At 59.9% G+C, this 56,370-nt stretch carries 53 protein-coding genes, 2 tRNA genes, 1 pseudogene and 1 riboswitch; of the genes and pseudogenes, 27 read left to right on the top strand and 29 right to left on the bottom strand.

Annotation, left to right across the window (positions count from 1 at the left end; all coding sequences use genetic code 11):
• Positions 1–487: 487 nt before the first annotated feature.
• From AC5I5B_RS08430 to AC5I5B_RS08400, 7 genes are all read right to left on the bottom strand, one after another.
• Entirely contained in the window at positions 488–1,705 is a 1,218-nt protein-coding gene (locus tag AC5I5B_RS08430; RefSeq protein ID WP_111834454.1) for a molybdopterin molybdotransferase MoeA, read from the bottom strand.
• Positions 1,706–2,197, bottom strand: a complete 492-nt coding sequence (gene moaC, locus AC5I5B_RS08425) for a cyclic pyranopterin monophosphate synthase MoaC (protein WP_020012722.1) — start codon at positions 2,195–2,197, stop codon at positions 1,706–1,708.
• 7 nt (positions 2,198–2,204) lie between these two features.
• Positions 2,205–3,020: an indole-3-glycerol phosphate synthase TrpC gene (gene trpC / locus AC5I5B_RS08420; RefSeq protein WP_060726301.1), complete on the bottom strand. Its 816-nt coding sequence runs from the start codon at positions 3,018–3,020 to the stop codon at positions 2,205–2,207.
• Positions 3,021–3,030: 10 nt separating this feature from the next.
• On the bottom strand, positions 3,031–4,044 hold the full coding sequence (gene trpD / locus AC5I5B_RS08415; protein WP_003503036.1) for an anthranilate phosphoribosyltransferase: 1,014 nt from the start codon (positions 4,042–4,044) through the stop codon (positions 3,031–3,033).
• Between the two features lie 16 nt (positions 4,045–4,060).
• Positions 4,061–5,953 carry a peptidylprolyl isomerase gene (locus AC5I5B_RS08410; protein WP_080866176.1) on the bottom strand — a complete coding sequence of 631 codons (1,893 nt, stop codon included), beginning with the start codon at positions 5,951–5,953 and terminating at the stop codon, positions 4,061–4,063.
• A 409-nt stretch (positions 5,954–6,362) separates the two neighbouring features.
• Positions 6,363–6,497, bottom strand: coding sequence for a hypothetical protein (locus tag AC5I5B_RS08405; RefSeq protein WP_003503032.1), 135 nt, complete (start codon positions 6,495–6,497; stop codon positions 6,363–6,365).
• A 42-nt stretch (positions 6,498–6,539) separates the two neighbouring features.
• The gene (locus tag AC5I5B_RS08400) at positions 6,540–6,719 is read right to left on the bottom strand and encodes a hypothetical protein (RefSeq protein WP_003503030.1); all 180 of its coding nucleotides are present in this window, start codon (positions 6,717–6,719) and stop codon (positions 6,540–6,542) included.
• Positions 6,720–7,156: 437 nt separating this feature from the next.
• On the opposite strand from AC5I5B_RS08400, the gene coaD reads away from it, so the two are divergent.
• The 6 genes from coaD (at position 7,157) to AC5I5B_RS08370 (ending at position 12,523) form a co-directional block, all read left to right on the top strand.
• The gene (coaD, locus tag AC5I5B_RS08395; protein ID WP_060726298.1) at positions 7,157–7,651 is read left to right on the top strand and encodes a pantetheine-phosphate adenylyltransferase; all 495 of its coding nucleotides are present in this window, start codon (positions 7,157–7,159) and stop codon (positions 7,649–7,651) included.
• 29 nt (positions 7,652–7,680) lie between these two features.
• Complete coding sequence (locus AC5I5B_RS08390) at positions 7,681–8,250, top strand: peptidylprolyl isomerase (RefSeq protein ID WP_020810244.1); 570 nt, start codon at positions 7,681–7,683, stop codon at positions 8,248–8,250.
• A 36-nt stretch (positions 8,251–8,286) separates the two neighbouring features.
• On the top strand, positions 8,287–8,796 hold the full coding sequence (locus AC5I5B_RS08385; protein ID WP_003503025.1) for a peptidylprolyl isomerase: 510 nt from the start codon (positions 8,287–8,289) through the stop codon (positions 8,794–8,796).
• A gap of 320 nt (positions 8,797–9,116) precedes the next feature.
• A complete protein-coding gene (queA, locus tag AC5I5B_RS08380; protein WP_111834452.1) occupies positions 9,117–10,199 on the top strand; it encodes a tRNA preQ1(34) S-adenosylmethionine ribosyltransferase-isomerase QueA in 1,083 nt (360 codons plus the stop codon).
• Complete coding sequence (tgt, locus tag AC5I5B_RS08375; RefSeq protein WP_099085369.1) at positions 10,199–11,329, top strand: tRNA guanosine(34) transglycosylase Tgt; 1,131 nt, start codon at positions 10,199–10,201, stop codon at positions 11,327–11,329. The genes queA and tgt overlap by 1 nt, the downstream gene beginning before the upstream one ends.
• Positions 11,330–11,365: 36 nt before the next feature.
• Positions 11,366–12,523, top strand: coding sequence for an aminodeoxychorismate synthase component I (locus tag AC5I5B_RS08370; protein ID WP_111834451.1), 1,158 nt, complete (start codon positions 11,366–11,368; stop codon positions 12,521–12,523).
• A 501-nt stretch (positions 12,524–13,024) separates the two neighbouring features.
• Here the strand turns inward: AC5I5B_RS08370 and AC5I5B_RS08365 are convergent.
• The 5 genes and pseudogenes from AC5I5B_RS08365 to AC5I5B_RS08345 form a co-directional block, all read right to left on the bottom strand.
• Positions 13,025–14,293, bottom strand: a pseudogene (locus tag AC5I5B_RS08365) (type III PLP-dependent enzyme); the annotation flags it as partial.
• Positions 14,277–15,809, bottom strand: coding sequence for an AMP-binding protein (locus tag AC5I5B_RS08360; protein ID WP_111834450.1), 1,533 nt, complete (start codon positions 15,807–15,809; stop codon positions 14,277–14,279). The gene AC5I5B_RS08360 and the pseudogene AC5I5B_RS08365, both read right to left, overlap by 17 nt.
• Positions 15,806–16,069 carry an acyl carrier protein gene (locus tag AC5I5B_RS08355; RefSeq protein ID WP_003503006.1) on the bottom strand — a complete coding sequence of 88 codons (264 nt, stop codon included), beginning with the start codon at positions 16,067–16,069 and terminating at the stop codon, positions 15,806–15,808. Before AC5I5B_RS08355 ends, AC5I5B_RS08360 begins: the two co-directional genes overlap by 4 nt.
• Positions 16,070–16,174: 105 nt before the next feature.
• Positions 16,175–16,915: a DUF922 domain-containing Zn-dependent protease gene (locus AC5I5B_RS08350; protein ID WP_165000587.1), complete on the bottom strand. Its 741-nt coding sequence runs from the start codon at positions 16,913–16,915 to the stop codon at positions 16,175–16,177.
• Positions 16,916–17,203: 288 nt separating this feature from the next.
• Positions 17,204–18,331, bottom strand: coding sequence for an S-(hydroxymethyl)glutathione dehydrogenase/class III alcohol dehydrogenase (locus AC5I5B_RS08345; RefSeq protein ID WP_129564967.1), 1,128 nt, complete (start codon positions 18,329–18,331; stop codon positions 17,204–17,206).
• Positions 18,332–18,682: 351 nt separating this feature from the next.
• On the opposite strand from AC5I5B_RS08345, the gene AC5I5B_RS08340 reads away from it, so the two are divergent.
• The 4 genes from AC5I5B_RS08340 (at position 18,683) to AC5I5B_RS08325 (ending at position 21,140) form a co-directional block, all read left to right on the top strand.
• A complete protein-coding gene (locus tag AC5I5B_RS08340; RefSeq protein WP_020012708.1) occupies positions 18,683–18,820 on the top strand; it encodes a hypothetical protein in 138 nt (45 codons plus the stop codon).
• Between the two features lie 25 nt (positions 18,821–18,845).
• Positions 18,846–19,973, top strand: a complete 1,128-nt coding sequence (locus tag AC5I5B_RS08335) for a pilus assembly protein (RefSeq protein WP_129564966.1) — start codon at positions 18,846–18,848, stop codon at positions 19,971–19,973.
• Between the two features lie 115 nt (positions 19,974–20,088).
• Complete coding sequence (locus tag AC5I5B_RS08330) at positions 20,089–20,541, top strand: TadE/TadG family type IV pilus assembly protein (protein WP_284160359.1); 453 nt, start codon at positions 20,089–20,091, stop codon at positions 20,539–20,541.
• Positions 20,538–21,140 (top strand): TadE/TadG family type IV pilus assembly protein, encoded by a 603-nt coding sequence (locus tag AC5I5B_RS08325; RefSeq protein ID WP_111834446.1) that lies wholly within the window; start codon positions 20,538–20,540, stop codon positions 21,138–21,140. The genes AC5I5B_RS08330 and AC5I5B_RS08325 overlap by 4 nt, the downstream gene beginning before the upstream one ends.
• Before the next feature lie 6 nt (positions 21,141–21,146).
• On the opposite strand, the gene trmFO is transcribed toward AC5I5B_RS08325, so the two are convergent.
• The 3 genes from trmFO to AC5I5B_RS08310 all read right to left on the bottom strand — a co-directional run bounded on the left by trmFO (position 21,147) and on the right by AC5I5B_RS08310 (position 23,929).
• Positions 21,147–22,589, bottom strand: a complete 1,443-nt coding sequence (gene trmFO / locus AC5I5B_RS08320) for a methylenetetrahydrofolate--tRNA-(uracil(54)-C(5))-methyltransferase (FADH(2)-oxidizing) TrmFO (protein WP_165000585.1) — start codon at positions 22,587–22,589, stop codon at positions 21,147–21,149.
• A gap of 591 nt (positions 22,590–23,180) precedes the next feature.
• Entirely contained in the window at positions 23,181–23,324 is a 144-nt protein-coding gene (locus AC5I5B_RS08315; protein ID WP_003495735.1) for a DUF1127 domain-containing protein, read from the bottom strand.
• A 458-nt stretch (positions 23,325–23,782) separates the two neighbouring features.
• Complete coding sequence (locus AC5I5B_RS08310) at positions 23,783–23,929, bottom strand: DUF1127 domain-containing protein (protein ID WP_003502992.1); 147 nt, start codon at positions 23,927–23,929, stop codon at positions 23,783–23,785.
• Between the two features lie 661 nt (positions 23,930–24,590).
• Between AC5I5B_RS08310 and AC5I5B_RS08305 the strand changes: the two genes are divergently transcribed.
• From AC5I5B_RS08305 to AC5I5B_RS08290, 4 genes are all read left to right on the top strand, one after another.
• A tRNA-Leu gene (locus tag AC5I5B_RS08305) sits at positions 24,591–24,673 on the top strand.
• Between the two features lie 242 nt (positions 24,674–24,915).
• Positions 24,916–26,394, top strand: a complete 1,479-nt coding sequence (gene tig / locus AC5I5B_RS08300) for a trigger factor (RefSeq protein WP_060725748.1) — start codon at positions 24,916–24,918, stop codon at positions 26,392–26,394.
• Positions 26,395–26,607: 213 nt separating this feature from the next.
• On the top strand, positions 26,608–27,168 hold the full coding sequence (locus AC5I5B_RS08295; RefSeq protein ID WP_111834443.1) for a nucleoside/nucleotide kinase family protein: 561 nt from the start codon (positions 26,608–26,610) through the stop codon (positions 27,166–27,168).
• A gap of 221 nt (positions 27,169–27,389) precedes the next feature.
• Entirely contained in the window at positions 27,390–28,037 is a 648-nt protein-coding gene (locus AC5I5B_RS08290) for a hypothetical protein (protein ID WP_111834442.1), read from the top strand.
• 249 nt (positions 28,038–28,286) lie between these two features.
• Here the strand turns inward: AC5I5B_RS08290 and sthA are convergent, their stop codons facing one another.
• From sthA to AC5I5B_RS08275, 3 genes are all read right to left on the bottom strand, one after another.
• A complete protein-coding gene (gene sthA / locus AC5I5B_RS08285) occupies positions 28,287–29,690 on the bottom strand; it encodes a Si-specific NAD(P)(+) transhydrogenase (protein ID WP_111834537.1) in 1,404 nt (467 codons plus the stop codon).
• Between the two features lie 757 nt (positions 29,691–30,447).
• The gene (locus AC5I5B_RS08280) at positions 30,448–30,981 is read right to left on the bottom strand and encodes a DUF1003 domain-containing protein (RefSeq protein WP_003502984.1); all 534 of its coding nucleotides are present in this window, start codon (positions 30,979–30,981) and stop codon (positions 30,448–30,450) included.
• 116 nt (positions 30,982–31,097) lie between these two features.
• Positions 31,098–33,038, bottom strand: a complete 1,941-nt coding sequence (locus AC5I5B_RS08275) for an LTA synthase family protein (RefSeq protein ID WP_161974078.1) — start codon at positions 33,036–33,038, stop codon at positions 31,098–31,100.
• A gap of 222 nt (positions 33,039–33,260) precedes the next feature.
• On the opposite strand from AC5I5B_RS08275, the gene AC5I5B_RS08270 reads away from it, so the two are divergent.
• Complete coding sequence (locus AC5I5B_RS08270; RefSeq protein WP_111834441.1) at positions 33,261–34,940, top strand: NAD+ synthase; 1,680 nt, start codon at positions 33,261–33,263, stop codon at positions 34,938–34,940.
• 193 nt (positions 34,941–35,133) lie between these two features.
• Here AC5I5B_RS08270 and AC5I5B_RS08265 read toward each other — a convergent pair whose 3' ends face one another.
• Positions 35,134–35,511, bottom strand: a complete 378-nt coding sequence (locus tag AC5I5B_RS08265; protein ID WP_020012695.1) for a glyoxalase superfamily protein — start codon at positions 35,509–35,511, stop codon at positions 35,134–35,136.
• A gap of 192 nt (positions 35,512–35,703) precedes the next feature.
• On the opposite strand from AC5I5B_RS08265, the gene AC5I5B_RS08260 reads away from it, so the two are divergent.
• Complete coding sequence (locus tag AC5I5B_RS08260) at positions 35,704–36,531, top strand: TolB family protein (protein ID WP_111834440.1); 828 nt, start codon at positions 35,704–35,706, stop codon at positions 36,529–36,531.
• A 63-nt stretch (positions 36,532–36,594) separates the two neighbouring features.
• Positions 36,595–36,777, top strand: a riboswitch (cobalamin riboswitch).
• A 77-nt stretch (positions 36,778–36,854) separates the two neighbouring features.
• Entirely contained in the window at positions 36,855–37,571 is a 717-nt protein-coding gene (gene bluB / locus AC5I5B_RS08255) for a 5,6-dimethylbenzimidazole synthase (protein WP_003502978.1), read from the top strand.
• Between the two features lie 181 nt (positions 37,572–37,752).
• Here bluB and AC5I5B_RS08250 read toward each other — a convergent pair whose 3' ends face one another.
• Both AC5I5B_RS08250 and AC5I5B_RS08245 read right to left on the bottom strand, forming a co-directional pair.
• Positions 37,753–38,859 (bottom strand): DUF2865 domain-containing protein, encoded by a 1,107-nt coding sequence (locus AC5I5B_RS08250; protein WP_162695527.1) that lies wholly within the window; start codon positions 38,857–38,859, stop codon positions 37,753–37,755.
• A gap of 136 nt (positions 38,860–38,995) precedes the next feature.
• Positions 38,996–41,311 carry an NADP-dependent malic enzyme gene (locus tag AC5I5B_RS08245; RefSeq protein ID WP_003502976.1) on the bottom strand — a complete coding sequence of 772 codons (2,316 nt, stop codon included), beginning with the start codon at positions 41,309–41,311 and terminating at the stop codon, positions 38,996–38,998.
• Between the two features lie 228 nt (positions 41,312–41,539).
• Here AC5I5B_RS08245 and AC5I5B_RS08240 point away from each other — a divergent pair, with 228 nt between their 5' ends.
• A complete protein-coding gene (locus AC5I5B_RS08240; protein ID WP_060725756.1) occupies positions 41,540–42,379 on the top strand; it encodes a UDP-2,3-diacylglucosamine diphosphatase in 840 nt (279 codons plus the stop codon).
• 513 nt (positions 42,380–42,892) lie between these two features.
• Here AC5I5B_RS08240 and dgcA read toward each other — a convergent pair.
• Positions 42,893–43,876, bottom strand: coding sequence for an N-acetyl-D-Glu racemase DgcA (gene dgcA / locus AC5I5B_RS08235; protein ID WP_087744088.1), 984 nt, complete (start codon positions 43,874–43,876; stop codon positions 42,893–42,895).
• Between the two features lie 143 nt (positions 43,877–44,019).
• Here dgcA and AC5I5B_RS08230 point away from each other — a divergent pair, with 143 nt between their 5' ends.
• The 5 genes from AC5I5B_RS08230 to AC5I5B_RS08210 all read left to right on the top strand — a co-directional run bounded on the left by AC5I5B_RS08230 (position 44,020) and on the right by AC5I5B_RS08210 (position 49,095).
• Positions 44,020–45,180, top strand: a complete 1,161-nt coding sequence (locus AC5I5B_RS08230; RefSeq protein WP_060726288.1) for an ABC transporter permease — start codon at positions 44,020–44,022, stop codon at positions 45,178–45,180.
• Positions 45,181–45,191: 11 nt separating this feature from the next.
• Positions 45,192–46,028, top strand: a complete 837-nt coding sequence (locus AC5I5B_RS08225; RefSeq protein WP_065656139.1) for an ABC transporter ATP-binding protein — start codon at positions 45,192–45,194, stop codon at positions 46,026–46,028.
• 8 nt (positions 46,029–46,036) lie between these two features.
• Positions 46,037–47,407 carry an MCE family protein gene (locus AC5I5B_RS08220; RefSeq protein ID WP_080866167.1) on the top strand — a complete coding sequence of 457 codons (1,371 nt, stop codon included), beginning with the start codon at positions 46,037–46,039 and terminating at the stop codon, positions 47,405–47,407.
• Between the two features lie 15 nt (positions 47,408–47,422).
• Complete coding sequence (locus AC5I5B_RS08215) at positions 47,423–48,028, top strand: ABC-type transport auxiliary lipoprotein family protein (RefSeq protein WP_060725760.1); 606 nt, start codon at positions 47,423–47,425, stop codon at positions 48,026–48,028.
• A 101-nt stretch (positions 48,029–48,129) separates the two neighbouring features.
• Positions 48,130–49,095, top strand: a complete 966-nt coding sequence (locus tag AC5I5B_RS08210) for an alpha/beta hydrolase family protein (RefSeq protein WP_111834535.1) — start codon at positions 48,130–48,132, stop codon at positions 49,093–49,095.
• 34 nt (positions 49,096–49,129) lie between these two features.
• Here AC5I5B_RS08210 and AC5I5B_RS08205 read toward each other — a convergent pair whose 3' ends face one another.
• Positions 49,130–49,567: a PACE efflux transporter gene (locus AC5I5B_RS08205; protein ID WP_003502966.1), complete on the bottom strand. Its 438-nt coding sequence runs from the start codon at positions 49,565–49,567 to the stop codon at positions 49,130–49,132.
• 266 nt (positions 49,568–49,833) lie between these two features.
• On the opposite strand from AC5I5B_RS08205, the gene AC5I5B_RS08200 reads away from it, so the two are divergent.
• Together AC5I5B_RS08200 and AC5I5B_RS08195 are read left to right on the top strand one after the other, a co-directional pair.
• Positions 49,834–49,992 (top strand): hypothetical protein, encoded by a 159-nt coding sequence (locus AC5I5B_RS08200; RefSeq protein ID WP_003502964.1) that lies wholly within the window; start codon positions 49,834–49,836, stop codon positions 49,990–49,992.
• Positions 49,993–50,145: 153 nt separating this feature from the next.
• Positions 50,146–50,394 carry a hypothetical protein gene (locus tag AC5I5B_RS08195; protein WP_003502962.1) on the top strand — a complete coding sequence of 83 codons (249 nt, stop codon included), beginning with the start codon at positions 50,146–50,148 and terminating at the stop codon, positions 50,392–50,394.
• A 140-nt stretch (positions 50,395–50,534) separates the two neighbouring features.
• Here AC5I5B_RS08195 and AC5I5B_RS08190 read toward each other — a convergent pair whose 3' ends face one another.
• The 3 genes from AC5I5B_RS08190 to AC5I5B_RS08180 form a co-directional block, all read right to left on the bottom strand.
• On the bottom strand, positions 50,535–50,723 hold the full coding sequence (locus AC5I5B_RS08190) for a hypothetical protein (protein ID WP_020012681.1): 189 nt from the start codon (positions 50,721–50,723) through the stop codon (positions 50,535–50,537).
• Positions 50,724–51,010: 287 nt separating this feature from the next.
• On the bottom strand, positions 51,011–51,241 hold the full coding sequence (locus AC5I5B_RS08185) for a hypothetical protein (RefSeq protein ID WP_003502959.1): 231 nt from the start codon (positions 51,239–51,241) through the stop codon (positions 51,011–51,013).
• 202 nt (positions 51,242–51,443) lie between these two features.
• Positions 51,444–51,695, bottom strand: coding sequence for a hypothetical protein (locus AC5I5B_RS08180; protein WP_020812120.1), 252 nt, complete (start codon positions 51,693–51,695; stop codon positions 51,444–51,446).
• A gap of 78 nt (positions 51,696–51,773) precedes the next feature.
• On the opposite strand from AC5I5B_RS08180, the gene AC5I5B_RS08175 reads away from it, so the two are divergent.
• A complete protein-coding gene (locus AC5I5B_RS08175; protein ID WP_223564857.1) occupies positions 51,774–52,610 on the top strand; it encodes a hypothetical protein in 837 nt (278 codons plus the stop codon).
• A 172-nt stretch (positions 52,611–52,782) separates the two neighbouring features.
• Here the strand turns inward: AC5I5B_RS08175 and AC5I5B_RS08170 are convergent.
• Together AC5I5B_RS08170 and AC5I5B_RS08165 are read right to left on the bottom strand one after the other, a co-directional pair.
• Positions 52,783–52,858, bottom strand: a tRNA-Lys gene (locus tag AC5I5B_RS08170).
• Positions 52,859–53,013: 155 nt separating this feature from the next.
• Complete coding sequence (locus tag AC5I5B_RS08165; protein ID WP_060725837.1) at positions 53,014–53,268, bottom strand: GlsB/YeaQ/YmgE family stress response membrane protein; 255 nt, start codon at positions 53,266–53,268, stop codon at positions 53,014–53,016.
• 122 nt (positions 53,269–53,390) lie between these two features.
• On the opposite strand from AC5I5B_RS08165, the gene AC5I5B_RS08160 reads away from it, so the two are divergent.
• Complete coding sequence (locus AC5I5B_RS08160; RefSeq protein ID WP_162692717.1) at positions 53,391–56,060, top strand: mechanosensitive ion channel family protein; 2,670 nt, start codon at positions 53,391–53,393, stop codon at positions 56,058–56,060.
• A 125-nt stretch (positions 56,061–56,185) separates the two neighbouring features.
• Here the strand turns inward: AC5I5B_RS08160 and AC5I5B_RS08155 are convergent.
• A partial coding sequence (locus tag AC5I5B_RS08155) for a hypothetical protein (RefSeq protein ID WP_495752610.1) occupies positions 56,186–56,370 on the bottom strand: 185 nt, incomplete at its 5' end.

Genomic DNA, 56,370 nt, shown 5'->3' with positions numbered 1-56,370 from the left:
TGCTTATCGACTATGATTATTATTATGAAGCTAGTTTTGGAAAGCTTAATTTACGGGAAACTAATTTTTGTTTCCAGAAACTCGTTTTTCGCCAATTTTTATTTTAGTTAATTGATAAATATAAGTAATTTCCATTTTGAAGAATTCCGGAGCTTTTTATCTCTACTATTCGTCTTGGTGACAGCATCGCATTTATTCTGTCAATCCCAATAACGGGGTTGGTGTGATTTATTTTGGCACAACAATAAGGAAAGATATTGCCGGGATGAAAAGAGATGAGGTTTTTTGAGTTGGGAGAGACACCGCCTATAGGCGGCGTTTCCTGTCATCCGTGTCGGGATACAGTAACGTTACAGTTTTATTTGCGGCTCCCATGCCATGCGGGATGCGGCAGTGCCATTTTGTGACGGCGCGGCAACCATTCGGCAAATTTTGCGAAGGGATCAATTATGCTTCCGGCCGCAGCTTCGGCCGCACCGACTGCGTGTCAGGATTTCAGCCTTATGACCGGGCATTCCGCCCCGGCGGTTGCCGCCGGCGCATGTGGCGGGCGCACGATCAGGCCATCGGAATGGGCCAATATCTTCATCATCGATGAATCCTGCTTCGCGTAGGCTTCCGCCACCAGCATGCCGTTTTCGTCCGTGCTGAAACGGGCGCGCAGATAGTCCTGCCGTTGGTCATTCGCCTTCAGCGGTGTGGCGGTGCGGGCTGTAGCTTCGCGTTGCAGGGGGGCGCGGCGGGCGATGCTGCGGACCAGGGGTTCGAGGAACAGCAGGCCGCAGAGGAGGCTTGCAACCGGGTTTCCAGGCAGGCCCAGAACCTGCATGGCGCCAATGGCGCCGACCATCAGCGGTTTCCCCGGACGCATGGCGATGCGCCAGAAATCGAGCTGCATGCCTTCCGCCTTCAACGCGGCCTGCACGAGGTCGTGGTCGCCAACGGAGGCGCCGCCGAGCGTCACCAGCACATCGACCTTCGCCGCGACGGCCTTGCCGATGGCCGCGCGGATCAACCCCTCGTCATCGGCAATGATGCCGAGGTCGAGAACCTCTGCGCCGGCCTGCCGGGCAAGGGCTGCGACACCGAAGGTGTTGGAGGCGATGATCTGGGCGGGCTGCGGTGCGCTTCCCGGCGGCAGCAACTCATCGCCGGTGGCGAGGATGGCGATGCGCGGCTTGCGATAGACGGTCAGCGCGGCATGGTTCATCGCCGCCGCCAGTGTGAGGTCGGTGAAGCCAAGTTCACGCCCGGCCTTCAGCGCCGTTTCGCCTTCGGTAAAATCCTGCCCGCGCGGGCGGATATGTCGCCCGGCAGTGACGTCGAAGGCGGTGCGGATCTTTCCGCTCTCCAGCACTTCGGCATCTTCCTGAGTGAGGACTGTATCCGCACCCTGCGGCACCGGCGCGCCGGTGAAGATGCGCACGGTCTGGCCTTCACCAACAGTGCCGGCAAAAGCATGGCCGGCGGCGGCCTGACCGATGACAGTGAGAACCGAACCGATATTGAGCGCATCGGCGCTGCGCAGGGCATAACCATCCATGGCCGAGGCATCAAAGGGCGGCTGGGCGAGACGCGCCGTAAGGTCGGCCGAGAGAACGCGACCATCACATTCGGCAAGCGGCAGGATCTCGCTTTCGGTCACCGGAACCGCTGCCTCCAGAAGGCGTGTTATGGCCTCATCCACGGGCAGCAGCGGTTTCATTCAGGTCTCCTGTCGCCGGAAATCGCCGGATTTGCCGCCGCTCTTTTCGAGAAGGCGTATATTGACGATTTCCATCGCCTTGTCGGCGGCTTTCGCCATGTCATAGATCGTCAGGCAGGCAATGGAGACGGCGGTCAGCGCTTCCATCTCCACGCCCGTTTTGCCAGACAGTTTCACCATGGCCTCGACTCTCAGGCCGGGCAGGGCGGTATCTTCGGTAATATCGACCGCAACCTTGGTCAGCATCAGCGGATGGCAGAGCGGAATGAGGTTTGCCGTCTGCTTGGCGGCCATGATGCCCGCCAGCCGGGCAGTACCGATGACATCGCCCTTCTTGGCATTGCCGTCGCGGATGAGCGCCAGCGTTTCCGGCTTCATCTTCACGAAGCCTTCGGCCACGGCGACGCGGACGGTCTCGGCCTTGTCGCCGACATCGACCATATGCGCTTCGCCGCTCGCATCGATATGGGTGAGCTTTCCCGTCTCGCTCATCGGCGCTTTATTCCGCTGCCAGAATGCCGGATTGGCCTGTCAGCAGCGCTTTGGTCGCCGCCGTCACATCATCCTTGCGCATCAGGCTTTCGCCGACGAGGAAGGTGCTGATGCCGCTCTTTTCCAGACGCTGGCAGTCCTCGAAGGTGAAGATGCCGCTTTCGCCCACCAGCAGCCGGTCAGCCGGCACGAGGCCCGCCAGCTTCTCGCTGGTTTCGAGGCTGACTTCGAAGGTGCGCAGGTTGCGGTTGTTGATGCCGAGAAGCGGCGAGGCGAGTTTCAGCGCCCGTTCGGTTTCTTCGGCGTCATGCACCTCGACCAGCACATCCATGCCAAGCGCAAAAGCCTCGTCTTCAAGACGTTTCGCCTCGTCGTCGGAAAGCGAGGCCATGATGAGGAGAATGCAGTCCGCGCCCCAGGCACGGGCTTCATGCACCTGGTAAGTATCGAACATGAAATCCTTGCGCAGCGCCGGCAAAGCGCAGGCATTGCGGGCGGCGGTCAGGAATTCCGGTGCGCCCTGAAAGCTCGGCGTATCCGTCAAAACCGACAGACAAGCGGCGCCACCGGCTTCATAGGCGGCGGCCAGCGCCGGCGGATCGAAATCCGGACGGATCAGGCCCTTGGAGGGGCTCGCCTTCTTGATTTCGGCGATCAGCCCGAACTTGCCTTCGGCCTGCTTTGCCCTCAGCGCTTTATAAAAGCCGCGGGGCGCGCTCTGGTCTGCGGCCATGGCCTTCAGATCGGCCAGCGAAACCTTCGCCTTGGCGGCGGCGATTTCCTCGCGCTTGTAAGTCTCGATCTTTTTGAGAATGTCGCTCATGATCTCGCTCTCATTCTTCGTTGGACACGGCAACCAGACGGTCGAGCGCGGCTGCGGCCTTGCCGCTGTCCAGCGCCTCGCTGACGATCGCCATCGCCTCAGTGAGCGTTTCCGCCTTGCCGGCAATGACCAGCGCTGCGGCCGCGTTGCACAGCGACACGTCACGATAGGCGTTGCGTTTGCCGGACAGGACCTCGCGCAGTGCTGCTGCATTGGCAATGCCGTCGCCGCCCTTCAGGTCTTCCATGGAAGCGGGCTCGACGCCGAAATCCTTCGGCGTCAGGTCGAAAGTGCGGATCTTGCCGCCTTCCAGCGCCGCCACATGGGTAACGCCCGTGGTCGTCACCTCGTCCATGCCGTCGCCATGCACGACCCAGATGCTTTCAGAACCGAGATCGCGCAGCACTTCGGCAAGCGGCACCAGCCAGCGCGGCGAGAAGACGCCGAGCAGTTGGCGTTTTGCGCCTGCCGGATTGGAGAGGGGGCCAAGCAGGTTGAAGATCGTCCGCGTGCCGAGTTCGACGCGGCTGGGGCCGACATGGCGCATGGCCGAATGGTGCAGCTGCGCGAACATGAAGCCGAGACCCGCCTCGCTGATGCAGCGGGCGATGAGCTCAGGACCGATATCGAGCTTCACGCCAAGCGCGGAGAGTGCGTCTGCCGTGCCGGATTTGGAGCTTAGCGCCCGGTTGCCATGCTTGGCGACCGGCAGGCCCGTTCCGGCGACGATGATCGAGGCGAGTGTCGAGATATTATAGGTGCCGATGCCGTCACCGCCGGTTCCGACGATATCGATGGCATTGGCGGGAGCCGAAACCGGCAGCATGCGGGCGCGCATGGAGGAGACGGCGCCGACGATTTCGTCCACCGTTTCGCCGCGCACGCGCAGCGCCATCAGGAAACCGCCAATCTGCGACGGCGTGGCTTCGCCCGACATCAGAACGTCAAAAGCCGCCCGCGATTCCTCGCGGTTCAGGCTTTCTCCATTTGCGACCTTGGCGATCAGCGGCTTCAGTTCGGCCATCTTGTCGCCCCCCGGGTTAGAAGCCGACCATCGCCTGATCGGCGAGGGCCTGATTGATGGTGACACCATAGTCATTCTGCAGGCGGTTGACCATCTGGTCCAGCATGTCGTCGCCGGCCGCGCGGGCAATGGCGGCAAATTGCTGGTCGTCATTGGCAAGCGCGTCTGCCGGGGCATTGGTGTCGACGGAGGTGACCTTGAAGAGGATGCGGCTGGAACCCTCGGCATCGGCGGCAGTGCCGACCACGCCTTCGGCGCCCGAGAAGACCGCGGCGATGGTCTGCCGTCCGAAAATAGCGTCCTCGCTGGTGCGGCGCAGGCCGGATTTCTGCTCGACGGCAAGGCTCAGCTCACCGGCCACGGCTTCCAGCGTGTCGCCCTTTTCGACGCGCGCCTTCAGTTCCTCGGCCTTGGCGGCAAGCGCGTTGCGCTGCTGTTCCGCCGTCCAGTCGGCCACGACATCGTCGCGGACTTCGGCAAGCGTGCGGTCGCGGGCGGCGATGATCTGGTCGACATCGAACCAGATGTAGCCTTCACGGCCGAGATTGATCGGCAGGGCTTCCGTGCCGGGTTCGGTCTTGAAGACCTCCTGCGCGAGCTGCGGGGAGGGCAGGCCCTGAATCGCATCGCCCTTCTCATCGAGGCCGGAAGCGTCGATGGCGGCGATGGTGACGGCCTTCAGGTTCAGCTGCGTTGCCGCATCCGCGAGCGAAGAGCCGCCGGCGCGCAGGTCCTCGTAACGGTCATGAACATTGGTGATTTCTTCCGCAGCGGCGGCGGTGGCGAGGTCCTTGCGGATATCCTCTTTCGCCTCTTCCAGCGTGCGGGTGGTTTCCGGCTTGATGCCGGTGACGCGCAGGAGCACCGGGCCGAAGGAACCTTCGACCACCGGCGATACGCCGCCATCCTTCTGGATGGCGAAAGCGGCATCGGCAATCGACTGGTCGGGGATGGTATCCTTGGTGAATTCGCCGAGCGTGACGTCCGACGCGGCCTTGCCCTGATCCTTCACCACCTGGTCATAGGTGGTATTGCCGAGGCGGATCTGTTCGGCGGCTGCTTCGGCCATTTCCTTTTCAGGGAAGGTCAGCTGCTCCACCGTGCGGCGGCCGGCGGTGCGGAAGCTGTCCTTGTGGCTGTTGTAATAATCAGCGATCTGGGCGTCGGTGACGGAGGCCTGATCGGCAATGTCCGACGGTTCCAGCTTCACATAGGTGAACTTGCGGAACTCGGGCGCGCGGTATTTCGTCTTGTTGGTCTCGAACCAGGGCGTGAGCACATCGTCGCCCGGCGCCTTGACCGGCGGAATGACGGCGTTCGAAAGAATGACGTAGTCGACCGAGCGCTGTTCATTACGATATTGCTTCAGCGCATCCACCAGCACCTGCGGTGCGGCAAAACCATCGGAGACGGCTTCAACGATCTGGCTTCGGACGGCAACCTTGCTGCGTTCCTTGATATAGTCGTCCTCGCGGAAGCCGGAATTGCGCAGGCGCTCGCTGAAGAGATTACGGTCGAACTGGCCGTTGACTGACTTGAAGGCCGGGTCTTCGGCGATGAGGTTGGCGAGGCGGTTTTCCGAAAGGCCGAGATTCATCTTCGCGGCCAGCTCGTCAAGGGCTGCACCGGCCGCAAGCTGGCTGAAGACCTGACGGTCGATGCCGAAGGCCTTGGCCTGTTCGGTCGTCAGCCGGGTGCCGAACTGGCGGCTGAGATCGGAAATCTGGCGCTGATAGGCGAGACGGAACTCCTCAGGGCTGACCGTCTGGTCGCCCACCGTCATGACGGCGTGGGAATTGGCGGTGACAAGCGATGCGGAGACGCCCCAGACGCCAAACGAAACAACAAGCAGGAGAAGCAGCAGTTTGGCTGCCATGGTTCGAGAAGCATTTCTCAGGGAATCGAGCATCGTTATGCAAACCTCACAGGAACGTCATCGCGGTCGCCGGCTGTCCGGCCCGCAACGTATCGGCGTTCCTTAAATCAATCCAAACGGAAATTGAAGGGAATTTGCCTTGGAAAAACGGGGTTTTGAAAACGGTTGTGTGATTGGAGGCGCCGAAATGGAGGCGACGGTTCGATATCGGCTGCCTCTTCTTCCCTCATTCCTGTGCTTGTCACAGGAATTAAGCCAGCTCAAGTCCTTGGGCTGAAAGGACTCCTCCCACTGCACGAGAGCCACATCGGCCGGTTTCCCGTGACAAGCACAGGAATGAGGGAAGGAGGGGCTGGCGGCTTGGCAAAACAAAACCGCCCGGAAGGTCCAGGCGGTTGAAAAAGAATCATTTCTAAGGGGCCGTCGGGTCGGTTCGCCGCGCTCAGAAGGCGCGGTCGCGCCGGATCGTCGCCTTGAATTCCTCATCCTCCCGCCGCATCTCGGCGACGACTGATATCATCGATGTCACGAACATTACGCTGATCAGGGCCAGAAGCATCGTCAGAAATGTGAACATTGATATCGTCTCCGGGAGTTATGGGGAAATTCTCCCCGTTCCTCAGTAATAATTCATATACTGGTAACGGGCGGTCAGCTGCGGGTAGTCCGGTCCCTGGGTTTCAGGCTTCTGCTCATAAAGGCTAAACGTCGTTGCTACCATTGCGATAACCAGTACTGTCCAGGCGGTGCTGATGACGCTGATTTTCGCCGAAGTAGACTGTTTTTCTCTTACAAACATCTGTCCGTTCCTTTGGTTCTTTCTTAACGCGCCATGTCTCGACATGTTCCGCGTCAACCGTAAAAATCGATTAGCATCGCGCCTGTGAAACTTCCTTGAATGGCTCGTTCATCTGGCGTTCAGGAAACTGGCTGAGGCCGTCATTCGAGAAAAAGATACTCGGCAGCGAATGATGCGATGATCGAAAGGACGATCATGAAGGCCAGCATTTTCAATTCTCCGGATGCTTAACGAGTGAGGGGCGTTTCGGTTTCCCGATGTTGTGCATTTAAACAAAATAGCTGTGAAACCGCACTGAACGGCCCATTCATCCCGGGTTCACGCCGCAGCCGGGCTTGTGAGGGATGGTTATAAAGTCTTGCGCCGCGTGCCTCTCCATGACAAAAGGCGGGCACATGATACCCAGCATCGAAGCGCGCCCACCACCTGAGAGCGATATGACGATTGCCTTTTATCCAGGATCCTTCGATCCGATGACCAACGGACATCTGGATGTGCTTATCCAGGCGCTGAACGTGGCGTCGAAAGTCATCGTTGCCGTCGGCATCCATCCCGGAAAAGCGCCGCTGTTCAGCTTCGAAGAGCGGGCGGCGCTGATAAAGCAGGCGCTTTCCGAACAGCTGCCCGATGAGGCGGCGCGCATGGAAGTCGTTTCCTTCGATAATCTGGTCGTCGACGCCGCGCGCCAGCACGGCGCGCACCTTCTGTTGCGCGGCCTGCGTGACGGCACCGATCTCGATTATGAAATGCAGATGGCCGGCATGAACCGCCAGATGGCGCCTGATATTCAGACCGTGTTCCTGCCCGCCGGCACGTCGTCGCGACCCATTACAGCCACATTGGTCCGGCAGATCGCCGCCATGGGCGGCAATGTCGACGCCTTCGTGCCCAAGGCCGTGCTTGAAGCCCTCAACGCCAAGCTGAAGCGCTGACTTCAGCCCCACATTCTGGAGCCAATCCGATGAAACTCGTTCGATTTGCCTTTGCCGGCGCCATGTTTGCAGGCGCGCTTGCCGCCAGCACCTTCGCTTCGGCCGCCGAACTTCTCACCGTCCAGCTGAAGGATGGTCCCGTTGTCATCGAGCTGATGCCCGATGTTGCGCCGAAGCATGTTGCGCAGATCGAGGCGCTGGCCAAGAAGGGCGCTTATGACAACGTCGCCTTCCACCGCGTCATCGACGGCTTCATGGCGCAGACCGGCGACGTGCAGTATGGCAACATGGAGAAGGGCTTCAGCGCCCAGCGCGCAGGTACGGGTGGTTCCGATCTGCCGGATATTCCGGCCGAATTCTCCAAGGTTCCGTTCACGCGCGGCGTGGTCGGCATGGCCCGTTCGCAGGATCCGAATTCCGCCAATTCGCAGTTCTTCATCATGTTTGCCGATGGTCCGTTCCTGAACGGGCAATATACCGTGGTCGGCAAGGTCGTGTCCGGCATGGAAGCCGTTGACAAGATCAAGCGCGGCGCCGGCGGCAACGGCGAAGTTTCCAACCCCGACCGGATGATCAAGGTCACCGTCGGCAAAAAGTAAGGTAGGGCAATAGAGCCCGAACAGAGGAGAATAACCATGGCCGAGATCAAGGATCCGGAAAACACCATCATCATGGAAACGACGACCGGCAAGGTCGTGATCCAGCTGCTGCCGGAAGTTGCTCCGGGCCACGTTGCCCGCATCAAGGAACTCGTATCGGAAGGCGCTTATGACGGCGTCGTGTTCCACCGCGTCATCGAAGACTTCATGGCCCAGACCGGCGACGTGCAGTTTGGCAAGAAGGGTTCCGACAGCTTCAACCCGGCCCGCGCCGGCATGGGCGGTTCCGACAAGCCGGACCTGAAGGCTGAATTCTCCGCCATCCCGCACGTGCGCGGCACCTGCTCCATGGCCCGTTCGCAGAGCCCGAACTCCGCCAATTCGCAGTTCTTCATCTGCTTCACGGATTCTCCGTGGCTCAACAAGCAGTACACCGTCTGGGGCCAGGTCATCGAAGGCATGGAAGCCATCGACAAGGTCAAGCGCGGCGAGCCGGTGAAGGATCCCGATTCGATCGTTTCCATCAAGCTCGCTTCGGCGGCCTGATTTTCGGAAGTTGCAGTTTGACCCGTCCCGCAGTTTATGCGGGGCGGGTTTTGATGTTTATTGACGGTGCTTGATGTGGAGGACGGTGCGGCAGATTTGACGATTGCTGTTCTTTGCGCCGTTTCCTTTTTCCCTCATTCCCGTGCTTGTCACAGGAATCCAGCCAGCCCAAGTCTTTGGGCTGGAAAGACTCCCTCGCCACGCAGACGCGTGTCGACTGGATTCCTGTGACAAGCACAGGAATGAGGGGAGTGGGCGGGATGCGGCGGACCGAAATTCACCGTGCCGTGTAAAGTTTTGATGTCTGGAAGACCCTTGCAATGCGTGTAGACCTGTTCGATTTCGATCTGCCCGAGGAGAATATCGCCCTTCGCCCGGCGAACCCGCGCGACAGCGCGCGCCTGCTGGTGGTCGATCCGAATGAAAACCGCTTGGAAGACCACCGCGTCTTTGACCTGCCGACTTTTCTGAAGCCGGGCGATGCGCTTGTCTTCAACGACACCCGCGTCATTCCCGCCCAGCTTGAGGGCGTTCGCCTGCGCGAAGGTGCGCCGGAGACTGCGGTTTCGGCCACGCTGCACATGCGTGCCGACCAGTCGCGCTGGAAGGCTTTCGCGCGCCCCGGCAAGCGCATCAAAGAGGGTGACCGCATCCGTTTCGGTTATGAGCGCGACAATGCCTGCGGCCTTGCCCATCTGGAGGCCATCGTCGAGGAAAAGGGCGAAGAGGGCGAAATCACGCTGCTTTTCGACGTTTCCGGCCCTGTTCTGGATGAGGCGATCGCCTCCGTCGGCCATATTCCCTTGCCGCCCTATATTGCCGCCAAGCGGCCGGAAGATGCGCAGGACCAGACCGATTACCAGACCATCTATGCCCGCGAGAAGGGCGCCGTCGCCGCCCCCACCGCCGGACTGCATTTCACGCCCGATCTGTTCGAAGCTCTTGATAAGGGGGGTATCGAGCGGCATTTCGTGACACTTCACGTTGGGGCAGGCACCTTCCTTCCGGTGAAGTCCGACGATACCGACGATCACAAGATGCATTTCGAGATCGGCCATGTGTCGCAGGAAACCGCCGACAGACTGAATGCCGTGAAGGCGCGCGGCGGGCGCATCGTCTGCGTCGGCACCACCTCGCTGCGGTTGATCGAAAGCGCTGCCTCCGAAGACGGCGTCATTCACCCATGGTCGGGGCCCACAGGCATCTTCATCACGCCCGGATATCGCTTCCGCGCGGTGGATATTCTGATGACCAATTTCCACCTGCCGAAATCGACGCTGTTCATGCTCGTTTCGGCTTTCTGCGGTCTCGAAACGATGCGTGACGCTTATAAGCACGCCATCGAAACCGGATACCGCTTCTATTCCTATGGCGATTCCAGCCTGTTGTTCCGGAAGAACTGATGCACGAGAAATTCACCTTCACCCTGAAAGCCACGAGTGGCGGCGCACGCCTCGGCGAAGTCGCCATGCCGCGCGGCGTCATCCGCACGCCCGCCTTCATGCCTGTTGGCACGGTCGGCACCGTCAAGGCCATGTATCTTGATCAGGTGCGCGAGCTGGGGGCCGATATCATTCTCGGCAATACCTATCACCTGATGCTGCGGCCCGGCCCGGAACGCGTGGCAAGGCTTGGCGGCCTGCATGAGCTGATCCGCTGGCCACATCCGATCCTCACCGACAGCGGCGGTTTTCAGGTCATGTCGCTTTCCGGCCTGCGCAAGCTGGACGAGAAGGGCGTGACCTTCAAGAGCCATGTGGACGGCTCGCTGCATCATATGTCGCCGGAACGCTCGATCGAAATCCAGGGCATGCTCGATTCGGATATCCAGATGCAGCTCGACGAATGCATCGCGCTGCCAGCCGAGCGCAAGGAAATCGAGCGCGCCATGGAAATGTCGCTGCGCTGGGCGGAACGCTGCCGCGTTGCCTTTGGCGAACAGCCTGGCAAGGCCATGTTCGGCATCGTGCAGGGCGGCGATCAGCCGGACCTGCGAATTCGTTCCGCCGAAGGCTTGAAGCAACTCGATCTCAAGGGTTACGCCGTCGGCGGTCTGGCCGTCGGCGAACCGCAGGATGTGATGCTGGGCATGCTCGACATCACGCTGCCGGTGCTGCCCACTGAAAAGCCGCGTTACCTGATGGGCGTCGGCACGCCTGACGATATCCTGAAATCCGTCGCGCGCGGCATAGACATGTTCGACTGCGTGATGCCGACCCGTTCCGGCCGTCACGGGCTTGCCTTCACCCGTCGTGGGAGGGTCAATATCCGCAATGCCCGCCATGCCGAGGATATGCGGCCGCTCGACGAGCAGTCCAACTGCCCGGCCTCGCGCGATTATTCCCGCGCCTATCTGCATCATCTCACGCGCTCCAACGAGGCGCTGGGCGGCATGCTGCTCTCCTGGCACAATCTTGCCTATTATCAGGAGCTGATGCAGGGTATCCGCAAGTCGATCGAGGAAGGCCGTTTCGCCGATTTTTATGCGGAAACCATAGAGATGTGGGCGAGGGGCGACATAGACCCGATCTGATTTTTCCCGACCCTTTCTCCTGTTCGGACGCTTTCCTTGGCACATGCGCCTTCCGTTCTTTTCCGGGATGACACGACCGGCACGGTGACAGCCTTCACCGAGCCGGAGGAGATCATCGTCGCGGATGAGCCAGAGGCGTTTTTCGCGGCGCTGAAACGCATGGAGCAGCTGCGCCGCGCCGGGAAATACCTTGCCGGCTATATGTCCTACGAGGCGGGTTTCCTGTTCGAGCCGAAACTTGCGGACTTTGCTGCCGAGCCTCGCAACGTGCCGTTCCTTCGCTTCGGCGTCTTTTCCGGCCCACAACCGGATGAGGGGCGATTTGCGCGGCCCGAAAGTCTGCCGGATGCCGATGCGTTCCTGGCCGATCCCGCGCCCGCATGGAGCCTTGAAGACTATTGCCAGCGCTTCGAGCGGCTGCACGGGCATCTGCGTCGCGGCGACTGTTATCAGGGCAATCTGACGATGCCCGTTCATGCTCGCTGGAGCGGCGATCCGCTCACGGCCTTCTGGTCATTGGTTGAGCGCCAGCCGGTCAAATATGGCGCGCTGGTCGATCTCGGTGGACCGGTGATCCTGTCGCGCTCACCGGAACTGTTTTTCTCGGTGGACGGGGAAGGTTTCATTGAAACCCACCCGATGAAGGGAACGACGCCGCGCGGTGCGAATGCGCAAGAGGACCGGGCGATCATCGCGGCGATGCTTGAGGATGAAAAGACGCTTGCCGAAAACCGCATGATCGTCGATCTCCTGCGCAACGATATTTCCCGCATCACCGAGGTCGGCAGCCTCCATGTGCCGCGACTGTTCGATATCGAGACCTATCCCACCGTGCACCAGATGGTCAGCCATGTGCGCGCGAAGCTTTTGCCTGATGTGACGGTGGAGGATATTTTCGCGGCGCTTTTTCCCTGCGGTTCGGTGACCGGCGCGCCGAAAATGTGGGCGATGAAGATCCTGCGCGAACTGGAACAGACGCCGCGCGACGCCTATTGCGGCGCGATCGGCTTCATGTCTCCAGCTGGTGAAATGCGTTTTTCGGTGGCGATCCGCACGCTGACCCTGTTCGATGGCGGCCGCGCGATCTTCAATGTCGGCGGCGGCATCGTTTTCGATTCGGATGCCGAGGCGGAATATGATGAGTGTCTGCTGAAATCCAAGTTTGCGGTTGGGGACAGACTGTTACGGGGGTGATTATCCCGTGCGTTGCGTCTCAGTTTACCGGTATTGCGAATCTGTAGGGCGGACATCCCGAAAGAACGATTTAATCTTATCCTGCACATTCGCGTCAGGCGTCGTTACTTCATAGAAGCTACTGTCGATTGCCCGAATGGTCACCCATTCCTGATCCAAGGCTGGCGACAACGCAGTAAACTGCCCCCATATCACTTGTTTCGCCTTCTTCGCGAGGTCGGCCAGAACGGCGCCTGAAATACGCGCATCTTTCTGGGCCAACATCTCGAGGTCATCTCGCGATTCACCCACCACCTCAAACCATTCATCGGCGGATTGCAGAGACTTGACCGTGGAAACGACCCAAGTTGCCGTTTGAGAGGCCGGTGCGAGGAGATGAAGGAGGTCGTAAAGATCGGCTGCAATTACGCCCTCGCGAATGTCATAAATTCTTAGTGTTTGATGGGGATTTTCGGATATGAGGGTAGCAATATTGTCTCCAGCCTTATCTCGAGCCGACGTGACAATGGCGATGTCACCATCCTCGATCAGCACTTCCTTCGCCGCCGGATGGCTGAGAAAACCCGAAGGGCTAGCGGTGGCGCCATAGGCGCCCGATTGCAGGATTGCCAGGAGATCACCAGCCTTCAGCTTCGGCAGGGCCGCATTGCGGGCCAGGGTGTCGAGCGGTGTGCAGAGCGGGCCGACGATGGTTGCCGTTTCCTCATAGTCTGCCTGCATCATGGCCGGTGCGACGATGGGGTAGTTGCGCTTGACGATCTGGCCGAGATTGCCGGAGGCGGCGAGGTGATGGTGCATGCCGCCATCCATCACCACGAAGGTAGTGCCGCGCGAGGTCTTTACCGAATTCACCTCCGCCACATAGACGCCGCCGGGACCGGCGAGGAAACGGCCGGGTTCGACGATGACATGGGCGTCTGCGACTAGCGGATGCGCCTTCAGAAGCGCCTTGAGGTCGGGAATGGCGGCGCTGACTTTCTCAAGATCGAGCGGTGTTTCCCCGGCGAAATAGGGGATGCCGAGACCGCCGCCAAGATCGATGGTCTCGAGCGGCTTGCCGAGCATCTCGGCCATGCGCGCGGCAAGGGAAATGCCGTGTCGCCATTGGGAGACGAGCATGTCGGCATCGAGTATCTGCGTGCCGCCGTAAATATGGACGCCGATGAGATCGATATGGCGGGCGTCCTTGAAGAGTGGCAGGACATTTTCCAGCTCTTCCTCATCGAAACCGAAGGCCGTGGCCTTGCCGCCCATGCGCATCGCGCCCGCTTGTGCATCCGGCACCGGATTGATGCGGATCGAGGCTTTGACCGGCTTGCCGATCGCCTCGATGCGGCCAATTTCCTCGGCGCTTTCGATGTGGATTTCGCCGATGCCGCCCTCGATCACTTCGCGCAATTCGGCTTTGCTTTTGCCGGGGCCGGCGAAGATGATTTTTTCCGGTGCGACACCGGCCTTGATGGCGGCGCGGTATTCACCGACGGAAGCGATTTCCGCACCGGCGCCTTCCTGGCGGAAAAGCGAGATGATGGCGGGCAGGGGATTGGCCTTCACCGAATAATAGATGTCGGCAAAGCCACTGAGCGCCGTTTCGAGATTGCGATAGGCGCGGCGCATGGCGCTGGCGTCATAGAGAAAGCATGGTGTTCCGGTTCCGGCGACAATATCGCGCACGGGAAGTCCACCGATCATCAGATCGTTTTCGCTTATGCCGAATAACGCGGCTGCAAAGGCCGGGCCGTGGCTCTGGGGTTTATCCGTTGGCGCCATTGTCCGTCCGTTCGCGCACCAGCGCGCGGTAATCCACCTTGCCATTGGCCGTTATCGGCAGTCGTTCCACCAGTTCGATGGCGCGCGGGATCATGAAGGGGGCGAGCATTTCGGCGGCTTTTTTAAGCGCGGCCGAAACATCGATATTCTGGTTGGCGGCGGTTGCCACGGCATGCACCTTTTCGCCCGCAAAGGGGTCGGGCAGGCCGATAACGGCGACCTGCTGGAAAAGCCCTGTCGACATCAGGCTCTCCTCGACCTCGGTCGGGCTGATGCGATAGCCTGAAGATTTGATCATCGCATCGTTGCGGGCAACGAAACTGAAGAAACCGTCCTCGTCCTCCACCGCGAGATCGCCGGAATAACACACGGTTTCGCCGCCCAGTGCCGCCGGAATGAAGGGGTGAGGACGCAGCACCTTGGCCGTGTCCTCCGGCCGGTTCCAGTAACCCAGCGAGACGGTCGGGCCGCGATGCACGAGAATGCCGGGTTCACCCGGTTTTGCCCTCTGTCCCTCAGCGGTGACGATGAAGATTTCGCATTCGGGAATGGCCTTGCCGATGGAGGTCGGGCGGCGGTCGATTTCATCAGGCGGCAGGAAGGTGGAGCGGAAGGCCTCGGTGAGGCCATACATCAGGTAGATTTTCGTGTCCGGCAGCTTCTCGCGCAGCGCCTTGACGGTTTCCTGCGGCACGCGTCCGCCGGAATTGGTGATGTAGCGCAGATGCGGCAGCGGTGTCTTTGTGAGCGACGGGGCCGCTTTCGTCAGGATCGCCCAGATCGTCGGCACGCCGGCCAGACCCGTGATGGCGTGGTCGCGCAGATCGCGGACGATCTCATCGCCCAGCCGGAAGGTGGAGATAACAGTGGCCGCGCCCTGTTCCACCGCTGTCAGCAGCTGGTTCAGGCCATAATCGAAGCTGAAGGGCAGGAGGGAAAGAATGCGGTCCCTGCCGGTGATGTCCAGATAGGTGCGCACGATGCGCGCGCCGGCCAGAAGATTGCGGTGCGACAGCATCACGCCCTTGGGCGAGCCGGTGGAGCCGGAGGTATAAAGAATTGCGGCCAGATCTTCGCCGATCGCCGCCGAAGGCCGGGCGGGTGCGCCGGTGCGGGTCCCAATCTCCTCCGCCAGCAGGATCGTGACATCGGGAAGGTCTGCCAATGCTGCATTCAGCTCATTTATCATCGCAGCGTCGCTGATGACGATCTTTGCGCCGCAATCCCTGATGATATGGCGGATCTGCTGCGCCTTCAGCAATGCGTTGACAGGCACGAAGACGCCGGCCGCCATGCTCACGCCGAAGATCGACCAGCATTCCTCGATGCCGCGCGGCAGATAGATGACGACGCGGTCACCGCGTTGTGTTCCGGCTTCCTGCAATGCCGCTGCACAACGGGCTGCTGCCTCGGCGAATTCGCGATAGTTCAGCGATCGGTCCTTGTGGACGACGGCCGGATCGTCGCTCGCCGCGCGCGCGGTAAGAAGATGGTGCAGCAGGAAATGGGGTGTCATCTCCTCCGTTCCCTGAGGACGAAGGCGATGAGATCGGCCGGCGTGCCGAGATTGTCGGGGGTGAAATGCTCGTCATCGAGAATGATGCCGAAACCCTCCCCGAGGAAGATCATCAACTCAAGAAACCCGAGCGAATCGATCACACCGCCTTCGAGAAGCAGCGTGTCGGCGGAAAAGGGGGCATAGGCGGGAAAACGATTGGAGAGGTAGGAATAGATGGTATCAGCAACGTCGATTTCACTCTTTTGCGCTGCAAGCATGCTCGTTCTCCGATTTCCCTCGTGTTCCCCAGAAGACTGCCCGGAACGGCGCTTTGTCTGTAAAGGCCAAGATTCCGTCGAGTCGCGCAAGAATCACTAAAATACCTACGGTGGCAATAACACCAACTCTGAGTATGTTTCGTTAATAAATTGTGGGTTCCATACGCCTTTTACTTGTATGGGTGCAGATTTATGTGCGGCAAGGCCGCCGGCCTTTCGCTCTCCCTCAAGCGCCGCCATGGTCAGCGCAACCCGGCCGTGGCCAAGAAGGTGGCGGGCAATTGCGGATATGTGCCTTTGCGCAACCTGCCGGTCGTCGCAATGGATGAGGCGCGCGGAGGGCAGTCTTCTGGTTGTGGTTTTCAGGAAGACCAGCGGGTGGTGGCGGTTCTCCGCCTCCATCAAGGCCACGATGCAGCCGAGGCGGGCGTGGTCTTCCAGCATGCCGCGCGTTTCGCCGGACAATATTCCCGGTTTTATGTCCACAAGCGGGCGGAGCCTCGCACTCGCCGGGCGAAGTGCAGCAAAGGGCAGCGGATAAAAAAGCGTGCAATCGGTCACCGTCGCAAAGCCCAGCCTCTCATTCAGCCTGCAGGCTTCGGGAGAGGGGGTGAGATCGGTGAAGATTTCGTCCTCATTGGATGAGGCCATCTGCAGCATGCGCGGTGCGAACCAGCGGCAGGAAGGCTCCACATACCAGCTGGACAGGTTGACGATGATCGTGCCGGTGTCGGGCAGGCGGCTTTTGATCGTCAGCAGCACACCTGCGGCATCGTCGCCCTTGATCAGTAATTGCCCGATTGAACCCAGTTCGCGCCGCTCGTGATGCTCGCTGATGAGCGACAACCCGCGCGACCAGAAGGCCTCGCTTTTTTCCGGGAAGCCTTTCGCCAGAAGAGCGACGGCGGCGACGCGGTTTCCGTTGTCGATCGGTACGATTTTCAGGGTCGCTCTCCGCTGGTCTGGCGCCGTTCTGGGCGGGGAGGGATTTTCAACTCCACCGCGTAGTATCGGCTTACGACGATAGATTTACCGTCCCGTTAATCGCAATGGCTGCAGGCGGTTGGAGGCGATCACATTTGTATGAAAGGCGGGCGCGCGCGGTTACGCGCGTCCCGCCTCTGTCTTATCCAATCAATAAACCACGACGCCGCGGATGCTTTCGCCCTTGTGCATCAGGTCGAAGCCCTTGTTGATGTCTTCTAGCGGCATGGTGTGGGTGATCATCGGGTCTATCTGGATCTTGCCTTCCATGTACCAATCGACGATCTTCGGCACATCCGTGCGGCCGCGCGCACCGCCAAAAGCGGTGCCCATCCAGTTGCGGCCGGTGACGAGCTGGAACGGACGCGTGGAGATTTCCTGGCCGGCGCCGGCAACGCCGATGATGACCGACTTGCCCCAGCCGCGATGCGAGGCTTCCAGCGCCTGGCGCATGACCCTGGTATTGCCGGTGCAGTCGAAGGTATAATCCGCGCCGCCGATAAGGTCGCCATTACGCTTCGTCATGTTGACGAGATAGGGCACAATGTCCTCGCCGACTTCCTTCGGGTTGACGAAATGGGTCATGCCGAACTTCTCGCCCCAGGCCTTGCGGTCGGGGTTGATGTCGACGCCGATGATCATGTCCGCGCCGGCAAGACGCAGGCCTTGCAGAACGTTGAGGCCGATGCCGCCAAGGCCGAAGACGATCGCCGTGGAGCCGATCTCGACCTTGGCGGTGTTGATGACCGCACCGATGCCGGTGGTGACGCCGCAGCCGATGTAGCAGACCTTGTCGAAGGGTGCATCGGGATTGATCTTGGCGAGCGCGATCTCCGGCAGGACCGTATAGTTCGAGAAGGTCGAGCAGCCCATATAGTGATGGATCTTGTCCTTGCCGATCGAGAAGCGCGAGGTCCCGTCAGGCATCACGCCCTGGCCCTGGGTGGCGCGGATTGAGGTGCAGAGATTGGTCTTGCGCGAGGTGCAGGAATAGCACTCGCGGCATTCCGGCGTGTAGAGCGGAATGACATGGTCGCCCTTCTTGACCGAGGTGACGCCCGGTCCGACATCCACCACGACGCCCGCGCCTTCATGGCCGAGAATGGCCGGGAACAGGCCTTCCGGATCCGCGCCCGACAGGGTGAAATCGTCCGTATGGCAGATGCCGGTCGCCTTGACCTCAACCAGCACTTCGCCGGCACGGGGGCCTTCGAGTTGAACGGTCATGACCTCAAGCGGTTTTCCGGCCTGAATGGCAACTGCGGCGCGAACGTCCATATCTTATCTCCTGGCATTGTCTTGTGATTGAACAGGGCTGTTTTGCCCGAGCTTGGCTGGAGGGACAAGGGGCAAACCCCGGTTTGTCGCCCCGAAGAAAACTGCATTGCCGAAATCGGCCCCGTCATGCACGGCATGATGGCCGTAATTCATACGTTCTAATTTATTAATAAATGAATTAAGCATATGAATTTACAGCATATTTTCCGGTTTTTGTTGGCCTTTGGTTTACGGTTTCCGTGCTAATGACCCCGTGGATTTTAAGAGGTCGGCGAGAACTGCTCCCGAAAATGCGTTCGCCAATCGACAGGCAATTTTCAGCACCCGGCGGCAGGCCGGATATTTTTTAGCGTGGCAGAAAGCCCGGCGCACCGCTTTTCACAGCGCGCCTTTCCCGCCGCGATGAGCGACATGAAACGGTGTTTTCAGGATGAGCAGGCGGATAAAAAAAACAGCACGGAAAAGGAGCCTTTTTTCGTCGCTCCTTAGAGACCACTCGGGCACCTTCGCTATCATGACCGCGCTGCTGCTGCCGGTCTTCATCATTTTGCTGGGGTTGCTTTTTGAAGGCGGCAGAGCGCTGGCATATTACAACCAGTCCAAGCGGGTCATGGCGATGGCGTGCGAAAGAGCCACCAAGCCCACGCGCACCTATACGTTGCTTGACCGCGTCAGGCGTGACAATGTGGCCGCAGCCTTCGATGCCATGATTCAATCCACCAAGCAAAAGGTCCTCTCGCGCCAGGTGGAGGTGGACTGGACCACGACGAAGATCAAGGCTGAGTTCAGTTACGGTCTGATTTTCTCGGAGATGTTCAATCTCGATAAGCTGAAATATCGCCTTGATGAGTCCTGCGAAGGCATCCCGCCCTATCCCGAGGACGATGCGGTCATCATTGACAATATGTTCGAGAGCAATGCTCTCGGCGTCGAGCGAGTTCTGAAAAACGGCGTCACCAAGGAAACCCCCGGCGGCTGCTGGGGTGTCTATCCATATTCGGAAATCGGATGGGATGGTGGGACCGGACCCGGCGTAGAGTTGCAGGACTGGAGCAGCCCCTGCTGTCGCCGCAATCACAACTGGCAGGGTTATCCGGCGGGCATGGAGAGCAAGAAACTCAACGGGGCCCCCACCGCGAACGATTTGGCCTGCACACTGAAGGAGGCCGATAAGGTAAAGACCACCGACAAGAACGGAATTGAAAAGAAGGCGGGCACAGAGCTCTCATTGCCAACCCGTTATGTCATGGAACTCGACAGCGACTGGGGCCCGCCTGCGCCCGGCAAGAAAAAAAATATCGAAGCCAATAGCTCGATCTACAAGGATGTCGAGCTTCACCCCGGGATATATAAGATCATGGTTTGGTATAATGGGCGCCGGGCCGTCGAGGACGTCGAAAAAACAAACGGAATCAAGATTTCGCTACAGCAACGGCTCCCCACCCTGAAACCTCAGCAGAAGGTGTGGGAAATGGCTCAGGATAAAAACAATATCGCTTGGACGCCGAGGGATTACAGTTTCAGGGTCAAGGCTTACTCCATCTATCGGGTGACGATCGAGGCTACCGGACTGAGCGACAGCTTCGGCGGCATCATCACGGGCTTCCAGCTTATCTATGTGGATCGAATGGAAGAAGGCTGAGATGAAGTCTTTTCTTTCCCCGCGTCAGGATAAAAGCTGCGGCGGCCCGCGCGGATGCCGGTTCACGCATGGGGCATGTTACCGGCTGTTTGGCGACCGAAAGGCGACAACGGCGGTGGAGACGGCGCTGCTGTTGCCGCTGTTTTTTGCGCTGATTTTTGGGACGCTCGAAATCGGCCTGCTGATGCTCTATTATCTCTATCTCTCTTTTGCCTCGAATGCGGGCATCGAGTATCTCCGCAAGGCGGCGGCGGACGGTAAACCGGCGACCGAGATTGCGCTGCGTAAGGCAATCGCCTCCCGTTTCATTGGAGGGACGGACGAAACCAATCTCAAGATTGCCCTTTTGCCGATTCCCGACGACGACATTGCCGAAGCCAAGGTGCCCATACCGATCGTGAACGATTTTCGCCCGCCCGCCGATACCGCCGGGCAGTACATTCTGGCGATCGGTTACAAATGGAATTTTTTGATGCCGACGACGCGTATTCTCGTGCCGGACACGGGGGGCATTCATCAGTTGCGCAGCATTTCCCTGGCGATCACTGCCGTGCGGGTGACCGAATGAAAAAGACGACACGGTTTTTGCGTCTTGCTGGTTTTGGCCGTTGCCGCTCTGGCGCTGCGGCGGTGGAAATGGGGCTTCTGGCACCGCTGCTCGTCCTTATGCTTGCGGTGGTCATTGAGATCGGGCGGGGCTGGCTGAGCTATGACCGGTTCATGACGATCGTCGACAATTCAGCGCGCTGGGCGGCAAGATTTCCTGAATTCGAGGAAAGGGTGCGCACGGGGGTTCCGAGTTTCGTCGTGCTTTCCGGCAGCGGCATTCTCCAGACGGGCAAACTCGACCTGACGTTGAGAAGCGTCAAACTGGTGGATAAGGTCGCCCGGCTGCAATTTCCCGCCCACAATTTTCTGGGCTCCGCCGAAGATGTGCCGTGGGAGAAAACCGTGATTGCCAACGGTTTCGTTGCTCAGGAGGCTGTCATCGTCGTCTCCGGTCGCTACAGCTACCAGCCGCTGATCTCGGTCCTCGCCGATATCACGCTCAAATTCGAATATGTTGCAGCTGTTAACCCGTTCTTTTCCCAGCGATATCCGTACCAGACGGGCAAATCGGATTTCGCAAAGTGGAATCTCAAACGCTCGCCATTCAAAGCCGACTGAGCGGCCTCAAAGCGCGTGTGTCTCGTTCCTGTTTCCGCCGAGCCATTCCGCGCAATCCCTCAACGCCCGCGCTGCAATCAGCTGGCGTTTCATGATCGTCTTGTCCTTGCCGCGAAAACGCTTCACGCCTTCAGGCTTGACGATCGAGCCCGGCGTCAGTTCCGGGAAGAGGCCGAAATTGATGTTCATCGGCTGGAAGGAACGTTTGCCCGGCTCATCATCGGAGGAGAGGTGGCCGCCGGTGATGTGGTTGAGAAGCGAGCCGAGCGCGGTGGTGGCCGGCGGCAGGCTCGGGGTCTCGCCCTTCTGTTCGGCGGCGGCGAAGCGGCCGGCGAGAAGGCCGACGGAGGCGCTTTCCACGTAACCTTCGCAGCCGGTAATCTGGCCGGCGAAACGCAGGTCCGGCCGGGATTTCAGCTTCAGCGAGCGGTCGAGCAGGATGGGGGAATCGATATAGGTATTGCGGTGCAGGCCGCCGAGGCGGGCGAATTCCGCATTTTCGAGGCCCGGTATCATGCGGAACACATCCGCCTGAACGCCATATTTCAGCTTGGTCTGGAAACCGACCATGTTGTAGAGCGTGCCGAGCGCATTGTCCTGGCGCAGCTGGACGACGGCATAGGCCTTGACGGTGGGGTTATGGGCGTTGGTCAGGCCCATCGGTTTCATCGGGCCGTGGCGCAGTGTCTCGCGGCCGCGTTCGGCCATGATCTCGATCGGCAGGCAGCCGTCGAAATAGGGCGTACCTTCCCATTCCTTGAAACCGACGGTATCGCCGGCGATCAGCGCATCGATGAAGGCGTTATACTGTTCCTCGTTCAGCGGGCAGTTGATGTAATCCTTGCCCGTGCCGCCGGGGCCGACCTTGTCGTAACGCGACTGATACCAGCAGATATCCATGTTGATGCTATCGCGGTGCACGATGGGGGCGATGGCGTCGAAAAAGGCGAGCGCATCCTCACCCGTCTCGGCCTGAATGGCGGCGGCGAGATCCGGCGAGGTGAGCGGGCCGGTGGCGATGATCGAGTTGCCCCATTCCTTCGGCGGCAGGCCGTTCACCTCTTCGCGCACGATCGTCACCAGGGGGTGACTTTCCAGCTCTTTCGTCACGGCTTCAGAAAACCCGTCGCGGTCGACGGCGAGTGCGCCGCCGGCCGGCACCTGGTGTCTGTCGGCGCAGGCCATGATCAGCGAGCCGGCGAGCCGCATTTCCGCATGGATGACGCCCACTGCGTTCGCCGTTGCATCGTCGGAGCGGAAGGAGTTGGAACAGACCAGTTCCGCCAGCGTATCGCCCTTATGCGCATCCGTGCCGCGCACGCCGCGCATTTCATGCAGGATGACGGGCACGCCGCTTTGCGCGATCTGCCATGCGGCCTCCGAACCGGCCAGTCCGCCGCCCACGACATGAATGGGAGAAGTGGTCTTGTCTTGCATTTCGGTGTCCATGGGCGGCCGCGGGGCAAAGGCTCCCGTCCGGCGGCTGTCTTTCGAGTGATTGTTCCGCGCGGGTCCCGAAGGACGCTGCATTGTTTGCGGATGCACTAGCATGCATGGCCGGGGCAGCCAAATGTTTTTGGGGTGAGGATTACGACGGAGGGGATGTGGTCTTTATGCTAGCAGGTCGCCCCAATGTGATTGGTGACCTCGTCTTCGTCTGGATGTGTAATTTGCTGTGATGGTTGGCAGCGTTTTTTTGTAGGGGGCCATCTTCCTCCGTCATTCCGGCCTTGAGCCGGAATCCAGCCAGCCCAAGTCTTTGGGCTGAAAGGACTCTTCCCACGGCGCAGACGCGCCGTGACTGGATGCCGGATCAAGTCCGGCATGGCGGGAGAGGAGTGTAGCGGAAGAGCAACCGACAAGGAGGGGGCGACACCGCATGGCGTGATGTGCGGTGCTGATGTTCTTCAACGGCCGACTGGCGAGAATTTCCCGCATATTCCGCCAGAATCAAAAACGGCGCCAGAGGCGCCGCTTTTTTTAACCTGTCGCTCGATCGTCGCGCCCTGGAGGTCGGGCAGCGGGACGATCGTTTACGCCTTAGCGGAACGAACGGGCTGCTACGTTACGGATGTCGTAACGGGTCAGGCCGATGTCGCTCAGAGCCTGGTTGGACAGGCTGCCAAGTTCGTTGATCGTGCGGCGGTAGGAGATCCAGTTCTTTGCGATGCGGATGGGGTTCATGGTCGTTTCCTCAATCTATCTCTGTTGATTTCGTCTGCCGGCTCAGTGTTTCTCTGTGCTCTCGGCTGTTGAGGTTTATATATAGACATTGAGCCATGTTGTGCAGTGCAGAATTTAGGCTACTGCCATGCATTTGTGCACTATGTCGGCTAAATTTGCGGCTTTGAGTATCGGTTGGGCAAAATATGAGCGGAAATGCCTGTGTTTCAGGCGGTTTTGACTGATTTGGCAGCTTTTGGCGGCGTAGGAGAGGCTTTCCGGTGTGAAAAGCAGCCATGAAGAGGCTCTAGCGCGATCCAGGCCTGTGCAATTGGTCGGCCGATCGATGCATTTTTCATCTGCCGATGCGGCGAGTGGCTGTGCAGTCGCCCAAAACGAAAAAAGGCCGGAGGCGGAAGCCTCAGGCCTTTTTGGGTAGGTCGTCTCGCATCCGCCGCAATAAGCGGCGGGGCGTGTAATTAGATGCCGACGGCGGTGCGGGCGACGCGGCGGATGTCCTGACGGCCGATGCCGAGGTCATTCAGTTCGCGGTCGGTCATGCGGCCGAGTTCGGTTACGGTCTGACGATACTTGCGCCAGTTGGTCAGCGAGCGTGTGATGTTCATTTTCATCTTCCTCTTCGTGCTGTTCAGTCTCTACGGCCAGTCTTGGGAGGCTTTGGTCCGGGGCTGAACTCGATCTCTGTATGACCATGAATATAATCGGTTTAATCAAAACAAAAACAGACAAAGCAAGATGTCACCTATGCATTAAACGCAAGGCAAGTGGAGAAATCGACCCGATTGCGGCGATCCGTGCATAATTTGTGACCAATTTGTGTGCTTTTGGTGATCGAATGGGGTTGGGCGTTGCGAATCCGGGAGGCATGGCCGGATACGGGGTGGGCGCGGCGCAGAAGCCTCGAATTGCAGATATGAAGCGGGGGGGCGGCAATCCGGCAATGTCGGTTGCGGGAGAGGCTATATATAATGTCAATGTAGCCGCATAAATATTGCCTGCTTCCCCGCCTGCTTCCATGCGGATGTGCCGCTTGGGGCGGGCCGGCAAGGAGAGGGGGCGGATGCCCCGCGGTTTCCCGTTTCCAGCCCAGAATCGCCCCAGTCCGATCCTTGCGCCTCATCCCCTGGCGGCGGCGGCAAATAAGCTTAGGGGGCGGCTGCCTCTCCCCGCCGGCGCGGGCAACAAGAAAAGTCCGGAGGAAACGAAAGGCGGGGGAACGGCGTGCTTGACCCTTTCAGAACATTGTGACATACCGCCGCCCAACGTGCGGGTATGGCGGAATTGGTAGACGCATTGGTTTTAGGTACCAACGCTTCGGCGTGGGAGTTCGAGTCTCTCTACCCGCACCACAAGCAAGGCATGGCTGTGCCACGCTTGCGCCAGAGTGCATCTTTATAAGATGCGGGGAGCTTCGGGGTTCTTTTCTCCCCTTTGGTCTTTGGTCTCCGGTGCAGGCGCAAAGGTGTGCGGCAGGCGCTTGTGTAAAGAAATAAGGGAAGCCACGGCCGGGGAACGAAGTTTCCGGCGCAGTGCTCGAAAGTAAACCAACGGCTGTCTGAGCACCGCCGCCATGATGTGAAGGTTTGAGAAAATGCAGGTTATTGAAACGCTCGCTGAAGGGCTGAAGCGCGAACTCAAGATCGTTATCCCGGCTGCCGACATGAAGGCCCGTCTGGACGAGCGCCTGGTTGACGCCAAGGACAAGGTTCGCATCAACGGTTTCCGTCCCGGCAAGGTGCCGATGGGTCACCTGAAGAAGATGTATGGCAAGTCCATCATGGCCGACCTCGTCAACGAGCTGGTTCGTGAAAAGCCTTCCGAAATCCTTTCCAGCCGCGGCGAGAAGTCTGCTACCCAGCCGGCCATCTCCATGACCGAAGACGAGCAGGAAGCTGAAAAGATCCTGTCGGCCGAATCCGATTTCGAATTCACCGTTGCCTATGAAATCATCCCGGCCATCGAACTGAAGGCCAATGACGGCATCAAGGTTACCCGCGAAGTTGTTGAAGTCTCCGAAGACGAAATCAACGAGCAGATCCTCAAGATCGCCGAAAGCGCCCGCACCTACGAGGCCAAGAAGGGCAAGGCCGCCGATGGCGACCGCGTCACCATGAACTATCTCGGCAAGGTTGACGGCGTTGCCTTCGACGGCGGCGCTGCTGAAGACGCTGAACTGGTTCTCGGTTCTGGCCGCTTCATCCCCGGCTTCGAAGACCAGCTCGTTGGCGTCAAGGCCGGCGACGAAAAGACCATCACCGTGACCTTCCCGGCCGACTACCCGGCTGCGAACCTCGCGGGCAAGGAAGCCAACTTCGACATCACCGTCAAGGAAGTTGCTGCTGCCGCTGCTGTTGAAATCAACGACGAACTGGCCACCAAGCTCGGTCTCGAATCGGCTGAAAAGCTGAAGGAAATCGTCAAGGGCCAGATCGAAAGCCAGTACGGCAACGTCACCCGCCAGAAGGTCAAGCGTCAGATCCTCGACCAGCTGGACGAGATGTACAAGTTCGACACGCCGGCTGGCCTCGTCGACGCCGAGTTCGATAACATCTGGCGCCAGATCAACACCGATCTCGCCCAGTCCGGCAAGACCTTCGCTGACGAAGACACGACCGAAGAAGAAGCCCGCGAAGAATATCGCAAGCTTGCTGAGCGTCGCGTTCGTCTCGGCCTCGTTCTCTCCGAAATCGGCGAAAAGGCCGGCGTTGAAGTGACCGAAGAAGAAATGCAGCGCGCGCTGTTCCAGCAGCTGCAGCAGTTCCCCGGCCAGCAGAAGGAAATCCTCGATTTCTTCCGCAACACCCCCGGCGCTTCCGCTTCGCTGCGCGCTCCGATCTTCGAAGAGAAGGTCATTGACAAGCTGCTCTCCGAAATCTCGGTAACGGACAAGACCGTTTCCAAGGAAGAGCTGCTGGCTGACGACGGCGAAGAAGAAACGGAAACCAAGAAGAAGGCTCCGGCCAAGAAAAAGGCTGCTGCCAAGGCTGACGCCGCCGCTGAAGGCGAAGAAGCCGCTCCGAAGAAGAAGGCTCCGGCCAAGAAGAAGGCCGCCGAAGGCGACGCCGAATAATCTTCTTCGGTGCAAGCTGATTGAACAAAGGGCCGCGGCGAAAGCTGCGGCCTTTTTGTTTGGGCGCCGGTTTTCTGGCAGTATTGCTCGCCCGGTTTCGGGCTTTTGACATCGTTGCGTCATTCTGAATCATTATCGTTAGAGACCGTGGCCGCCGAACCGGAAATATAGGCACCATCGCCACGACGCCGGGGAATGTTGAAGGGTCGTGTTATGGGTGTCAGAAACTGTTTGATCGAGGGTGTTTCCGGCACCGGTAAAACCTCGGTGGCAACCGAACTCCAGCGACGTGGCTATCATGTCATCCACGGCGACCGTGAACTTGCCTACAAAGGTGATCCTGAAACAGGCGAACCGGTCGATCTCTCGCTGTTTCAAGGGGATGGGGATATTATCTACCGTCATCGGCATCATATTTGGGATGTCAAAAAAGTGCAGGCGCTGGTGACTGATCGACGTCACGCGATCACGTTCTTCTGCGGCGGCTCAAGGAACTTTGGGCGTTTTATAGACCGCTTCGATCAGGTCTTCGTTCTGGATATCGACGTCGCGATCTTGCGAAGACGGTTGATGGAGAGGCCTGAGGACGAGTTCGGCGGAAAGGCGGCCGAACGCGAATTTGTCTTGCAACTCCATGCGACGAAAGAAGACCTTCCCGCCAATGCAACGGTCATTGATTCATCGAGGCCTTTAGACGTGGTGATTGATGACATCCTGACCCGCTGCGTTGGACCGACCTCAGGAAATGAGCAGCACGGGGATTCTTCGTTTTGATCACAATGCGGTGCAGCATGATTTTTTGCTGCATCTGCTCTTGTTCATCTCCCGTTCATCTGGCACCCTGCGCAGCATGATTTGCCCCGGTCGCTGAACGCGGCCGCTCGGGTACTGTGCGCCGCTTTTATGCGGCCTCATCGCTGCCAAACCATTGGCCTTGAGCTTTTACCGTGCCTGCCGGGTCTTCCGGCGCGCCCTTAATCTGCCAGGGGACAAGTATGTCGCTCCGAACGGGTTCTGCCCTTGTATTGTCGTTCTTTACCGCCGCCACGGCCGCTCATGCCGATGAGGCCGGGCTGATCTGGAAACCGGTCAAGAATTCCGATCGCTCCTACACGGCGCGCATCGGCGCCAAGCTGCCGGTCGATACGCCGATCCGGGCGGGGCTGGAAATGGGCATGAATGCCTCGAGGACGGGGCAGGTGGTGGATACGCCGGTTCGGCTGTGGGGTAATGTCACGCTGCTGGCGGAACAGCTGCCCGGTGTCTCGCTTGCACGCGATGTCGGTGTCATCGTCAATGCATTGACGGGGTCGAGCAGCCTCTCCATGACATCACAGCAGAAGCGCATCGTCACGCCGGAACTGGATATCGAGGCGAACCGCAATTTCACCGTGCGTTACGACGGCACGGCGCAGCAATGGAACGGTCTTGATGTGTCGCAGTCGTTGCGCCTGTCCCGCTCGGAAACCGGCACGGCCTTCGTGCTGACGGGGGCGAGCCGCAACAGCTTCAACGAGTTCAGCAGCGGCGTGGCGGTGGAGCAGAAGATCGGCGATAATCTGACGGTGCGCGGAACGCTTGACCAGGGTTTTGCGGATCATTTCCGGCCGGGGGTGAGTGCGCGGTATAGTATTCGCTGGTGAGGGGGGCGGGCTGCTTGGGCCGGGATCATCTCTGGACAAGAGGAAAGATGCAGGTGAATGTCTCTCTTCCGTCATGCCGGACCTGATCCGGCATCCAGCCACGGCGCGTCTGCGCCTTGAGGCGAGTCTTTTCAGCCCAAGGACTTGGGCTGGCTGGACCCCGGATCAAGTCCGGGGTGACGAGGAGAGGAGGCTACGACCTTACCACAAGCGCCCGTATGGCGTTGTGCCGTTCCGCTGAATACTCTCTCAATCCTTCTTGATCTCACCCATGCGGTTCCACGCATCCAGCCCGGCAATCTTGTAGGCTTCCGCGAGCGTGGGGTAATTGAACGTATTCTCCACGAAATATTCCACCGTGCCTTTGAGATTCAGCACCGCCTGGCCGATATGCACCAGTTCCGTTGCGCCTTCGCCGACGATGTGGACGCCGAGCAGGCGGCGGGTTTTCAGCGAGAAGATCATCTTCAAGAGCCCGCTGTCGAGACCCATGATGTGGCCGCGGGAGGTTTCGCGGAAATGGGCGATGCCGCATTCATAGGGAATGGCGCGTTCGATGACTTCTTCTTCCGTCAGGCCGCAGGTGGAGATTTCAGGCACGGCATAGATGCCGTAGGGGAAGAATTGCGGCGGTTCGCCGGCCGGTGCACCGACGGCATGGCGGGCGGCGATGCGGCCCTGTTCCATGGACGTGGATGCAAGGCTCGGGAAACCGATGATGTCGCCGGCGGCATAGATGTTCGGCACCGAGGTCTGGAAGGTCTCGGGATCGACCTTCAGGCGGCCGCGGCTGTCGGCCTCCAGCCCGCAGGCCGAAAGGTTGAGCGTATCGGTAGCGCCGACGCGGCCGGCGGCAAACAGCACCGTCTCGGCCTTGAGGACGCGACCATTGCCGAGCGAGACGAGGCATTTGCCGCTGTCGTCACGCTCCACCTTTTCCGCCTTCTGCCCGAAGATCAGCTTCATGTTGCGGTCGCGCAGCTGATAGGCGAAATCCTCGACGATTTCCTTGTCGATGAATTCCAGCATCGTTTCGCGCGGCTCCACCACCGTCACCTGCGTGTCGAGCGCGCTGAAGATGGTGGCGTATTCGATGCCGATGACGCCGGCGCCGACAACGATCATCGAGCGCGGCAGTTCCTTGATCTCGAGAATCTCGTCCGAATCGAGCACCGCTTCGCCATCGAAGGGAATATGCGGCGGCCGGTAGGGGCGGGTGCCAATGGTCAGCAGGATGGATGTCGCGGTAACGGTCATGATCTCACCATCGCTTTTCACCACCTTCATGGTGTTGGCGTCGATGAAGCTTGCCGTGCCGCGAATGTGCTGGACGCGGTTGCGGGCGAACTGGTGCTCCAGCACTTCCACTTCGTGATCCAGCGTGATGAGCAGGCGGCGGCGCAGGTCTTCGGCGTCGATCTCCTGCTTGACACGATAGGCGCGCCCGTAAAAACCGCGCTCGCGCCAGCCGGTGAGGTTGAGCGCCGTTTCGCGCAGGGTCTTCGAAGGGATGGTGCCGGTGTGCACCGAAACGCCGCCGACGCGGCTGCCCTTCTCGATGACCAGAACCTTCTTTTCGAGCTTGGCGGCCTGAATGGCGGCCCGTCTTCCCGCCGGACCGCTGCCGACAACAATCAGATCGAACTGGTGCATGAAAAACCCCGGAACAGAATTATTGCAATGACCGGATGTCGCATCCGGCATGGCGTCGCCGCGAAATGGTCGTGATGCCATTTTGATGATGGGGAGTGATTCCCCCTTCAGCCTTGCCCGCAAGAGTGCAATGCAACAAACGCCTGCGTCAATCTGTAGCGTAAGAATCTGACGGATTCGTAACTGGGGGGTGAGGTTTCAGGAGGTTGTGCGATTCTTAGTGGCGCGGAGGTGCGTGGAGCTTACCCCCCTCTGCCCTGCCGGGCATCTCCCCCTCAAGGGGGGAGATCGGCAAGAGGCTCTTTTACTGCTCCATTCTCAAGCGTTGAGATGGGCGAGGCCTTGCCGCAGATCGATCTCCCCCCTTGAGGGGGAGATGCCCGGCAGGGCAGAGGGGGGGTAAGCTCCACGCACCTCCCTTCACTCCTGAAAAAGCCTCAAAAACCCAACAGCTTCATCCCGCCCAGCGTTGCCGGTCGGGGATACCCAGCGTGCGTCGGGCGATTGCCCGGCTGCGCTTTGGTTGGGGTTGGTGTGGGTCGGATGCGTTGCGCAGCCGGGTCTTTCACCATGCCGTATTTCGCAAAGGGCCGTGCACCGCCTGTTGCGAAATGGTCCTTTCCACGAACGTTGCCAGCGTTCCCACCACAGGACCGTCCCTTGGTTTCCGCCACGTCTGGCAGCCACCCGGCAGGACTGCGTTCACTCTAACAGCGCGCCGCGGAGCGGGGAAAAGCGGGGACGATTTTTTCCGGCTTCAGTCTTCTTTGCGGGTAACGTGACGGTGGAGCGCGGCAAGGTCCTGGCGGAGCGCCGCCAGTTCGGCCAGCACTTTCACATCGATCTTTTCATGCAGGGAAAGAACCTCGAGCTCGGCCTTCAGGTTCACCTCATAATCCTTGGCGGCCTCAAAACGGTCGCGGGCGGCCTGTCGGTTCTGCGACATCATGATGATCGGCGCCTGAATGGCGGCCAGCATGGAGAGCAGCAGGTTGAGGAAGATGAAGGGATAGGGGTCGAAGGCGCGCGTCGTCAGCACGATGGTGTTGACGATGGCCCAGACCACCAGGAAAAAGCAGAAGCTGAGGATGAAACCCCAGGAGCCGCCGACCTTGGCGATATTGTCGGCCAGCCTGTCGCCGAGGCTGGCGCCGGCGGAAAATTCCGCGTTGATGTCGCTCGAAACCAGCTTTTTCTGGTGCGAGAGTTCGAGAATACGCTGCTCCACCTCGCCGATTTCGCGGGAGGAGCGCTTGAAGTGCGAAACGATATAGTCGGAGATATCTGACACGGTGTTTCTCCGGTTCTGATGGGGCGATGCGGATGTTTCCCGAGATAAACCCGCATGGCGGTGGAATTCAAACGATTTCCACCACCATGCGGTTCAGGCGTCCCCGCCGAAAACCATCAGACCGACGGCGCGCCCTCATGCAGCCAGTTGAAACCGGGGAAGAAGCGCTCGCGGCCATATTGCTGGCCGAACATCATGTCGAACTGCAGCAGGCGGTAATCGCGCACCACGTCGGGAATGGAATTGGGCGCGATCGACCAGTCGGGCAGGGCCTTGCCGTCGGTCGCCACCAGCATATGCCGGTCGATGACGGAGAAGGCCTTCTGCACCTCGCCGAGCGTGCCGGTATAGAAGGGATCGGAGAAGCCGGCCGTCTTCAGCACATGATAGGGCAGAAGCGCCGGGCTGATGGTGCCGATATTCTTGCGCACGCCCTTCTTGGAGGACCAGACGACGAGCGGTGTCTCGTGTTCCTTCTTCATCACCTCCAGCGGCGCACGGCGGCTTGCCACCATGCCCGGCATGTAACCGCTTTCCACGAAGGTCTGGCCGAGCGGCGGCAGGTGATCGCCGAAGAGGACGATGATGGTTTCACGGTCGCGTTTTTTTGCCCAGCGCATCAGTTTCAGCAGCGCTTCATCGGCTTCCGCCACCCCTTGCGAATAGGTGGCAAGCGCCTGCGAGGCGGAGGCGGAGAGATCACCTTCGACGCCGATGGTGTTTTCGGCGTAACGGGTGGCCTCGTAAGGACCGTGTCCCTGCAGGGTGACGGCGAAGAGGAAAAGCGGGTTCTGCGTCCGGTCCGCCGTCGCCATGATCTCATCCATCAGCGCATCGTCGGAGGCGAAGTTGCCGCGTTTTTCCATGGCCGGCAGCGTCTCTTCCGAGCGGAATTCCTCGAAGCCGAAATTCCTGTAGACCTGCTTGCGGTTCCAGAACCATTCCTGGAACGGATGCATGGCGATGGCGGAATAGCCTTCGCCGCGGAAGAAACTGGCGAGCGAGGGCACAGGGCGGCGAATATATTGCTGGTAGGGAATGCTGCCATAGGGCAGGAAGGCGTTGGAAAAGCCGGTCAGCGCCTCGAATTCCACATTCGCCGTCATGCCGCCGAACTCGGGCGAAAAGACGTTGCCCGACTGTTTGGCGCGGATGGTCGGCATCGGATCGGCCGAGAGCTTCACGTTTTCGAGCCGCGCCGGGTCCCAGAGCGATTCGCTCATCAGCATGATGACGTCAGGGTAGTCGCCCTTGTTGGCGGCGAAGGCGGCGGGTTCGGACGTCAGGTCGGCGATGCTGTTTTCACCGTAACCCTGTGGCGCCGAGACATTGGCCATCGGAATATTGAAGGCGAAGGCCATCAGGAAGCCGTTGTGGCGGTAGTTTTCCTGCTGATCCCACATCATGGGTATGATGTTGAGACGGTCACGTGCCCAGGAATAGTGCGAATAGTCCATCAGCGAGGCAAGACTGGCAAGAAGCGGCAGCGCCAGCGCGAGACCAGCCGCGCGTTCACGCCAGCGCAGGACGGGCGAATGGCGGCGCGCCAGCAGCCATAGCGCCACAAGTGCCGCAATGGCGGCGCAGATGCCAAGCCCGAGCAGCACGGCCGTCAAGGGCTGTGCTTTCAGCATGGTCGGCAGAAGCTCGAGGATCTGCCGGCCGAACAGCAGGTCGGAGGGGTAAAGCGGATCGGAAAGATAGGTCTGTTTCTGCGCGGAGATCAGCCCGGTCATCGCGCAGAGCGGTGCAATGGCGATCAGCGACAGGTAACGCCGGCCAAGGATGGCATCCAGCGCCACGAGAAGGGCGAGCACGGCGGCAATGGTGGTCATGCCGGGGCGTGCGGATGAGGTGAGGAAAGCACCGACATCCGTGAGCGAACCGCGGGCGATCCACTCCAGCACCACAACGAGCACAACGGATGCGACCGTCAGATTGGCAAGCGTATAGGCCGTGCCCGAAAGCTTCGAAAGGCTCCTAATCCCTGCAGGCGAAAAGACAAAACCAGCCTTTTCGGAAGCCGTTGTTTTTGGCGCCGAATGTCTCAAACCCATACTCCGGTATTTCAGGCGGCACGGCCGATCCGGGGAGGTGAATCGGGTGTCGCAAAAGTGTCATGTAACTGTCACATAAGCGCGATGAACGCGACATGAACTTTGCGCAGCCTGGCCGGTGCGGCGATAACCTTAGCGTGAACGCGCGCGCCCGATGCGTAACGGGCGCCGCCATGCAATTGCCGCGTTGCGGAGCGGGCACGGGCGCGGTATTGAAAAGCCATGAGCGACAGACACGATATCCAGAACCATCTCCGGATTGCCGTCGGGCAGTTCAATCCCACTGTTGGCGACGTGGCGGGCAATCTCGCCAAGGCGCGCGAGGCTAGGGCCGATGCGGCAACGCAGGGCGCAGACCTTCTGCTTCTGACCGAACTCTTCATTTCAGGCTATCCGCCTGAAGATCTGGTGCTGAAGCCGGCTTTCCTGAAAGCATGCCTGAAAGCGGTGGAAGAACTGGCGGCGGAGACCGCCGATGGCGGACCGGGCGTCGTTATCGGTTTTCCGCGACAGGGCGAGACGGGACGACACAATTCCGTGGCGCTTCTGGATGGCGGCAAGATCATCGCGCTGCGCGACAAGATAGACCTGCCGAATTACGGTGAATTCGACGAAAAACGTGTTTTCTCCGAGGGTTCGATTTCCGGTCCCTATAATTTCCGTGGGGTCAGGATCGGTATTCCGATCTGCGAGGAAATCTGGAACGATATGGGTGTCTGCGAGACGCTCTCCGAAAGCGGGGCGGAAATCCTGCTGGTGCCGAACGGTTCGCCCTATTATCGCGGCAAGCTGGATGTGCGCCATCAGGTGGCGCTCAGGCAGGTGATCGAAAGCGGCCTGCCGCTCGTTTTCGCCAACCAGCTGGGCGGGCAGGACGAGCTGGTATTCGATGGCGCAAGCTTCGGTTTCAATGCCGACAAGACGCTTGCCTTCCAGATGAGCCAGTTCGAGGCCACACTTGCCGTCACCGACTGGAAACGCATGGCAGATGGCTGGCGCTGCGAAAGCGGGCCTTTCTCGAAGATTCCCGAAGGTGAGGAAGCGGATTACCGCGCCTGCATGCTGGGCTTCCGTGATTACGTCAACAAGAACGGCTTCAAGAGCGTGGTTCTCGGCCTTTCCGGCGGCATCGATTCGGCGATCTGTGCCGCCCTTGCCGTCGATGCGCTGGGCGAGGAGCGGGTGCGCTGCATCATGCTGCCTTACCGTTATACCTCGGAAGAATCGCTGAAGGACGCGGCCGATTGCGCCAGGGCGCTGGGCTGCCGCTACGATATCGTGCCGATCGTGGAACCGGTGGAAGGGTTCCTCTCGGCGCTGTCCGATCTCTTCGAGGGCACGGAAGAGGGCATTACCGAGGAAAACCTGCAGAGCCGCACGCGCGGCACCATCCTGATGGCCGTCTCGAACAAGTTCGGCTCGATGGTGGTGACGACGGGCAACAAGTCTGAGATGTCAGTGGGTTACGCCACGCTCTACGGCGACATGAATGGCGGTTTCAACCCCATCAAGGACCTCTACAAGATGCAGGTCTATGCCATTTCCAGCTGGCGCAACGCCCATGTTCCGCCGGGTGCTCTCGGCCCTTCCGGCGAGGTGATCCCCGCCAATATCATTTCCAAGGCCCCGTCGGCCGAATTGCGTCCCAACCAGACCGACCAGGATTCGCTGCCGCCCTATCCGGTGCTCGACGATATTCTGGAATGCCTTGTCGAGAAGGAAATGTCGGTCGAGGAGATTCTCGCACGCGGCCATGATGTGGCCACCGTGCACCGGGTGGAGCATCTGCTTTATCTCGCCGAATACAAGCGCCGGCAATCGGCTCCGGGTGTTAAGATCACCAAGAAGAACTTCGGCCGTGACCGGCGTTATCCGATCACCAACCGGTTCCGGGATCGGTGATTGAGGGCGCGCGCCATTGATTTCTGGCGGGTGAGTTAAGTGCCTTTCTCCGTCATCCTCGCCCTTGAGGCGAGGATCCATGCGCGGTTGAGATTGTGGGTCCTCGGGTCAAGCCCGAGGATGACGTCGCGTGTGAGGAGCTTTTTGACAACGCATAAACGGCGCGGAGAACACCCCGCGCCGCTCGCTCATCTCAAATAACCTGCCCCACATCGATACGGTTGCCATCGGGGTCTTCAAAGACGAAGGCGCGCAGGCCGTAATCCTTGTCCTGCAGGCCCTTGATGATGCGCAAGCCCTGGCTCTTGCAGAGCGCGTGCAGCGCATCGACATCGCTCACCATCATATGGGCCACGTTGAAGGGCGCTGCCTTGTGCGTGGGCTGCAATGTCAGATGCAGCTCGGCATTGCCCTGTTTCAGGATCATGAAGCCGACGGGGTTGCCGTTTTCGAAGGTCTTTTCAAAGCCCAGCACGCCAACGTAAAAATCATGGGCCGTTTCGATATTTTTGACAGGAAGCATTGCGGCGATCCGGCCGAAGCGGATGCCGTGATCGGCGATGGTATTCATCGCGGAACCTCGGATCTGGGAGAAACGGGAAGCGGCGCGGACGGTGCCGGAGCGCTGGCGTTTTTTCCGGTTTGAATTTGCAGGACGGTGCCTGCCGCCCTAGGATCATAATCGAGGCGATGGCGGATGCAAACGGAATGTCTGCATTGCCCAGCGCTTTGAACGAGAACACGGACACGCCCGGGAGGCAGAATGCGCAGTTCCATCGAAATCTTCAACATCCGCACCCGGCAGATGCGTGTGGTGTGGCAGACGCCTGATCTCTTTGAAGCGCCGAACTGGTCGCCGGATGGGAAATATCTGCTGTTGAACAGCGAAGGCCTGCTTTATCGCCTGTCTCTTTCCGGTGATATTGCGCCGGAAAAGGTCGATACCGGCTTTGCCACGCTGTGCAATAACGATCACGGCATTTCGCCTGACGGGTCACTCTATGCCATTTCCGACAAGGTGGAATTCGGCAAGAGCGCCATCTATCTCATGGCCTCCGTGGGCGGCGCGCCACGGCTGATGACGAAAAACCTTCCCTCCTACTGGCATGGCTGGTCGCCGGACGGGAAGAGCTTCGCCTATTGCGGCATTCGCGATCAGGTCTTCGATATCTACTCCATGGATATAGAAAGCGGCGTCGAGACGCGGTTGACCCATGGCGAAGGTCGCAATGACGGGCCGGATTATTCGCCTGACGGTGCGTGGATCTATTTCAATTCCAGCCGCACCGGGCGGATGCAGATCTGGCGCGTACGGGTGGATGGCTCCGCCGTCGAGCGCATCACCGACAGCCCCTATGGCGACTGGTTTCCGCACCCGTCTCCGAAGGGAGACAAGGTGGTGTTCGTCTCCTATGACGGCGACGTTTTCGACCATCCGCGCGATCTTGATGTGCGGGTGCGGCTGATGGGTATGGATGGTGGTAATGCCGAGACGCTGTTTGAGCTTTTCGGCGGGCAGGGAACGATGAACTCGCCTAACTGGTCACCTGAGGGGGACGAGTTCGCCTATGTCAGGTATTTCCCGGTGTAATGGGGGAGGCAGGCCACATTGCCGCACCACCGGCAGAATACTTGCATTCGCAAACTTTTTTGCCCATAGCTTCCTTTGTCAGGTGCCCGCCCTTGCGGCGGGAGAATCGGGAATCCGGTGAAAGCCCGGAACGTGCCCAGCGCTGTGAGGCGGACGCTCTTTTTTAGAAGCCACTGAAGCAATTCGGGAAGGCGAAAAGGGCGGATGAAGCCAAGTCAGAAGACCGGCCTGACGGGATAGACCGAACCGCGCGGACGGCGGCAGGTTGTTGTCGAGGTGGGGTGTATGTTTGCGCCCGGCCTTCGCATTGTTGGGGATAAACGATGCCAGCCGATCCGTCCGTGAGCAATCCGCCCGGCGCCAGTTCTTTCGATCATGCGCTGTCACCCGCCCGCCCGTTTTCCGGTGAGGAGCGCGAGGCGATTTACCGCGCCATTGAAACCCGTCGTGACGTGCGCGATCAGTTCCTGTCCGATCCGCTGCCGGATGATCTGGTGGAGCGTCTCCTGAAGGCGGCCCATTCGGCACCCTCGGTCGGTTTCATGCAGCCGTGGAATTTTACCCTCATCACCGATGGCGCGATCCGTCAGGCGGCCTTTGTGGCCTTCAGCCGCGCCAATGAGGAGGCGGCGGCGATGTTCGAGGGCGAGCAACAGGCTCTCTACCGGAGCTTGAAACTTGAAGGCATCCGCAAGGCCCCGCTCAGCATCTGCGTCACCTGCGATCCCACGCGCGGCGGCAAGGTGGTGCTGGGCCGCACCCATAATCCGCGCACGGATGTCTATTCCACCGTCTGCGCCATCCAGAATCTCTGGCTCGCAGCCCGCGCCGAAGGCATCGGCGTCGGCTGGGTCAGCATTTTCCACGATAGCGACATTCGCACCATTCTCGGTATTCCCGACCACATCGAAATCGTCGCCTGGCTCTGCGTCGGCCGTGTCGATGCGCTCTATACCGAGCCGGAACTGGCGGTGAAAGGCTGGCGGCAGCGCGTGCCGTTGGAGGAGCTTGTGTTCCGCAACCGCTGGGGCGGGGTGTAAGACAGATAAAAGTTCTGCGAGGGAAGCGGGGCGTTGCTGCTTGTTCTTCTCCCCGGCGGGGAGAAGATGGCCCGAAGGGTCAGATGAGGGGGCAAGCTCTCAGCATATCTCTACCGTAGCCCTCTCATCCCGCTGCCGCGGACTGAAGAAACAAGCGGCGTCCGCTCGCTCCACGACGGCTTCACTGCTGCGGCTGTATACCCTTCAATGCCGGGTTCTTCAGGTCGATCCGGCCTGTCTGGTCCGGCAGAAATTTGGGGCCAATGACGCGCACTTTCGTATCGTTCGGGTCATAGTCGCGTTCGGGAACGGGTTGTTCCGGCGGCTTGGCGGCCTGCTGCTGCTCGGCGGGTTTGGGGGCGGCCTTGTCACCTTGCGGTGAGGGGATTTTCGTGATGCCGGAATAGGGCGTTTCGGATTCCGGCCGGGAGGCTTCTTCCTGCTTCTGCATTTCTTCGTGATAGGCGGCCATGTTGCAGGCGCAGCCCGGCGCTTTCGCCGGGGCGTTCCTGTAGGCGAAGGCGGTCGGCAGGTCCCTGTAAGGTTTTCCGGTTTCCGCAGACACCATGTCGGCGGTTTCCTGATCCGTCATGGAGTGGAAATAAAGTTCCGTCTCCGTCCCCGGACACATTTTCTGGCATTGCTCGGCCTGGGCGCGGAAATCGAGCGGCGAGGCATTGGCGGCGATGGGGAAGAACGAGCCGTCGCAGGTGCGCACGCACAGTGTGCGAAGCCCGCCTTCAGCGGCGGCGTTGGGGTAGGGGGAAAGCCCCGCCTGTCCCGGCTCACCGCCATTCTGCCGGAAGGCGTCGGGGTAACGCGTCACATCGGAAGGCGACGGCAGCTGCGCTTCCGTCTGCGGTGCGGTGCCGCAGCCATTTGCATCGAGGGCGGCGAGGATACGCTGGCGCCTGATATCGCCATCGTTGTCACGCACGGCCGCCATGGCGTCGTCGCGATCACGGATGATGGCGTCGCGTTCGTTTTCCGCTTCCGCCAGCGCATCGCCGATCTCGGCGCAGACACCGGCATTGGGATTGCCGTAGACGATGACGCTGCCAGACGAGCAGCCATAGCCGCGCAGGTCGTTCCTGATCTTGCGAATGACGATGTTCTGGCGGGCGAGCGCATTGGCGTAACGCCGCACCTCGGCCGTATTGCCGATGACGCGTGGCGGCTCACGCAACTGCGCATAAAGCGTATCGCAGACCTGATCCGCGAAAGCGGTGGCCGGAGCAATGAAAACAAGGGGAAGCAGGAGGCCGATGATGCGGCTGCGCCGGGTCAATTGTGCGATCCGTTCGATGTCCCCGACCGGTGGCAGGGGCGTTATACTTCACGAAATCCGTGTTTCAGGAAGATAACATAAGCTGTTGCCGCAATGCGGCAACAGCTTGTTCAAAATTGCGTTAATGCGGCCTCTATCACACCGAAGGATGCGAGGCCTGCACCACGGCAAACGCCGCCATGTTGACGACGCCGCGCGAGGTGACGCTGGGCGACAGGATATGGGCGGGCAGGGCGCTGCCGAGCAGGATCGGGCCGACATGCAGGCCTTCCGTCAGCGTGCGGGTGACGCCGAGCGTGATGTTGGCGGCATCGAGGTTCGGGAAGACCAGAAGGTTCGCCTCGCCCGTCAGCACGCTGTTCGGCATCGCGCGCTTGCGCAGCGCTTCCGAAAGTGCGGAGCCGCCCTGCATTTCGCCGTCCACTTCCAGTTCCGGTGCTGCCGCCTGCACGATCTTCAGGGCGCGGCGCATCTTGCGGGCGCTTTCGGAATCGCGCGAGCCGAAATTGGAATGGCTGGCGAGTGCGATCTTCGGCGTGATGCCGAAACGGCGGATTTCCTTGGCCGCGAGAATGGCCATCTCAGCCACTTCCTCTGACGTCGGGTCGTTGTTGACGAAGGTGTCGGTGAGGAACAGCGCACCCTGCTGGGTGATGAGCAGGCTGAGACCCGCAAAGGAACGCACGCCTTCCTGCTTGCCGATGATCTGGTTCACGTCGCGCAGGTGCCGGTCATAACGGCCTTCGAGACCGCAGATCAGCGCATCCGCCTCGCCACGCTTCACCGAAAGCGCGCCGATGACGGTCGTGTTGGTACGCACGATGGTACGCGCCGCTTCCGGGTTGATGCCGGCGCGGCCGACAAGGGCGAAATAATCATCGACATAATCGCGGTAACGCGGATCGTCTTCCGGGTTGACCACGGCAAAATCCGTATGCGGACGGATGCGCAGGCCGAAGCGCTTCAGGCGCGTCTCGATGATCTGCGGGCGGCCGATGAGGATCGGGATGCCGGTGCCTTCTTCCAAGAGCACCTGGGCGGCGCGCAGCACGCGCTCGTCTTCGCCTTCGGCAAAGATGATGCGCTTCTTTTCGGCGGCTTTCGCGGCATTGAAGACCGGCTTCATGATGAAGCCGGAGCGCCAGACGAAACGGTTCAGCTGGTCGAAATAGGCTTCGAAATCGGTGATCGGCCGGGCGGCGACGCCGCTCGCGGCCGCTGCACGGGCGACAGCCGGTGCGATGCGCAGGATGAGGCGCGGATCGAAAGGCGAGGGAATGAGATAGTTCGGGCCGAAGACCGGTGTTTCACCGCTATAGGCTTTTGCCGCGACTTCCGAGACTTCCTCACGCGCAAGCTCGGCGATGGCCTGCACGGCGGCCATCTTCATTTCCTCGTTGATCGTGGTTGCGCCGCAATCCAGCGCGCCGCGGAAGATATAGGGGAAGCACAATACGTTGTTGACCTGGTTCGGGAAGTCCGAACGGCCGGTGCAGATCATCGCATCCGGGCGGGCCGCACGCGCCGCTTCCGGCATGATTTCCGGATTGGGGTTGGCAAGCGCCAGGATCAGCGGGTTTTCCGCCATGCGCTCCAGCAGTTCCGGCTTCAGAACACCGGCGGCCGAAAGGCCGAGGAAGACGTCGGCGCCGTCGATGGTTTCGGCCAGCACACGCTTGTCGGTCTTCTGGGCGTAAACTTCCTTCCACTCGTCCATCAGCTCGTTGCGGCCATCGTAAACGAGGCCTTCGATGTCGTGGACCCAGATGTTTTCCTTCTTCGCGCCCATGGCGACCAGCAGGTTGAGGCAGGCAAGCGCCGCAGCACCCGCGCCTGACGCGACGATCTTGACGCTTGAGAGCGACTTTCCGGCCAGTTCCAGAGCGTTGGTGACAGCGGCGGCGACGATGATCGCGGTGCCATGCTGGTCATCATGGAAAACCGGGATATTCATTTTTTCGCGCAGCTGGCGTTCCACCTCGAAACATTCCGGCGCCTTGATGTCTTCAAGGTTGATGCCGCCGAAGGTGGGCTCCAGCGCTGCGATGGTGGAAACCATGTCGTTGATGCCGGGCGCATCGATTTCGATGTCGAAGACGTCGATACCGGCGAATTTCTTGAAGAGAACGGCCTTGCCTTCCATCACGGGCTTGGAGGCGAGCGGGCCGATATTGCCAAGTCCGAGAACCGCCGTGCCGTTGGAAATGACCGCGACGAGGTTGGCGCGGGCGGTATATTCCGCTGCCATTTCCGGATTTTCATGGATGGCGAGGCAGGGGGCGGCGACGCCGGGTGAATAGGCAAGCGCCAGATCGCGCTGGTTGCCGAGCGGCTTGGTGGCCTGGATTTCCAGCTTGCCGGGGCGCGGGTAGCGGTGGAAAAAGAGCGCCTGTTCCTCGATGTCGGCCTTTGCCGTGTTGGCGGGCGTGTTGTTCTTATCGTGAGAGGTCATTCTTCCACCGTCATGTCTGGTTCAATTCCGGCCCCCTGAATACAACAAACTTTCCCATGGTACAGCCGTTATTTACCGCCCCCTTATGCAAATGCGGCCATGGCTTATTCGCGTTTTCGTGAAGGTCTTCGTCATATTCCCTATAAAAACCGGCGTTTGTCATGTTGCTGCAACACGAGTCTGGTTCTGAGAGGTAAGAAAGCCGCAGGGACGCAACCGAACAGGGGGATGAAATCCGTGGCCGGTCAAATCGAAACCAGACAGTTCAGAACGCTTTTCATTTCGGATGTTCATCTCGGCTCCAAGGCGGCCAAGACGGACTATCTGCTCGACTTCCTGAAATATCACGAGGCCGAGACGATCATCCTCGTCGGCGACATCGTCGACGGCTGGCGCCTGCGCCGCAGCTGGTACTGGCCGCAGGGCTGCAACGACGTGGTGCAGAAGCTTCTGCGCAAGGCCCGCAAGGGAACCCGCATCGTCTATATTCCCGGCAATCACGATGAATTCCTGCGGGAATTTCCGGGCATGCATTTCGGCGGCATCGAAGTGGCCGAGCGCATGATCCACGAGGCGGCCGACGGCAAGAAATATCTCATCATCCATGGCGACGAGTTCGACGTGGTGGTGCGCAACGCCCGCCTGCTCGCCTATCTCGGCGACTGGGCCTATGACGCTGCGATCGCGCTCAACATCGTCATCGCCGCCGTGCGCCGCCGCATCGGCCTGCCTTACTGGTCGTTCTCGGCCTGGGCCAAGCTGCAGGTCAAGCACGCCGTCAACTTCATCGGCGAATTCCAGCGCGTGGTGGCTGACGAGGCGCGCCGCAACAATGTCGACGGCGTCATCTGTGGACACATTCACCATGCTGTCATGGAAGACATGGACGGCATTCGTTACATCAACACCGGCGACTGGGTGGAAAGCTGCACGGCGATTGCCGAAAATGCCGATGGCAGCTTCGAGTTGATCACCTGGATGCAGACAAGCGACGTTATCGTCGAACAGGCATCGGATGAGATGGAGCCGGTGGATATTCCGGGGCTGATCGGGAAACACGCGGCCTGATTGGGACATGCCAACCTTTGCCGCGACGGCGCGTTTCGTTGGGGATGCGCTGGCTGGGTGATGCGGGCTAAGGCGATGGCGTGATCTCGCCGATGTTGCCTACATACTCCGAATAGCTTGTTTTCTTCATCCTCGGGCTTGACCCGAGGATGACGACGGAGGTTTAGATTCGCCGGTTGCTTTCGTGAAAGCGAGCGCGGATGGAATTACGGCGCGCATCGCGTCATTCTTAGCCCGCGCGAGGGCGGCGCCCCAAATTCCTGGTAGGCCGGATAAATCAGTGACCCTGTCGAGACATGCCCCAGCTCTTTCATGTGAGGAGAGCGCGTGCCGCTTGTTTCTTCTCCCCTAGGGGAAGAAGGTCGCGGCAACGGGATGAGGGGGCGAGGGTAGAGATATCAGGAGAGCTTGCCACCCATCTGATCCTTCGGGCCGTCTTCTCCCCGGCGGGGAGAACAAACAAGCGGTGAGGTCGTGCCTTTATCTTGTTTCTCTGCCTTCAATATCTAGGGCTTACCCCCACAATTCCGGCCGCGCCGGATAAACCAGTGAACCCTCATAAACCAGCCCCGGCTCGCGATCCTCGGCCAGCAGCAGCGGCCCGTCGAGATCGGAAAAGGCTGCTCCCTGGGCGGCGAGTATGGCGGGGGCCATGCCGAGCGAGGTGCCGAGCATGCAGCCGACCATGATGGTGAAACCGAGCCGTTCCGCTTCCGCCTTCATGACAAGCGCTTCCGTCAACCCGCCGGTCTTGTCGAGCTTGATGTTGATCGCGTCGTAGCGGTCGCGCAGGTCGGCGAGGTCCTTGGTGGAATGCACGCTTTCATCGGCGCAGATCAGCACCGGATGGTCGATACGGGAGAGAATGGCGTCCTTGCCGGCGGGCAGCGGCTGCTCGATCAGCGATATCTTCAGTTCCGCCGCAAGTCTCAGATAATATTCGATATTATAATCGTTCCAACCCTCATTGGCGTCGATGATGATGCGCGCCTCCGGTGCTGCGGCGCGCACGGCGCGCAGGCGTGCCTCGTCATCGGCGGTTCCGGTCTTGATCTTCAGCAGCGGGCGGCCTGCGTTTTCCGCCGTTTTCGCGGCCATGGTCTCGGGGTCGGCGAGTGAAATCGTATAGGCGGTGACAAGCGGTTTTGCCGCCTGTCCGAGAATGCTTTCGGCGGCGCTTTTACCGCTCATCTTGGCTTCGAGGTCCCACAGCGCGCAATCGACCGCATTACGGGCGGCGCCGGGTTGCATCGCCTGCTGCAATTCCTGTCGGGTCAGGCCGTCGGCGATCCGCTCCGCCATCGTCTCGATATCGGCGATGACGCCCTCGATGCTTTCGCCATAACGCGGATAGGGCACACATTCACCTCTGCCGGCGAAGGAACCATCGAGGATGGTGCACGTTACGACATCCGCATGCGTGCGGGTGCCGCGTGAAATGGTGAAGCTGCCGGCAACGGGAAAACGTTCTGTTGTGGCTTGCAGGTAACGGGGCATGTTTTTTCACTTCCGATTGGGCGGCAAAAGACACATGACGCCAAATTTATCACGAATTGTCGGCGGTCACTGTGGCTTGCCGAAGGCCAAACCGTTATGAAACCTTTAAGAATCTCGTGACGGCTGCACTCGCTCGGAGCATTATGCAAGAACAGGACACACGGCAACAGGCGAACCCGGCCGCCATCACCGAAGACGATAACGTCTCCGGCGGCGGTTTGCGTTTTGTCATGAGCGGCTCCTGGCGCAATAGCAATCTCTCCGGTGTTTTCCCCAGTCTCGAAAAGATCGAAAAAAGCAGATCCGCCGGCGCGGTGGAAATCGATCTTTCTGCCGTCGAGGCCATCGATACCACGGGCGCATGGATCATCCAGCGTCTGCGCAAGGACCTTGAGGTCAACGGCGCCACCGTCACCGTGACGGGTAATGACCATATTGAAGAGGTCATCGGCCAGTTGCCCGAAAAGGTGGAGATGGAGGGCGAAGCCGGCCCGAAGGAGGGGCTTGCCGAGCGTATTTTTGCGCCCATCGGCAAGGCCGTGATCCAGAACGGCGCGGATTTCCTGGCGGGCATGTATATTCTCGGCTCCGCCGTACGCGGCGCGCAGATGAAGCTCGGGCGCGGACGGGGCGTCTCACCGGCGGCGATCGTCAACCAGATCGACCATATGGGCGTGCGCGCCGTACCGATCATCATGTTGATGTCGTTCCTGATCGGCGCGATCATCGCCCAGCAGGGTGCGTTCCAGCTCAGATATTTCGGTGCGGAAGTCTTCGTTGTCGATCTCGTCGGCATTCTGCAATTGCGTGAAATCGGTGTGCTTCTGACCGCGATCATGATCGCCGGCCGTTCCGGCAGCGCCATCACTGCGGAAATCGGCTCGATGAAGATGCGCGAGGAAATCGATGCGCTGAAGGTGATCGGTCTCAATCCCGTCGGCGTGCTGGTGTTTCCGCGGCTGGTGGCGCTCACCATCGCACTGCCGCTTTTGACCATTCTCGCCAATTTTGCAGCGCTTTTCGGCGCGGCCATCGTGGCGCTGCTTTATTCCGGCATCACGTTCGAGGTGTTCCTGTCGCGCCTGCATGGCGCTGTCGAGGAATCGACCATTGCAGCGGGCATGATCAAGGCGCCGTTCATGGCGCTCATCATCGGCATTGTCGCGGCGGTTGAGGGCATGAAGGTGGGCGGTTCGGCGGAATCGCTTGGCCAGCACGTCACCTCCTCGGTGGTGAAGTCGATCTTCGTCGTCATTCTGGTGGATGGTCTTTTCGCCATCTTCTACGCAGCCATCGATTTTTAAGGGAGGGCGCGTTGGAGAAACTGGACCAGAAACCGCACGAGACCAGAACCGGAAAAGACGGCCGCGAGGTGGTGCTTTCCGTCGAGGGCGTGACCGTCGGTTTCAACGGCCGGAACGTGCTCGAAAATCTCGACCTCGATGTCTATCGCGGTGAAATCCTAGGCTTTATCGGCCCCTCCGGCGCTGGCAAATCCGTGTTGATGCGCGCGATCTTGCGGCTCCTGCCGCGGCAGGCGGGTGCGATCCGCATTCTGGGCACCGATTACGACAAGGCGAGCGAAGACGACCGCATGATGCTCGACCAGCGTCTTGGCGTGCTGTTCCAGCAGGGGGCGCTGTTTTCCGGCCTGACGGTGAAGGAAAACATCCAGCTGCCGATGCGCGAATATCTTGATCTGCCGAAAAAGCTGATGGACGAGCTTGCCTATCTCAAGATCGAGATGGTGGGGCTGAAGCCCGATGCGGGCGACAAATATCCATCCGAACTGTCAGGCGGCATGATCAAGCGCGCAGCCCTTGCCCGGGCGCTGTCGCTCGATCCCGACCTCGTTTTCCTCGACGAGCCGACATCCGGCCTCGATCCCATCGGGGCGGCGGAATTTGATATGCTGATTGCGCGCTTGCGCGATTCGCTCGGCCTGACCGTCTATATGGTGACACACGACCTCGACAGCCTGTTCTCCGTCTGCGACCGCATTGCGGTGCTCGGCCAGAAGAAGGTGCTGGTGGAAGGGACATTGCAGGACATGTTCGCCTGCGACGACCCTTGGGTGCAGTCCTATTTCCGCGGCAAACGGGCGCGCTCTGTCGTTCTTCCGGACGGCAGACACGAAAATCCGGTGGAGTAACAAGAAGCATGGAAACCAAGGCGAACTACACCATAGTCGGAATTTTCACGCTGATCGTGATCGCCGCCGCATTCGGCTTCGTTTACTGGATGGCGGAATTCGGCCGTGGCGGCCCGACGGCGCAGCTTGTCGTGCGTATTCCCGGTTCGGCCAACGGCTTGTCCGTCGGTTCTCCCGTGCGCTTCAACGGTATTCCTGTCGGCACCGTGCGCGGCCTTGCCATCGACCGCGACGACCCGGCCTATTCCATAGCCTTTACTGAAGTGCAGGCCGATGCCCCGGTTTTCCCGTCCACGCGCGCCGTGCTTGAAATCCAGGGCCTGACGGGCGCTGCCTATATCGAGCTTTCCGGCGGCAACAAGGATGGCGAGCGTATTCTGCAGAAAGCCGTCGAAAGCGGCGTTCCCGCCGAGCTGACGGCCGATCTTTCCAGTGTCACCAACCTGCTTGCCACCGCAGACAAGATCCTGAAACGTGCGGACGGAGCGATCGGCGAGCTGCAGGGCTTCGTGCAGGATGCGCGCGGCCCGCTGACGCAGACGGTGCGCAACGCCGAGAAATTCTCCGATGCGCTGGCGGCCAATTCCGACGGCATCAAAAACTTCATTGCAAGCCTCAGCTCGCTTTCGACCACCGTGCAGTCGGTCTCGGTGCGTCTCGATGGCACGCTGACCGCGATCGAAGATCTGGTGAAGGCTGTGGATGCCGGCAAGATCGATTCCATCCTGTCGAATGTCGACAAGGTGACGAAGGATGTGGCCTCGGCTTCGAGCGATATCCAGGGCATCATGGAGACGGTGCAGAGCACGGCGCGCAATTTCGAGGCGGCGAGCACGGAAGTGCAGACGGTCGTGAAGCGCGCGGATGAGCTTCTCGCCTCGGTTGATCCCGCCAAGGTGGGCACCGTCGTCAACGACGTCTCGGCTGCCACGGCCGATGCGCGCGACGCGGTGGCGAACTTCAAGCGGATCGCCGACGATGTCGGCGCGCGCCGCGCCGATATCGACCAGGCGGTTTCCGATTTCACCGAAATGGGCCGCAAGCTGAACCTCGCCTCCAGCCGCGTTGATGGCATTCTCGCCAAGGTGGACGGCATGCTCGGCACGGATGACGCCAATTCGCTGTTTGCCAAGGCGCGCGAGACGCTCACCTCCTTCAAGGCGGTGGCGGACAATCTCAACGCCCGCATCGGGCCGATTGCCGACAACCTGACCCGTTTCTCCAGCTCGGGCCTCAAGGATTTCCAGGCGCTCGTCGGAAGCACACGGCAGACGGTCGACAATCTCAACAACGCCATCACCAATATCGACCGCGATCCGCAGCGGTTGATCTTCGGCGGCGAAACCGTGAAACAATATGACGGCAGAACAAGGCGCTAAGAGGGGTATGGGCCAATGAGACTATCGATGAACGGCCAAAAACGCCGCGCCCTCGTTCTGGCTCCGCTGCTTGCCGCGATGATGGCGGGCTGTGCGGGTGCGCCGAAGAACGATACTTTCGATCTCTCCGTCTCTTCGGCGACGGTGACGCAGGGGCCTTCGCTTAGGAGCCGACAGCTGCTGATCGCCGATCCGACGGCGCTGAAGGCGCTGGACAGTGAGAACATCGTGGTGCGCCTTTCCGGCTCGGAGGTGCAGTATCTCGGCAATTCGCAATGGAGCGACCGCCTGCCGCGCATGGTGCAATCCAAGCTCGTGGAAGCCTTCGAGGATACCGGCAAGCTCGGCGGCGTCGGCCGGCCAGGGCAGGGGCTGGCAATCGACTATCAGGTCGTGACCGATATTCGCGCTTTCGAAATCGATACGGCGAAGAACCTCGCCAATATCGAAATCTCGGTGAAGCTGCTGAATGACCGCAACGGTACGGTGAAGGCGCAGGAAGTGTTCCGCGCCAGCGCCCGTGTCAGCGGCTCCGGCAACGCCAATTTCGTAAAGGCGCTGGATCAGGCTTTCGCTGCCGCCACGCGGGAGATCGTGGCCTGGACGCTGAAATCGCTCTAGGCGTTTCAGCGGTCATTGCCGTCAGAAGAAATCGCTTTATGTTTGCGTCAGACCGGTTGCCGATCGGTCCATATGCAATATTGCCGATCCGTGAGTTCGTGATGCGATTTCTGCTGCTGCTTTGCCTTGTGCTTTCCACCCTGTCTGGAGCCGGTGCCGCCATGGCGGCCGGTCTCCGGCTGATCGAGGTTCCAGCCGCGAATGGCAAAGCTGCCATGAAGGCTGCGGTGTGGTCGCCCTGCGCGGCCGCGCCGGTGGAGGTCAGGATTGGCCCCTTCCTTTTACCCGCTGTCAGGGATTGCCCTGTGCCCGAAGGGAAATATCCGCTCGTCGTCATCTCTCATGGTTTTGGCGGCACCTATTTCAGCCATCGGGACACGGCGGCGGCGCTGGCGGATGCCGGCTTCATTGTCGCGGCGATCAATCACCCCGGAGACAATGCGCTTGAAATGCAGAAGGCGGGTGAACTTTCCGCGCTGACGGGCCGGCCGGCGGATATTGCCCGCTTGCTGGATCATCTGCTCGCTGGCTTTAGCGAAGCCGGTTCCATCGATGCCGGGCGGATCGGCGTTTTCGGATTTTCGCGTGGCGGTTATACCGCGCTGGTGCTTGCCGGCGGCACTCCCGACTTTGCCAATGCCGCGCTGCCCTGTCCGGACCCGCAGGCGCCGATTTGCGCGCAGATGCGGCAGAAGACGACATTACCGCAGCACGGCGGTCAGGATGCACGTGTGAAGGTTGTGGTTGCTGCCGACCCGTTGAATGCCTTTCCCGGCGCGGGCGACCTGAAGAATATCACGATCCCGGTCCAGCTCTGGAGTTCGGAACGCGGTGGTGACGGTGTCGCGCCGCAGGATGTTTTGCGGCTGCGCGGCGATCTGCCGGCGAAACCGGACTATCGGATGGTGAAAGGGGCGGGGCACTTTTCGTTTATCGCCCCTTGCCCCGCCGAGATGGAAAAGGCCGTGCCCCAGATTTGCAGCGATGCGGCTGGCTTCGACCGGGTGGAGTTCCATGGCGGCTTCAACGCCGATGTCGTTAGCTTCTTCAAGGCATCGCTGCGCTGAGGCGCTTTCCTAGCGTGGCAGTGGAAGCCGTCGATCAGACGGCGTCCTGCTGCGACTTCCATTCCGGAAGGGGGAAAACCCGGTCGTAGCTCCAGTTGAAGACAAAAGCATAGACCACGTAAAACAGCGCAAACGAGATATCCATCACCAGGGCGTGCGCAAGGCTGATATTCAGATACCAGGCAATGAAGGGCATCAGCACGATCAGGAGGCCCAGTTCGAACAGCACGGCGTGGGCGACCCGAAGAGCGGGCGTTTTCAGCGTCGTGCCTTTCAGCCGCTGCATGGCGTGGTCGAAGCCGAGATTATAGACATAGTTCCAGACCGTCGCCAGCGTGGCGCTGACGAGGCCGACAATGCCGATATCTTCCATAGGCATGCCAAAGAGCAGTGCGCCCAAGGGAATGACGAGCAGAAGGCCGATGATTTCGAAACTGAGGGCGTGGCGGATACGATCTTGCAGGGAACGCATTTCATTCTCCGGTATGTGACCGGGCCGTCCCGCATGCTGTCGCCGATATGGCCGAGGTCGTCCTCGCGCTGGGTCATATAGAACCTTTGGGCGGAATTTTCAAGCGCTGCGCATTTGGGGGCTGGGAGTGTTCCGCCTGTTTCCTCTCCCGGGCGGGGAGAAGAAAACATACGGCAACGCGTTCGTTTCTCTCGCGCGCACCAACGAAACCGTGATCGGAACAAGACCGGCGCATTTTCGTTATCGCTTATGGAAGGAGGCGTGCCATGCAGCAGAATTCCTCTGAAGGAAGAACGATCAAGGCCGCCAACACGGCGAAGGTTTCGACTTACACGCCAAGCCTCATTTCCCTCAAGGGAAGCTATGTGGCGATGATATTTCGCAGACCGCTTTGCCGAAATCCGCTGGATGTGCGGAAGAAATAAGGGCAGGGGAATCTGCCTGTTACTTGGCCCCGCACATTGATGACGACGACTGCCGAAATGATCGAGAGCTTTAGATGTCTCTAAAGTGTGATTTTCAATCCGGCCCGTCTCCACCTAGACTGGAGATCGCCACAAGAGCGAAGGGAGAATGACATGAAATCAGTTCTCATTATCGCCGCTGTCTTTGGTTTTTCCGCCAGTGCAGCGCTTGCGGAATGCGCAGGTCATCAACAGATCAACGCTTCCGTTCCTGCCGTAGACCGTGAATTCAAAACTGCAAGCATCGTTCCGCCGACGGACCCGGTCGAGAAGCCTGTCGTCATCCTGAAAAAGACCGACCGCCTTCCGGCTGCGGTTGCGACGACCGGTGAGCCCGAAGCCGCAATGCAGCGCATGCAATAGACAGAATAATAACCTCTTCATTCAGAAATCCCGTGCGTGAGGTGATCCGCACGGGATTTTGCTTTTTGAAGACGAGGGGAGGCAGGAATACTAACGGTAAAGGCCTGCTTCGCGAGCCTTCTCCGGCATTTCCAGGGCGACTAGCTGTCGAGTTTCAGCGACAGCTGTTTCGGCCCTTCGTTCTTTTTCAGCACGTAAAGCGGCCGGGTGATGATGACTTCCGTTCGCCGTTGCAGTTCGCGGCGTCGTTCGAGCGCGCGCTCGCGCATGTCGCGGGAGCGGGCGACGACAGAAAGGGCATTTTCTATGGTTGCGTCTGCTGTGTTCATCGCTGACCTCCATAATGTTCACTTTATGTTCTCATTATTGGTGGCTTGTGTCAACACTATGGCAGGGTTGCGGGCAGGTAATCGATACGCCCCGCCACGCTGGGCACGGCGGCGCGAAAGGCTGCGTGGGAGGCGTGGCCGTATGGGATCGGCTTTGCTCCACGCGGCGACCTTCACGACATGATCTGTTCCGGCAGTGTCGACAGGGACACTCCGGGCCAGCTACGTCGATTTTCACGATGATGTTTCGAAGGCGCGGGGCTGATCCGCCCGGCTTCAGGAGGGGATCAGGAGAGGGGACGTTGATCCGGCGCGGGAAGGCCGCCGGCGGTCAAGAGATCGGTGAGATGCTCGCTGGCGAGCGCGACGATGGCAAGGGCGGCCTGCTGGCGGTTCCAGCCGGCATGTTCCGCTTTTTCGATCAGCCCTTGAATGGAAGGCTCCAGCGCGAACTGGCACTCTGCCTGATAGTCCATGGTGTCGATCGAAAGCGACGGGGAATTGATTGCGGCCCGCATCCTTTGGTCTCCCTGTTTTCCGGCATGCCATCATACGCAAGACGCAAATCGGAACATGCACATTCAGAGGCCGGTGATATCGGGTATGGTCATGAGGCCCGCATATCACTGGCAGCGAATCCCCCAGCAGGCGGACGTTAACGGTAAGTCTTGATCGCTGTCAACGAGCGTGGGGTGGCAGGGGATGTCGCCATGCTCGTTTTCAGAGCCTTCCGCTCCGGAAAGGCTTTCGCCGCCAGATCAGCAGCGCCATCACGTAAAGCGCAAAAAGCACGAACCAGGTGACGGGCAGCACCATGAAAAGCGCCGCATAAGCGCAGTTTCCCTCAAAACAGGAGCCGAGAAATCCGGAATCGGCAAGCGCTGCCGACAATAAAAACGCACATATCCCGCTCCCGACTGCGCCGAGAATGAAAAGCAATATGTTGATGAACAATCTCATGACCCCGATCATAGGGATGATTGAGACAGCTTTGGGGAAACGGCGTCACGGCGAGACCTATATTCACCGTTTCGGCAGCCTTGAGAAGGAATGAAGATCTTTTCCAGTCGCAACGAATTGACGAAAACATTAAGTCGAATTTTAAATATGACTCGCGTTTTACGGGAATTCTGGTTTTATTACTTCGGGGTTATAAATGGGGATTTTCAGATGATCAGGGTCGTTTTTATTACGCTCGCATTTTTTCTCTTCGCCATATCGCCGTCTGTTGCTCAGGATACAGCTCCTGACTGGAAAAAATTTGGTTCCGAATATTTGACCTATAATGGTCAGGCCCTGACGTTCGACGCGGCAGACCTGCAGCGCCACCAGAACCGTTTGCGTTGCGTTAAAATGAATAATTACGGATGCGTTATGGGGAGAAGCTGGCAAGGGGCAGCCGGCAACGACAGGGCCGGTCATGCCATCTTCGAGCATCCGAAATGGTCGGTACGCGCAGTTGTCCGGGATTATTGCTCGAAGAACCGCAGGGGATTGCGATCTGCAATGCAGATTGCCGAGACCTATTCACCCTGGTGCGATACGCTCGGCACCGTCGGGGTTCGAAACGGCTGGGGCAGATCATGCACTGGCGGTCCGCAGCCGCCCGCAGGCTTCAAAGGTCCTCTCTGCGCAAAACCCGCAAACGGCACTCCGGCGGCCGGCCAGTGCGGAAGCTGCAATTGCCCCGATGGCGTTGCGCGGGGCATGGCGGCCAGCGTGAACGCCGGGATCAATGACAATCTTGCGCTTTTTGGTGCTGACGGCTCACCGAATGTCGGCAATCTGGTTGCCGTTCTCGGAAGCAAATTCCGGCGGGAGACCGGTTTTGCGGTCAATGAAGGGTTGATCAAGGAAGGTATCGAGCTGGCGGGGCAATGCCGCTGACAGGCTTTTTGCTCCGCGTGAACAATGCGCTTTGGAAATGCTGACAGAGGCGGCGCAAGCCGCCTTTTTAACGGACGGCGTCAAGGCTCGCAGCTTGCCCCCCGGGGCATCATCGGCCCGTATGGCCGACGCTGGCTGCGTCCGTTAATTTTATGATAAATCAAGGAGTTAATGGTGGGTGATGTAGGGCTCGAACCTACGACCCGCTGATTAAGAGTCAGCTGCTCTACCAACTGAGCTAATCACCCGACCGGCACCGTGTGGCGGTGTGAGGGGGCGTATAAAGGGGAAGTTTGGGCTTGTCCAGCGCGGAAATGAAATTTCTTCGATTTTTGTGACGAAAAAATTTCAGTCGCGCTGGAAAAGCCTGGAAATCCGGGGTTTTACGGATTTTTCCTTTTATTCATCCGCGTCTGAAAGCCCGGCCGATAAGGATGAGGATGCAGGCGCCGATGAAGCCGGCGATGAGATAACCGAGCCAACCTTGCAGAACGATTCCAAATAGCGAAAGGATGGCGTTGGCGACGATCGCACCGACGATTCCAAGAAGGATGTTCATGAAAACACCCATATTGCTTTTCATGAATTGTTCGGCGAGCCACCCGGCGACACCACCGATGATGATGGCTGCGATCCAGCCAATGCCAGCAGATTCCATGATTTCCTCCCATGTTGCTGCATCATCAAAGGTGATGATTCCCGTGGTGAAAAGCAAGGCAAACTCCTGAAAACCTCGCTTTATGCGGGTGGTTTTCCGCACGGCAGGCGCTAAATAGCCTGATGCGGCGCAAAGAGACGAAAGGCATGGATGTGCGGTTGATGTTGGGCGGATTGATGGACGGCAAACGGGTGTTCGACGGCTTGACGCGGGATCGGCGGCAAAGGACCGCAATAGCGGCGATAATGGCCATGGTGCTGTTCCTGGTCGGCGGTCTTTTGTCGGCAATGCCCGCCTCGGCGCAGGAGGGAACGACATCGCCCGCCCCAGTGGCTATCCAGGCTTCGACCGTCGAACAGGCGAGGGCGGAGCTGGAGAAATGGAAGGCCGATGTCGCGGCAATCGCCCGGCAGGTGGAAGCGGGCGGCAGCGACGACGTGCAGCTTGTGGACCTCAAGGGACGGGCCGATACCATTGCCGCCGATGCGGCCGCCGCCAACACCAAACTGCGCACCCGTCTCGACCAGATCAAGACCCGGCTGGATGCGCTGGGTGCGGCGCCTGCGGACGACCAGCCGCCGGAAGCCAGCATGGTGACGGAAGAGCGAAACCGGCTGACGGCGGAACGGGCCGAGGTGAATGCGATTGCCGGCGAGGTGGAGAGCACGGCCACCAATGCCGCGCAGATCTCCAACAATATCACCGCCGTTCGCCGGGCGCTTTTCGCCGCCACGCTGTTCAAGCGCACGGAAGTTTCGGCACAGACGCTGGGCGATGCGTCCTCCGCCTTTCTGACCGAGCTGACCAACCTGAACAACGCTTTCAGCGGTTGGGCGAGTTTCGTCTGGAATTACAAGCGCCTGCCGATGTTCGGGGCCGTGACGCTGTCGATCATGGCGGCGCTCCTGTTTCTGGTGGGTGGTTACCGCTTTTTCGGCAGCCGCATGGACCGGCGGGCGTTTACGGGCGAGCCTTCCTACCTGAGACGGCTTTCGGTGGCCTTCTGGTCCACCATGGTGCAGTCGCTGTCGCTTTTCCTGTTTCTCGTCACCTCGGCGTTTTTCCTCGATAATTTCAACGTGCTGCGGTCTGATATCGCGCCGATCCTGTTCGGGGCGATGGCGGTCACGGGCTTCGTTTATTTCGTGTCGCGGCTGAGCTATGCGATCTTTGCGCCGACGCAGTCGGAATGGCGTCTGCTGCAGGTTTCCAATCGCGGCGCACACACGCTGTCCTCGGCCGTGCTGCTGATGGCGCTCGTCAACGGGCTCGATTATCTGTTCGGCACGATCAGCGAGACGCTGTATTCGCCGCTGATCGTCACCGTTGCCAAGAGTTTCGTCGCCTCGATCATTATCGGCCTTATCCTGCTCACCGTGTCGTTCCTGCGGCCGGTCATCGGCGAAGGGCAGGATTACGAGACCGGCAACCAGCGACTGCCGCGCTGGCTCGTCATTCTGCTGCGGGTTGGCGGTCTCGTTCTCATCGGCGCCTGCCTGACGGGTTATGTCGGTCTTGCGCGCTTCCTCGCCACGCAGATCGTCGCCACCGGCGCGGTGCTGGCGACGATGTATATCGGCATTCTCTCCGGCAAGGCGATTTCACGGCAGGGGGCCTTTTCGGAATCCCTTGCCGGCCGTTATCTCGGACGACGGTTCGGCCTCGGCCCGGTAGCGCTCGATCAGGCCGGTCTTGCCGCCGGGCTCGGCATCTATGCGGTAGCACTTGCCTTCGGCGTGCCGCTCATCCTGTTTTCCTGGGGGTTCCAGCCGGGCGATATTGAAAGCTGGGCCTATCGCCTGCTGACCGGCATCACCGTCGGCAATGCCTCGATTTCGCTGATCGGCCTCTTTGGCGGTGTTCTCGTCTTCGCCATCGGTTATATCATCACCCGCTGGTTCCAGAAGTGGCTGGACAACAACGTCATGGCGCGCGGGCAGGTGGATGCCGGCGTGCGCAACTCGGTCAAGACAGGTATCGGTTATCTCGGTATCGCAGTTGCGGCCATCTTCGGTGTCTCTTCCGCCGGTCTCAACCTTTCAAGCCTGGCGCTGGTGGCTTCTGCCCTTTCGGTCGGTATCGGTTTCGGCCTGCAGAACATCGTCTCGAATTTCGTCTCCGGCCTCATCCTGTTGGTCGAGCGCCCCTTCAAGGTGGGGGACTGGGTGGTGACAGGCACGACGGAGGGCACCGTCAAGCGGCTTTCCGTGCGCGCCACCGAGATCGAAACTTTCCGTGGACAATCGATCATCGTGCCGAATTCCGAATTCATCAATTCCTCTGTTGGTAACTGGACACACCGCAACCGCATCATGCGCGCCGAAATCCCGGTTTCCGTGTCGTACGATTCCGATCCGCAGAAGGTCATGGATATTCTGCTGGAACTCGTGCGCGCCCAGCCGCCGGTGCTGCGCAATCCCGAGCCGCATGTGGAATTCCTGCGCTTCGGCGATTTCTCGCTGGATTTCGAACTGCGTTTCCATCTCGCCGATCTCTCGAACGGGCTTGGCGTGAAAAACGCGCTGCGCATCGCGATCCTCCAGCGCTTCCGGGAGGAGGGGATCGACATCCCGTTCCCGCAGCGCAACCTCAATATCCACGTCGAAGGCGACGCCAATCCGCAGATGCTGGCGGCGCTGCTTTCGGAAGAGGGCGACAAGGCGGTGGTGGCCCATACGGGTGCGGCATCGCCCGTTGCCGGCAATGCGCCGGAAAAGGATGCCGGCAAGGCGGGCGACAAGACTGTTGCGGAACAGCCAGCCGCGGCAAAAGCGGTCGGAAAGGACAAGTGAGCGGCTGCGGCTGGTATCAGTCCGGACGGGTGCGGGGCAGGCTTCGCATCCGACTGTCTTGCGGTGAATGATGGGCGCGCCGGGGCGGCTTTTACTTGATGGAGGCCGGATATGCCCGACCGCCGTCATGAAAATATAATCAGAATACCCGTAATGACTGTATTGTTGTGTAAACTGTAAGTTGATATATTGTGGTTATTATTTAGTTTATTTCTTTTCTGTCGGGGTTCAAATGCCGGATCCAATCGATGAGAATGCCCAGCCTGCCCAGCCTGCCCAGCCTGCCCAGCCTGCCCAGCCTGCCCAGCCT

It is taken from the genome of Agrobacterium sp. (assembly GCF_059499945.1).
This window is presented reverse-complemented; position numbering and strand designations above follow the sequence as displayed.

Bases quoted from the DNA above. Each gene is read 5' to 3' on its own strand.
- AC5I5B_RS08430 (WP_111834454.1), bottom strand. From the start codon at position 1,705: ATGAAACCGCTGCTGCCCGTGGATGAGGCCATAACACGCCTTCTGGAG.
- moaC (WP_020012722.1), bottom strand. From the start codon at position 2,197: ATGAGCGAGACGGGAAAGCTCACCCATATCGATGCGAGCGGCGAAGCG.
- trpC (WP_060726301.1), bottom strand. From the start codon at position 3,020: ATGAGCGACATTCTCAAAAAGATCGAGACTTACAAGCGCGAGGAAATC.
- trpD (WP_003503036.1), bottom strand. From the start codon at position 4,044: ATGGCCGAACTGAAGCCGCTGATCGCCAAGGTCGCAAATGGAGAAAGC.
- AC5I5B_RS08410 (WP_080866176.1), bottom strand. From the start codon at position 5,953: ATGCTCGATTCCCTGAGAAATGCTTCTCGAACCATGGCAGCCAAACTG.
- AC5I5B_RS08405 (WP_003503032.1), bottom strand. From the start codon at position 6,497: ATGTTCACATTTCTGACGATGCTTCTGGCCCTGATCAGCGTAATGTTC.
- AC5I5B_RS08400 (WP_003503030.1), bottom strand. From the start codon at position 6,719: ATGTTTGTAAGAGAAAAACAGTCTACTTCGGCGAAAATCAGCGTCATC.
- coaD (WP_060726298.1), top strand. From the start codon at position 7,157: ATGACGATTGCCTTTTATCCAGGATCCTTCGATCCGATGACCAACGGA.
- AC5I5B_RS08390 (WP_020810244.1), top strand. From the start codon at position 7,681: ATGAAACTCGTTCGATTTGCCTTTGCCGGCGCCATGTTTGCAGGCGCG.
- AC5I5B_RS08385 (WP_003503025.1), top strand. From the start codon at position 8,287: ATGGCCGAGATCAAGGATCCGGAAAACACCATCATCATGGAAACGACG.
- queA (WP_111834452.1), top strand. From the start codon at position 9,117: ATGCGTGTAGACCTGTTCGATTTCGATCTGCCCGAGGAGAATATCGCC.
- tgt (WP_099085369.1), top strand. From the start codon at position 10,199: ATGCACGAGAAATTCACCTTCACCCTGAAAGCCACGAGTGGCGGCGCA.
- AC5I5B_RS08360 (WP_111834450.1), bottom strand. From the start codon at position 15,809: ATGACACCCCATTTCCTGCTGCACCATCTTCTTACCGCGCGCGCGGCG.
- AC5I5B_RS08355 (WP_003503006.1), bottom strand. From the start codon at position 16,069: ATGCTTGCAGCGCAAAAGAGTGAAATCGACGTTGCTGATACCATCTAT.
- AC5I5B_RS08345 (WP_129564967.1), bottom strand. From the start codon at position 18,331: ATGGACGTTCGCGCCGCAGTTGCCATTCAGGCCGGAAAACCGCTTGAG.
- AC5I5B_RS08335 (WP_129564966.1), top strand. From the start codon at position 18,846: ATGACCGCGCTGCTGCTGCCGGTCTTCATCATTTTGCTGGGGTTGCTT.
- AC5I5B_RS08325 (WP_111834446.1), top strand. From the start codon at position 20,538: ATGAAAAAGACGACACGGTTTTTGCGTCTTGCTGGTTTTGGCCGTTGC.
- trmFO (WP_165000585.1), bottom strand. From the start codon at position 22,589: ATGGACACCGAAATGCAAGACAAGACCACTTCTCCCATTCATGTCGTG.
- AC5I5B_RS08315 (WP_003495735.1), bottom strand. From the start codon at position 23,324: ATGAACCCCATCCGCATCGCAAAGAACTGGATCTCCTACCGCCGCACG.
- AC5I5B_RS08310 (WP_003502992.1), bottom strand. From the start codon at position 23,929: ATGAACATCACACGCTCGCTGACCAACTGGCGCAAGTATCGTCAGACC.
- tig (WP_060725748.1), top strand. From the start codon at position 24,916: ATGCAGGTTATTGAAACGCTCGCTGAAGGGCTGAAGCGCGAACTCAAG.
- AC5I5B_RS08295 (WP_111834443.1), top strand. From the start codon at position 26,608: ATGGGTGTCAGAAACTGTTTGATCGAGGGTGTTTCCGGCACCGGTAAA.
- AC5I5B_RS08290 (WP_111834442.1), top strand. From the start codon at position 27,390: ATGTCGCTCCGAACGGGTTCTGCCCTTGTATTGTCGTTCTTTACCGCC.
- sthA (WP_111834537.1), bottom strand. From the start codon at position 29,690: ATGCACCAGTTCGATCTGATTGTTGTCGGCAGCGGTCCGGCGGGAAGA.
- AC5I5B_RS08275 (WP_161974078.1), bottom strand. From the start codon at position 33,038: ATGGGTTTGAGACATTCGGCGCCAAAAACAACGGCTTCCGAAAAGGCT.
- AC5I5B_RS08270 (WP_111834441.1), top strand. From the start codon at position 33,261: ATGAGCGACAGACACGATATCCAGAACCATCTCCGGATTGCCGTCGGG.
- AC5I5B_RS08265 (WP_020012695.1), bottom strand. From the start codon at position 35,511: ATGAATACCATCGCCGATCACGGCATCCGCTTCGGCCGGATCGCCGCA.
- AC5I5B_RS08260 (WP_111834440.1), top strand. From the start codon at position 35,704: ATGCGCAGTTCCATCGAAATCTTCAACATCCGCACCCGGCAGATGCGT.
- bluB (WP_003502978.1), top strand. From the start codon at position 36,855: ATGCCAGCCGATCCGTCCGTGAGCAATCCGCCCGGCGCCAGTTCTTTC.
- AC5I5B_RS08245 (WP_003502976.1), bottom strand. From the start codon at position 41,311: ATGACCTCTCACGATAAGAACAACACGCCCGCCAACACGGCAAAGGCC.
- AC5I5B_RS08240 (WP_060725756.1), top strand. From the start codon at position 41,540: ATGAAATCCGTGGCCGGTCAAATCGAAACCAGACAGTTCAGAACGCTT.
- dgcA (WP_087744088.1), bottom strand. From the start codon at position 43,876: ATGCCCCGTTACCTGCAAGCCACAACAGAACGTTTTCCCGTTGCCGGC.
- AC5I5B_RS08230 (WP_060726288.1), top strand. From the start codon at position 44,020: ATGCAAGAACAGGACACACGGCAACAGGCGAACCCGGCCGCCATCACC.
- AC5I5B_RS08220 (WP_080866167.1), top strand. From the start codon at position 46,037: ATGGAAACCAAGGCGAACTACACCATAGTCGGAATTTTCACGCTGATC.
- AC5I5B_RS08215 (WP_060725760.1), top strand. From the start codon at position 47,423: ATGAGACTATCGATGAACGGCCAAAAACGCCGCGCCCTCGTTCTGGCT.
- AC5I5B_RS08210 (WP_111834535.1), top strand. From the start codon at position 48,130: ATGCGATTTCTGCTGCTGCTTTGCCTTGTGCTTTCCACCCTGTCTGGA.
- AC5I5B_RS08205 (WP_003502966.1), bottom strand. From the start codon at position 49,567: ATGCGTTCCCTGCAAGATCGTATCCGCCACGCCCTCAGTTTCGAAATC.
- AC5I5B_RS08200 (WP_003502964.1), top strand. From the start codon at position 49,834: ATGCAGCAGAATTCCTCTGAAGGAAGAACGATCAAGGCCGCCAACACG.
- AC5I5B_RS08195 (WP_003502962.1), top strand. From the start codon at position 50,146: ATGAAATCAGTTCTCATTATCGCCGCTGTCTTTGGTTTTTCCGCCAGT.
- AC5I5B_RS08190 (WP_020012681.1), bottom strand. From the start codon at position 50,723: ATGAACACAGCAGACGCAACCATAGAAAATGCCCTTTCTGTCGTCGCC.
- AC5I5B_RS08185 (WP_003502959.1), bottom strand. From the start codon at position 51,241: ATGCGGGCCGCAATCAATTCCCCGTCGCTTTCGATCGACACCATGGAC.
- AC5I5B_RS08180 (WP_020812120.1), bottom strand. From the start codon at position 51,695: ATGATCGGGGTCATGAGATTGTTCATCAACATATTGCTTTTCATTCTC.
- AC5I5B_RS08175 (WP_223564857.1), top strand. From the start codon at position 51,774: ATGAAGATCTTTTCCAGTCGCAACGAATTGACGAAAACATTAAGTCGA.
- AC5I5B_RS08165 (WP_060725837.1), bottom strand. From the start codon at position 53,268: ATGGAATCTGCTGGCATTGGCTGGATCGCAGCCATCATCATCGGTGGT.
- AC5I5B_RS08160 (WP_162692717.1), top strand. From the start codon at position 53,391: ATGCGGCGCAAAGAGACGAAAGGCATGGATGTGCGGTTGATGTTGGGC.